A 55922-nucleotide genomic window follows, 5' to 3' on the forward strand; every position below is an offset into this window, starting at 1 on the left:
CAAGCAGGACATTGCCGACGCCACCGCGTCGGCAATCTTGCGGCGTGTTTCCGGCTTTTTCATCGTCAGCGCTTCGTCGCGGTTGATGATGACGCCGGCTTCGAGCAGCAGCGCCGGAATGGTCGCGTACTTCACCACCACGAAGGACGATTGATACACGCCGCGCCCGCTATCGAGCACGGTATAGCCCTCCCCCGACGCATCGCGCACGTGATGCAGGTTCGGGCTGAAGCCGGCATGCTTCATCGCCCCGCCGACCGCTTCGGCGCAGGCGAGGCTGGCGGCGTACTCCGGGTTGTCCGGCGACACGAACACCGAGTAACCGCGCGAAATATCGCTGTAGCGCCAGGTTTTACCGTTGACGGCCCAGTTCGACAGATAGCGCTCGTTCACCGAATCGTGATGAATCGAAATGAACAGCTCGGCACCGGCAGCCAGCGCGGGGCGGCTCCACAGATTGTCCATATCGCCGCCGGCGCCGATCAGCAGCACCACATGGCCGTCGGCGCGCAGCCGTTTGGCCACGGCCTGCGCCAGCGCGAGGTTGTAGCCGAACTCGCTCTCGCCGTAGGCGCTGGTCGCCCCCGGCGCGGCCAGATAATGGCCGACATCGACGGCGATCGTCGCCGCCTGGGCGACGCCCGCACACGCGGCGAGCAGCGCCCAGACGACCAGCGACTTACTCGGCCGCATCGCCTTCGTTCGCGGCCTTCACCGCAGCCAGCTCGGCCGCCTGTTGCTCGACGCGCTTGGCGGCGATCTTCGGACGCAGGATATTCATCATCACGATGTCGCGTGCGCTCATCAGCGCCAGCAGCCAGACGATCAGCACCCCGGCGTAGGCCAGCGTGTTGTGCTGGAAACCCGGCGAAAACGATTCGAGCATGGGATTGATCACGAACTGGATCGAGCCGATCACCAGCACCAGCAGCAGCAAGGTCGAAATCGCCCGCTCCTTCAAAAACGTACCGCGCAACAGCACGCGTTGATCCCACTTCGACAAGCCACGCAGTTCGGGCACATCGTCGGCCCGGAAATAAAACGCCATGATTCCTCCTCAAAGATAGCCAGACCGCCCGTCGGGGCGGTTCGTTCCCGGCGCAGTGTTGCTGCAAGCGCCCGCCTTGGCAAGTGTGCGACACCAGACACGCCGGTCGGCGGCAGCCGGGCTGCGCGTCCGACGCGCTTGTGGTAAGAAAGGCGCGGGAGACAACAACAAAGGATGGAGAGAATGAAACTGCCGATCTGCGCCCTGCTCGCGGCGCTATCCACAGCGGCCTTTGCCGGTACCACGCCCTTGCAACAGCCCGAGCTGGTCAAATCGCTGGCCGATCAGGTTTATCTGCCGGCGCTGCAAACGCTGCAAGCCGATACCGAACGCTTGAGCGGCAAGATCGGCGCCTTGTGTGCCGCCCCCGGCGAGCAAACGCTGGCCGAGGCGCAAGCCGCCTGGCGTAACAGCGCCGATGCGTGGCGCCGGGTCGAAGCCAACCGCGTTGGCCCCTTGCGCCTGGACGAAATCATCAACCGCATCGATCCGTGGCCGCTTGATACCGCCGCGCTCGCCCGCGGCATCGCCATCACACCGGTCAAACCCGCAGAACCACAGGCTTTCGATCTCTGGAGCCGCCAGCCCAAGGGTGCCAGCGGCCTGCCGGCGATCGAAGCTCAACTCTTTGGCGCAGCGCCGGCCAAACAACTGGCACAACTGAAATCCGGCCAGCATTGCGGCTTTGCACAATGGCAGGCGACCGCACTCGCCCGGCAATCGCAAATCCTGATCATGGAATGGCAGGGTCTGCGCCGCGGCCTCAATTACGACCCGACCTACCCACGGCCGCTGATGACCGAAATGCTCGCCCGCAGCGTCGCCGGCCTGCGTGAGCTAGCGGGCTGGAAACTCGCCAAGGGCGACATCGCGCCACCGGCCTCGCAATTCCCGGATGCGCGCAGCGGCAATACCCGCGCCAGCCTGCTGGCGAGTTTCGACGGCATCAGCGCGGTGCTGCTTGGCGCACCGAATGGCGTCGGCTTTGACGATTACCTGCAAAGCCGCGAGCGTGACGAGGCCGTCACCGAACTGAAAAGCCGCCTCGACGACACCCGCCGTGCACTGGCGGCGCTGCCGGCCAACTTCACGGCTCACGCCGCCGAAACCCGTGGCGAGCGCATGCTCGCGCAGCGGCGGCTGAACGCACTCGCCGATTATGTCGACGGGCCGATGCGTGAAGCACTGGGGATGATGATTCCGGGCTGAGCGGCACGTATAAAAAAAGCAGAGCGGCAAAGGGGGGTAGTCCGTGCCGCCCTGCCTTGAAACCTATCAATCCGCGCCGAATACCGCACGCCCCTGCACCCAGGTCGCGACAACGTCGCACTGCGGCGTGATCGCCGTCAGGCTCGCGGTCTGCCCCGGGGCGATGCTGCCCAGATCTGGCCTGCGCAAGGCGCGCGCCGGATTGCGGCTAGCCAGCGCCCACGCACGCTCCAGCGGCAGGCCGAACCAGTCCTGCGCGTGTTTGACCGCGGCGATCAGATGCAGGGTGCTGCCGGCGAGGCCACCGACATCGGTCCGCACCACGCCCGCGTGCATGTGCACGGTGAATTCGCCGAGCGCGTAATCGCCGTCGGGCATGCCGGTGGCGCGCATCGCATCGGTGATCAGGATCAGCCTTTCCTCGCCGACGCTATTGAGCGCGATCTGCGCCGCCGCCGGGTGGACATGATGGCCGTCGACGATCAGTTCGACATCGGCCTCGGGCCGGGTCAGCCCGGCACCGACGACGCCCGGATCACGGTGGTGCAGGCCGCGCATGCCGTTGTAGCAATGCACCACGCCGCGTGCGCCGGCGAGCATCGCATCGACGGTTTCGTCGTAGCTGGCGTCCGAATGGCCGATCAGCGTGCGCACGCCACGCGCGCGCAACCAGGCAATCGCCTCGTCGGCGCCGGGCAGTTCGGCGGCCAGCGCGACGGTGTTGAGCGTACCGTCGGCCAGCGCATGCCAGCGCGCCAGCTCGGACACGCTGATCGGCCGCATCAACGGCACCGGATGCGCGCCGCAGCACTTCGCGGTGAAGTACGGCCCTTCCAGATAGGTGCCGACGATTTCGGCACCGGAAACGCCCAGCTTGCGGCTCTCGCGCACCTGCACGATCGCCGCTTCGATTTTCTCGACCTGCGCGGTGACGGTGGTCGCGGCAAACGCACCGACGCCGTGGCGGGCGAAGTAGGCCGACATCGTGTCGAGCGCGTCGTGGCTGGCGTCCATCACGTCGCAACCGACCGCGCCGTGCACATGGCTGTCGACCAGCGCCGGCATCAGCCAAGCATCGCCCAGATCGCGGTCGAAACCGCCGCCGGCTTTCACCGCGTGGATGCGGCCATCGCCGCCGATGTGGACGACGCCGTCGGCTAGCCAGCCCTGCGACGTCAGTACTCGTGCAGCCCGGAGGCGCAGGGGTTCACAGGCCATCGACGGCCTCCGCACGCTGCCGCTTGCTCGCCAGCCGGTCGGCCAGACTGGTAATGCCACCCTGCCCCGCCTCGATTGCCCGCTGGCGGAATTCTGCGGCGCTCGCGATATCGTCGCGCTCGAACAGCATCTCGGCGAACATCGCCAGATTCATCCCGGCAATCACCTCGGTGCCCGGGCGGGCCTGCGCCAGCGTCGACGCAATCCGGAATGGCGAACCGCCCAAGAGGTCGGTAAAGAACACCACGTCGCCCGCACAGCCGGCGAGCACCTCGGCCAGTTTCACTTCGAGATCGCCGGTGCCCATGCCATCGGGAAAATCGACGACATGCAGATCGGCTTGTGCGCCGAACACCTGGGTGATTGCTTCGTTGATGCCACTGGCAATGCGGCCGTGGCCGGTCAGGATCAGGGAAATCATCGTCTTGCTCCATGCGGCCGTGGCCGCGATGTCCGTTCAATTCAGGGCTAACTCAGCGCAGCCCAATCACCAGCACCGTTTCGATCGGCGAGCGAGCCAAGGCAGGTCGTAGCCGCCCGAAGCGCAGGAACCGGAATGGACACGAGGTCCATGAGGATTCCGAGCATCGGACGGCTGCGAGATGCGAAGGCGCAGCCGCCGAGCGGAATGGTGCTACAGGAAGCCCGCGAACTTGCCGACCAATCCCAAGACCACCGTCAAGCCGATCAGTTTCACCGGCGAATAGCCCTTCTTCATCAGCCAGTACACCACAAGGGTGAAGCCGAGCGGCAAGAGGTTGGGCATCAGCTTGTCGAGCACGCCGGTCTGCAAGACGATATCGGCCTTGCCGGCGTGGATCTCCAGCGGCGTACTCAGTCGCACATAAGACGCCACCAGCGCACCGATCACCGTCATCCCGACGATAGACGCCGCGTGCGAGATCTTCTTGGTGCTGTTTTTCAGCACGCCGATCGCCCCCAAACCGGCCCGATAACCGTAATGCGCCAGACCGAAGCGCAGGCCGAAGTGCAGTGCGTTGAACAGCAAGAGGAAGACGATAGGCCCGAATATCGAACCTTCGAGCGCCAGCGCCGCGCCGATGCCGGCGCAGATCGGCAACCAGGTCAGCCAGAACATCGCGTCGCCGATCCCGCCCAGCGGCCCCATCAGCGCGACCTTGACCGCACGGATGGTCGAGATCTTCTCCTTGCTCTGCTCCATCGCCAGCACGAGGCCGGACAAAAAGGTCACGTCGAACGGGTGGACGTTGATGAATTCGAGATGCATCTTCATCGAATTCGACAGGTCTTCCTCGTTCTTGTGGATCTTGCGCAGCGCCGGAATCAGCGTGTACAGCCAGCCGCCGGCCTGCATCCGTTCGTAGTTGAACGATGCCTGCAGCGCGAGCGAGCGCCACGCCATGCGGTTGATGTCCTTCTTGGTCAGCGCTTCGCCGGGAGTGGTGTCGACGTAATCGTCACGCTCGACCGAACTCGTGGCCAGCGCCTGTTCCATCCGCTTCTCGGCCTTGGCGGCCAATGCGGCTTCGCTATCGTTAAATGCCATCTTCCACCTCCACATTCTGGGCAGCAGCCTGCGGCTGGGCGCGGTTGCTGTTGAAGAAGTCGATCATTGCGATCGCCAGTGCGCCGAGTGCAATCGCCAGGATCGGCAGCTTCAGATAGGTCACGCCGACGAAGCCGAGGATGAAGTAGGCGACGTAGTTCTTGTTGAGCATGATCTTCATCAAGAGCGCGAAACCGATCGCAGGCATCATGCCGCCCGCCACCGACAGCCCGTCGAGCACCCACTGCGGTGCGGCCTTGACCACCGCACCGGCGGCATCGGCGCCGAAGTAGATCGGCAGGAAGGCAACGATGAAGTAGAAGCAGAACAGGATGGCCATGCCGAGGTAATTAACGAGTTCGATCCCGCGCCAGTTGCCCTTTTTCGCCATCGCGTCGCACTTGTGCATCATCGGCGAGAACGCGGTGAACAGGACGGTGATACACCCCTGCACCGCGATCGAGAACGGCACCGCCACCCCGATCGCCACCGTGGGCTCCGCCTTGGTCAGAATCGCAAAGGCGGTGCCGATGATCCCCCCTATCACCACGTTCGGCGGTTGGGCGCCGGCCAGCGGCACCATGCCCATCCAGACGAGTTCGAGCGTCCCGCCGACCAGAAGGCCGGTATGAACGTCACCCAGAATCAGCCCGACCAGCGGGCCGAGCACCACCGGACGGTGGAAGTGGGTCAACCCGTCAAACAGGTCCACCCCCGCCAAACCGGCCAGCAGCGCAATCAGCAATGCATCGATCAACATGTCTTACCCCTCCCAGAGTCAGAGCAGCTTGGAAACGAGTTCGCCGGCCTCGTCGGGAACGCGGCGAATCTCGCAGGTGACGCCCAGCGAGGCCAGCTCGCGGAACGTCGCCACATCGGCATCGTCAACCGACACCGTCTTGTGGATCTGGCGCTTGCCCTCGGCGAAGTGCATGTTGCCGACGTTGACAAACGTGATCGGTACGCCGCCCTTCACCAGCGCCAGCACGTCCTGCGGTGTCTTGCAGACGATGAGGATCTTCTGGCGGTCGGCGGCCTTGTGAATGACTTCGGCGGTCTTGGCGAGCGTGAAGTAGCGCGTCTGCACGCCCTCGGCGACGACCATGTCCATCAGGTTCTGCTGCACCGGATCGGCTGCGGCGGTGTCATTGGCGACGAGGACCAGATTGGCGCCGAGGCTGCCGGTCCAGGTCACGCCGACCTGGCCGTGCACGAGGCGGTTGTCGATGCGGGTCAAGAGAATGTTCGGCATGGTGTTTTTCTCGCTTGTCTTGGATCAGTTCGGATACGGGTAGATCGTCACGCCCTGCACCACCCGGTTCACTTCACCGGTCGGGCACGGGTTGTCCGGGGTCAGGCCGGCGGCGAGCGAGGCTTCAAACGCGAACAGTTGCGCGAACAGCAGGTAAGGCAGCGCCAGCCACAGGTCGTCGGCGTCGGGCAGTTCGACCTGCAATGTGTCGCCGTCCTTGGTCCCGAGCGCGATCACCTGCGGTGCGATGCCGTTGCCGACCAGCTCGGCGTACAGGTCGTCGTCGTAGCGGCGCGTGTACGGCGTGGCCGACATGAACACCAGCACGCAGGTGCGGGCGTCGATCATGAATTTCGGGCCGTGGCGAACGCCGAGCGTCGAATCGAAACGCGTGGCGATCTTGCCGGCGGTCAGTTCCAGCAGTTTCAGCGACGCCTCTTCGGCCAGCCCGGCGAGGCCGTTGCTGCCGAGGTAAACGACGCGCTCGAAACGCCCGGCGGCGAGTTCACGCGCCTGCTTCGGCCAGACGGCCAGTTTGGCCTCGCACAGCGCGGCGACCGATTCGATCCGTGCCGCGGCCTCCGTCAGCGGCACCGCGCCGAGCATCACCGCCGCGGCGACGAACATCGACGTGAAGCTCGACGTCATCGCGAAGCTCTGGTCGTTGGCGCCGTCGGGCATCAGCACGCAGCGCACTCGCGGGTTGCCGGCGGCATAGCGCGCCAGCGCACCGTCCGGGTTGCAGGTCAGGATCAGGTGGCGGCAGTCCGGCAGCAGCTGGTCGGCCAGTTCGACCGCGGCGACGCTTTCCGGGCTGTTGCCCGAACGGGCGAACGACACCAGCAGCGTCGGCAGGCGTGGATCGAGCCAGGCTTGCGGATCACCGACGATGTCGGTGGTCGCGACCGGGTCGATGCGCAGGCCGGTGCGTTCGCGCAGCACCGGTGCCAAGGTCTTGCCGGCAAAGGCCGAGGTGCCGGCGCCGGTCATCACCACGCGCAGGTTAGGGGTGGCGAGCAGGTCGCTCAGCCACGGCTGCCAGTCGGCGGCGGATTTCACCAGCGTCGTGGTGATTTCGCGCCACAGCCGCGGTTGCTGGCTGATTTCGCGGGCGGTGTGGCTCGCGCCGTGGGCAACGAGATCGTCCTGATCATGGTCGAGGTAGGTCATCATGCAGCCCTCCGCGCATCGGCAGCCCGGGCCATGCCGCAGGCACGGGCATAGCTGCGGGTCACTTCCATCACCTTGTCGATCACCAGCGCCTCGGCGGTCGGGGCGATCCGGCCTTCGGCGACGCGCTTGGCCTGCTCGGGCAGGTACTGGCTCACCAGCGTCATCAACAGCGGCTGCTTGCCGAGGTTGGCGAACAGCGTCTCTTGCGCGGCGACGACCTTCGGGTGCGGCCAGTAATAGCGGATGCGGTCGGACAGGCTGTAGTTGCGGTCGAGGTATTGCTGGTGGCCCGGCTGCGCGTAGTACGGCAGCCAGTAGTCGGGCTCTTCCTGCATCACCTGCGCGATCACCGATTTCAGGTGCGAAGCGCCGAGTTCACCTATGGTTTCGCGCTCGATCACGTCGAGCGCATACAGCGCCTCGCGCAGCGCGAACGTCAGCCCCGGGCCGACCTTGAGGATGGCGAAATGGTCACGCACCAGCTCGGCCAGCGCGGTGTCGCTCTGGTAATCGGTCGAATGCGCCTCGAACACCAGCGGCTCGGACTCGATGAAGGCACTCAGTGCCTTTGCCTTGTCGGCAGCGTAGCGGACGACCTTGTGGTGGTCGAACTCGACGCCGGGCTGGACAACCATCGCGATCACGCGCTCGAACGTTTCGGCCAGGCCGGCGGCGGCGAACACTTCGCGGTGGATCTTCAGCGTGGTGCCGGCGGCTTGCGGCGAGGTGACTTCGAGCTCGCCGAGTTCTTCGTTGGCGCCACCGGGCACCGGCACTTCGGTGCCGATCACGTAGACCGGCGCTTCACCGCCGGCTTCGCGCCATGCGGCCTCCGAAATCACGCACAGCTGCGCGGCGCGCTCGGCAACGACCGCATCGGACAGCGGCACCGGATCGCCGGCGCACGACATCGAGCAATCGAGGTGGATCTTGCGGAAACCGGCCTTCACGTAGTCGCGAACCATATCGCCGGCCATCGCCATCGCCTCGGCAGCCGGTGCCTTTTTCCACGCATTCGGGCCGAGGTGATCGCCGCCGAGAATCAGTCTGGCCGGATCGAAACCGACCTTCTTCGCCAGGCCGAGCACGAAATCGCGGAAGTCGGCCGGCTTCATGCCGGTGTAGCCGCCGAACTGGTTCACCTGGTTCGACGTCGCCTCGATCAGTACGGCGCTGTCGTCTTCCAGCCCCTGGCGCAGCGCGGCTTCGAGCACCAGCGGGTGCGCCGAGCACACCGAGTAGATCCCGGTCGGCTGGCCGGCCTTGTGTTGGCGGATGGTCTCAAGCAGTAAACTCATGACGGGTGACTCCTTATTCGTCAGCGACGATCACGTTGACGCCGGAAAGCGTCAGCGCACGTCGGTATTCGTCGGAAATGCCGCTGTCGGTAATCAGCGTGTGCACCTGCGGCAGCGGGCAGATCACGCAGAAACCGCGGCGGCCGAACTTGCTCGAATCGGCCAGCAGCACGACCTTGTCGGCCGCCTTGATCATGGCGCGGTTGAGCTGGGCGTCCTGTTCGTTGGTGGTGGTGACGCCGGCCTTGAGATCGATGCCGTCGGCACCGATGAACAGCGTGTCGAAGTGGTGCAAGCGCACCGCCTGCTCGGCGATCGGGCCAAACAGCGAATACGAATCGGCGCGCAAGGTGCCGCCGGTCATCATCAGCTCGAAGCGCACGTCGCCAACCAGTTCGTTGGCGAGGTTCAGCGCATTGGTCATCAGCGTGCAGCGCTTGTGCGGTTCGATGTAGCGCGGCACGAAGCCGACGGTGGAACCCGAGTCGATGATCAGCGCATCGCCGTCGTTGACCAGCTGCGCTGCGGCGCGGCCGATCAGCTGCTTGGCCTCGCTGCGGATTTTTTCCTTCTCGCGGAATTCGAGCTCGAAGGCGAATTGCGGATTGAGCACGGCCTTGCCGTACGAGCGGCTGATGCAGCCGCTCTGCTCGAGGAAATCGAGGTCGCCGCGTATCGTCACCGTCGAAACGCCCAGCACCTCCGACAAATCGCCGACGTGGCAGCTTTCCTGTTCGCGCAGCCATTGGACGATGCGGTTGCGGCGTTGTTGAACGCGATCCATATCCGATACCCGATTGATTGAATTCACTTGGCAAAAAGCCGGTTCTGGCGGCTTGGCAGCCTGAAGCGATGGCCAACTGTAGGCCTTCAATCAAAAGCAGGTCAACGATGACACTTTCGACTTTCCAATGGCATGACTTGCGACTTTCCGGCCAGGCGACAAGAAAAAATCACGAGAAAATCTTGTAAAACTACTGAAACAAGAAGCAACACACATCAAGCTCAATCGATTGTTATAAAAGGAATATTCATAATCAATGCCCTTTAGGTAAGGCAAAACCCACATAAGAAATGCCGATAAATGAAATAAAACTACGCAAGACGCGCCTGCAGCTGATCGAATCGATGGAAAGTAAAAAGAAAACAAATGCAAAGATCGTAAATTGATTTACTTTCGATCTTTACCGACGAACGGGAATATTTACCGCGCCCGCTCCCCGCGCAGGTGAACAATCCAGACACACCGAAACCCGATACTTCGGCGCGGCACCGGTCAAACCAGCAGGCGCAACCGGAATCCGGCCAATGCTGGGCGCGCGATATCGACGGGCCCAAGCGGCCCCTGGGATGGTGCTCCGGGCCAGACCAAAAAAAGGGACGCCAAACAGGCGTCCCTTTTTTTAACTACCGCGACCGGGCCTAGACACGATGCACGGTGATGAACTTGGCCAGGCCACCACACGATGTTTCGCGGTACTTCGGATCCATGTCCTTGCCGGTGGCGTACATCGTTGCGATCACCTTATCCAGCGACACGCGCGGTTCGCTGATCCGGCACAGCGCCATGCGCGTGGCGTTGACCGCCTTGACCGCGGCGATGGCATTGCGCTCGATGCACGGCACCTGTACCTGACCGCCGACCGGGTCGCACGTCAGCCCCAGATTGTGCTCCATGCCGATTTCCGCCGCGATGCACACCTGCGCCGGGCTGGCGCCAAGCAGCTCGGCCAGACCGGCGGCGGCCATCGAACACGCCACGCCGACTTCGCCCTGACAGCCCACTTCGGCACCGGAGATCGACGCGTTCATTTTGTAAAGCGAACCAATCGCGGCCGAAGCAAGGAAAAAGCGGCTGCACGCTTCATCGTCCAGCGGGCTGATAAAACGGTCGTAATACGCCAGTACCGCCGGAACGATGCCGCAAGCCCCATTGGTCGGCGCCGTGACGACACGGCCGCCGGCGGCGTTTTCTTCGGACACCGCCATCGCGAACAGGTTGATCCAGTCCATTTCGGCCATCATCGAGGTGCCGCCTGACGTATTGCGGGCCAAGCGGTAACGCATCGCCGCAGCGCGACGCGGCACCTTGAGCGGGCCGGGCAGATAACCCTCCTGCTCCATGCCGCGCGCCATGCTCGCCTGCATGGTCTGCCACACCCGCTTGAAGTAATCGCTGATCTCGGCATCGGTATGCAGCACGCGTTCGTTCTCGCGAATCACGCTGGAGAACGACATGCCGGTTTCCTCGCAATGACGCAGCAGATCCTCCGCACTCTGATAGGGATAAGGCACAGCGACCTTGCCCAGTTTCTGCTTGCCGAAGCCCTCTTCATCGACGATGAAACCGCCACCAATCGAGTAGTAAATCTTGCTCATCACCGGTGTGTCGCTACTGAAGGCCAGAATCTGCATGCCGTTTTCGTGCAAAGGCAGATTGCTGCTGTCGAACACCTCCTCATACTTGACGTTGCCGCCACCGGCCAGCGGCAGCATGCCGGTGGCCGTGACGCTGGCGAAAAGCCTGGGCAACAACTCGATATCGACCGTGTTCGGCAGATTGCCGGCCAGGCCGCCGACAATGGCCTGATCGGTCTGGTGGCCCTTGCCGGTCAGCGCCAGCGAGCCGTGCACTTTGGCGACGATGCGGTCGACCGATGCGCTCAAGCCCTTGCCGGCGAGTTCATCGGCAAATTGCTTGCCCGCCGTCATCGGGCCGACGGTATGCGAGCTCGATGGGCCAATACCGATTTTGTACAAGTCGAACATGCTGAACATGGCGTGCTTCCTATCCGGGACGGCCAGCGGCGTTGCCGTCCATCCGTGATCGTTGAGGGCTTAGAGCAGTGAATAAAGAGCGGCGGAGATCGTAATCACACCGATCGTCACCACGAAGATGTTGCTGACAGCGCCCGAATACTTGCGCATCGCCGGCACCTTGTGAATTGCGTACATCGGCATCAGGAACAGCAGGATCGCAATCACCGGGCCGCCCATCGACTCAATCATCGTCAGGATGGACGGATTGAGCGTTGCCACCAGCCAGGCCACCAGCACCATGAAAATCGCGGTGTAACGGTTGAGCTTTTTGTCTTCGATCTGCTTGCCGCGGCTGCGCAGTTCCTTGACCACAATGCCCTTCAAGCCTTCGCTGGCGCCAATGTAATGACCGAGGAAAGACTTGGTGATTGCCACGAAGGCAATCAGCGGCGCCGCGTACTGAATGATCGGCTGATTAAACTGGTTGGCCAGATAAGACAGGATGGAAATGTTCTGCGCCTTGGCAGCAGCCAGATCGGCCGACGACAGCGCGAACACGCAGCTGAACACAAAGAACATCACGGTGACGACCATCAGCGTATGGGCCAGCACCAAGATTCGACCGCTCTTCTTGTCGGCATCCTTGCCGTATTCACGCTTCTGATCCACCGCAAAGGTCGAAATGATCGGCGAGTGATTGAACGAGAACACCATGACCGGGATCGCCAGCCAGAGCGTCTTGAGGAAATCAACCGGCGTAGCCGAAGCGCTGTGATGGATGAATTCACCGACCTGCCAGTGCGGAATCATGTACAGCGACATCATCAGCAACACGGCCACGAACGGGAACACCAGCACGCTCATGGTTTTGACGATCACACGTTCGCCGCAGCGCACGATCAGCATCAGTCCCAGAATCAGCGCCAGCGACAATACGGCGCGCGGCGGCGCCTGCCAGCCAAGCTGGTTGACGATGAAGCTGCTGACGGTATTGGTGACCGCAACGCTGTAAACCAGCAGGATCGGGAAGATCGCGAAGAAATACAGCAGTGTGATCAGCTTGCCGGCGCCGGTGCCGAAGTGTTCTTCGACCACCTCGGTGATGTCCTCGCCCTTTCTGGACGAGCCCGACAGCACGAAACGGGTCAGTGCGCGGTGCGAAAAATACGTCATGGGCAAAGCCAGCAGCGCCATAAGCACCAGCGGCCAGAAACCGCCCAGGCCAGCGTCGATCGGCAGGAATAACGTCCCGGCGCCAACGGCGGTGCCGTACAGGCCCAACATCCAGACCGTATCCTGCTTGCGCCACGTCGATGCATTGGCTACCGGCGCAGTACCGGGGGATGCGATGGCGTCTTGATCGATGCTCACATCGATGGTGGTGGCTGCTCGCATAAATGGATCTCCATTCCGGGTCGGGCGCCTTGTGGGCGCGGCTGCGGCACCTGGGTCGGTGCCTGTTGACTGGGTGATACGGATCGCCACACCAATCATGTAGGCATCTTATCGGGTGCTACATGACAGTTCGCGGCAAAAAGAACACCATTCCATTTGCATTTTTACCCAAAGCAAGCGGTGATTTAGTCGACTACGGCAACCATTGAAAACGGTTGTTTTTTGCATTTATTCATCGACATAGCATCGCAACTTCAGCAGAAGGCCGTACACAAAGGGCGGCACAGGAAATGCCGGGAGCAGAGCATCGGGCACAATCAAAGCAGCCATATTGAGCTCACGCAAAAAACCCGACCGGATGTACGCAGAGCGGCAGATAGATACTCGAACAACAGCGAAAAAAGCAGAGCGGGCATTAAAAAACGCATTATTTTCAGTGCAATGCCAAATGGCAATACATTGCAACCGCAATACGTAACTGCAGCGATTACCGATCAAACATTCATACTCGACTGATTCCGGCGCAATCGCAGCAAATCGCAAAGTCAAATCCAGTAAAAATGCAATGTTAATCCTGCGCATATCGCCAGGAACAATTCACACCGGAAGCCAAACCACGGCCGATATCGAAAGGCGGCGAATGGCCGGAAATCAGGCTCATCAATCCGGCATTGATGAAGTATCAGCGCAGGCCGGAAAACGGGAATATTTACCGCATTGCAGCCCGAGTAAGCGGAAAATCCTTACACTATGCAGATGCTTTGGCCCACGCCGGCATCAGCCGATTCACCCGATGAATACCGCTGACGCCATGTCGCCGTCCCCCGCCGCAAGGAGCCGTGTAGTGAAGAACTTCAGTTTCCACAACCCCAACCGCATCCACTTCGGCCAGGGACAGATCGCCCAGATCGGCACCGAGATCGCCGCCGGCTCGCGCGTGCTGCTGGTCTATGGCGGCGGCAGCATCAAGCGCAACGGGGTTTACGATCAGGTGATCGCCGCACTGGCCGGGCGCACCGTGGTCGAATTTGCCGGCGTTGGCGCCAATCCGGAGTTCGACACGCTGATGCGCGCGGTCGCGCTGGGTAAAGAAAAGCAAGTCGACTGGGTGCTGGGCGTCGGCGGCGGCTCGGTGCTCGACGGCAGCAAGTTCATCGCCGCCGCACTCGCGCTCGACCCGGCAATCGACCCTTGGCTGATCGTCGGTAACAAGACGCCGCTGCACTCGGCCTTGCCGATCGGCTGTGTGCTGACCTTGCCGGCGACCGGCTCGGAGAGCAACTTCACCGGCGTGATCACCCGCCGCGAAACGCAGGACAAACTCTCGTTCAAGAATCCGGCCGTGTTCCCGCGCTTTTGCGTGATGGACCCGACCGTGATCAGCTCGCTGCCGCCGCGCCAGCTCGGCAACGGTCTGGTCGATGCCTTTGTGCACACCACCGAGCAATACCTGACCTTTCCGCAGGAAGCACGCGTGCAGGACAGGCTGGCCGAGGGCATTCTCTCGACCCTGACCGAGGTCGCGCCGGTGCTGCTCAAGGATCAGGCCGATTACGATGCGCAGGCCAATTTCATGTGGTCGGCCAATCAGGCGATGTTCGGTCTGGTGCCGCTGGGCCAGACGCTAGACTGGGCCACGCACGCGATCGGCCACGAGCTGACCGTGCTGTACGGGCTCGACCATGCGCAAACGCTGGCGGTAACGCTACCCAGCCTGTGGCGCTACACCTTCGACGCCAAGCGCGCCAAGCTGGCGCAGTACGGCCGGCGTGTCTGGAATCTGAACGGCGACGACGAGGCGGTCGCGCACGCGGCGATTGACGCGACCCGCGCTTATTTCGAATCGGTCGGCGTCAAGACCCGGCTCACCGACTACGGCATCGACGCCGAAGCCGCCGCGGCCGGCGTCGAAGCGCAACTGATCCGCCACAAGCGGATCGCACTTGGCGAGCACGCCGACCTGACCCCGGCCGATTGCCGCGCCATCGTTCTTGGCGCGGCCTGAGCCCGGCAACGCCCGCAAGCGGATATTGGAAAGCCATGTACCGTCGGGCTGCGCCCGGCGGACATCCGGCAACTTGTCATCTCGTCGTCATAAACAAAGCTTACAGTCGCGCCCCTAATAGATAGCGGGGGACGGTAATGCGGCGATGGCGGCTTTGGATCACGGCAGCTTTGCTGCTCGCAGGCACGGCGCATGCCGATCTCACGCTTGGCCTGCTGGCCGGCAAGGGAGAAGGCGATGTGGCCGCCGATTGGCAGCCCGTCGCCAGCGACCTCTCCCGCGCGCTTGGCCAGCCGGTGAAGATCATTGCGGTCAAGGACGATGCCGAGCTGCTGCGCCGCTTTGCCAACAAGGAAATCCAGATCGCTCGTGCCAACACCGGCGCGGCGCTCTCGCTGATCGAACAAGGCAATGGTGAAATCTTTGCCCGGCTCGCGCTGACCGGCGGCGTGGCCGAGTATCGCTCCTTGCTGCTGGTTCGCAACGACGGCCCCGCCGATCTGGATGCGCTGCTGCGCGACAAGCAGCGCTGGCGCATCGGTTGCGGCAACGTGACCTCGACCGCCGGCTACGTGATCCCCGCCTATCACGCCTTCGCCAAGCGCAATGTGCTGCTCGAACCGTTTTTCCGTGAAGTGAAAACCGGCAACGCCGAAGACAATTTCCGCGCACTGGCCGAGAAGCGCGTCGACGTGGCGGTGAGCAATAGCGACGATCTGGACAAGCTGCGCGAAACCTATCCGCGCGATTTCAAGACCATGCGCGTGCTGTGGCAATCGCCGTCGTTCTCGTACGACCCGCTGGTGTACCGCAAGGATCTACCGGCGGCGACCCGCGCGACCATCGCCCGGTTCTTCCTCGATTACGGTCGCAAGGGCGCGAACACCGCGCAGGAAAAAACCAAACTTTATTACGCCGACCAGCTCTCGGGTTTCCTGCCGTCGGGCAATCGCCAGCTGCGCGAAGTCACCGACCTGCAGCTTTACTTCGAGCTGTTCAAGCTCACGCTGGCGAAATCGACCGGCGCCGAGCGCGAGGCGCGCGAGAAGCAGCTCTATCGCCGCTATAACCAGCTGGTCGCCGTGCTGGGTGGCCCCAAGTAGCCGGAAGCAAAGGGATTGAGCAGAGAGCACTCGACTTTGACACGGGCCGCAAGGCCCGTTTTTTTGTCGGTAACGTGCATCAATTTGTCCTGAATCACAATCGGTGATTTTTGCACTTGAAATGATGACGGCACTGCCCGCAAGCTAGTCGGTTGATTTAGTGGAGAATTTGATGTCTGACACCGCCAACCGGGCGAACTGGGGTTCCAAAGTGGGCTTCATCCTCGCCGCCTCGGGCTCTGCCGTCGGCCTCGGCGCCATCTGGAAGTTTCCCTATGTCGCCGGCAAGAACGGCGGCGGCGCCTTCCTGATTGCCTACCTTGTCTGCGTGTTCACGATCGGCATCGCCCTGCTGCTGGCCGAAATGGTCATCGGCCGTACCGCGAAGAAATCGGCCACCACCGCCTTCCGTGACCTCAAGGGCGGGCTGTGGCCGTGGGCCGGCCGTCTGTCGGTGCTGTGCATCTTCATCATCCTCTCCTACTACTGCGTCGTCGGCGGCTGGACGATCGCCTACATCTTCCGCTCGATCACCGGCGAAGCGCTGACCAGCGACACCAAGGCGTTGTCCGCCGCCTTCGGCAGCTTCATCGCCAATCCGGGCCAGGCGCTCGGCTATACGGCAGCCTTCCTCGGCATCACCGTCGCCGTGGTCATGGGCGGGGTCGAAAAAGGTATCGAACGGATGAGCAAGGTGCTGATGCCGGCGCTGTTCATCCTGATGCTGGTGCTGATCGCGCGTTCGCTGACGCTGCCGGGTGCATGGGACGGCGTGAAGTACTTCATCACCCCGGACTTCTCCAAGCTGACCGCCAGCATGATCGTCGATGCACTGGGACTGGCGTTCTTCTCGCTCTCGCTTGGCGGCGGCATGATCATCGCCTACGGCTCCTACCTGCCGCAGGACACCAAGCTCGTCGGCGCTACGCTGTGGGTCAGCTCGCTGGCGACGCTCGCCTGCGTGCTCGCCGGGCTGATGGTGCTGCCGGCGGTGTTCGCCTTCCACGTCGATCCGGCCGCAGGCCCGGGGCTGACCTTCATCACCATGCCGGCGATTTTCGCGCAGATGCCGTTCGGCCAGTTCTTCGCGATTGCGTTCTTCTTGCTGCTGCTGTTCGCCGCGCTGACGTCGTCGGTGTCCATCCTCGAGCCCATCGTCTCCTTCCTGATCGACGAGTTCGGCTGGGCCCGCAAGACCTCGACCTTCGCGGTGGCGATTGCCTCGTTCGTGATCGGCATTCCGGCGGCGCTGTCGTTCGGGCCGATGGCCGACGTACAGCTGTTCGGCAAGTCGCCGTTCGACCTGATGGACTACGTTGCCTCGAACATGATGATGCCGGCCGGCGGCCTCTTCGTCGCGCTGTTCGTCGGCTGGGCGATCTGGCCGAAAATCCGCCACGAGCTGACCGCCCAGGGCTCGACCGCGGTGCTGCCGGCATTCCGGCTGATTTGCGCGGTTATCGCGCCTATCGTGATTGGCGTGATCTGGTATCACAACCTCTGATCCCGATCTCCGTCATGCAAAAAGGCCGGCATTGCCGGCCTTTTTGCGTTGATACGCGCTGCAGAAACATCAACCACCGCGAACCCGCCCCAGTCGGCGCGCCAGACGCGCAGCCGCCAAATGGAGCAGCTCAAGCCACGGCGACCCGGTCCCGGCCCTGATCCTTGGCGCGGTACACCAGCTTGTCCACGCGCTGGAGCGCCTCGTCGATCCGCTCGAACGGCTGATACTGGGTGACGCCTATGCTTGCGGTGACGCACCCGACCACTTCAAACGCTTCGTCGCGCAACGATTGCAGCAGCTGCGTTGCCAGTTGCTCGGCGGCGGCGAAATCCGTTTCCGGGCAGACGAGCAGGAACTCCTCGCCGCCCAGACGGCAGAAAATATCGGTCGCTCTGACACGCCGGCGAATCAGTTCGGCAAAGTGCTGCAGCACCTTGTCGCCGATGTCATGGCCGAAGCGGTCGTTGATGCGCTTGAAGTGGTCGAGATCAAGCATCAACAGCGACAAAGGCACGCCACTGCGGTTGACCCGGCCCACTTCGCGCTCGATCACCAGATTGAAATAACGGCGGTTGTAGAGCTGGGTGAGCGGATCGGTAATCGACATGTGCTCCAGCTCGCGCTGCAAGCGCTTCTGCTCGGAAATATCCTCGGCAATACACCACGCCAGCCCCTGCCCGCCCTCCTTGCCCGGCATCAGGAAGCCGTTGATCAGCACCGGCACGCGGCGGCCGTCGCGATGCAGGTACTCCTTCTCGTACGGGCCGTAGCGCTGCTGGCGGTACAGCTCGTTGATCAGCTCGCTATCCTGCGCGGCATATTCGGGTGGTGTGATCATTGCCAGCGTCGTCGCCCGCAGCTCGCCAACGCCGTAACCGAGCAGCTGGCAGAACGCCGTGTTTGCATCGACGAAATGACCGTCACTATGGCGGATCAGCGCCATGCCGACCGGCGACGACTCGAAGAAGGTGCGGAATTTCTCCTCGCTAACCGCCAGCGCATGATGCGCCTCGACCCGATCGCTGATGTCCTCGCTGACACCGATGTAGTGAGTCAGCCGGCCCTGACTGTCGGTGAGCGGCGTCAGCGACAGCGAATTCCAGAACGGCGTACCGTCCTGGCGATAATTGCGCAAACGCACCCGGCCGGTGCGGCGCTCGGCAATCATGTGCCGCAGCGTTTCGATTTCCGGCTGCAGATGATCACCACCCTGCAGAAAGCGGCAATTCTTCCCCAGCACCTGATGACGCGCGTAGCCGGTCATATGCTCAAATGCCGAATTGACGAAGATCAGCGGCATATCCGCTGCACAGGCATCGACGATCAGCACGCCAAGCGAATTGGCCTCGATCACGCTGGCCAGCAGCGCAATCTGGTCGCTGGCTTTTTTCTGCTCGGTAATATCGGAAATAAAGCCGTACCAGATCGTGCTGCCATCGTCCTGACGCTCCGGCGATGATTCGCCGCGCAACCAGCGCACGCCACGCTGCGGCAGATCAACGCGATAGTCACAGCGCCACAGGCTCAGATTCCGTGACGATTCTTCGACCGATTCGATCAGCGCCGGCATGTCCTCCGCAACGATGCGCTCGAGCACGACCTTCGCATCGGCGGCAGCGGCTTCGGGGCTGATGCCGTAAATCGCCTTGATACCGTCACTGGCATACGGAAACACCGCCCGGCCATCGGGGAAGCGCTGAAACTGGTAAATCAGCCCCGGCACCCGCTCGGACAATTTGGACAAAAGCTGATCGCGGCGAATCAGCGCGGCCTCGGCGGCGCGGCGCTCGGTGGTATCGACGCCGATACACAGATAACCGACATGCGCCCCTTGCGCGTCGAGGATACGCGTGACCGTCAACTCGACCTGCCGCAGGATGCCGTCTCGGGTCAGATGAGTCCACATCCGCGCATCCATGCCATTGCGCTCGGCAACCAGCGTCAGCGCTTCAAACCGGCCAACGGCGTGGCCCAGCTCATCGCTCAGCTCGGCGGTTCGCGCGTCGACCTCGTCGTCGACCAGGAAGTGCAGTATCGATGCACTGCCGATGACCTCGTCGGCACGGTAGCCCAGCAGATGCTCGGCGCCGCGATTGAACAGCTCGACCGTGCCCTTCGCATCGGTGGCGATGATCGAGACCCGTGACGCCGCATCCAGCACGTTGCCCAGATAGGCGCGGGTATCCTGCAATTCAAGCAGGGTTCGGCGCTGTTCGGATTGGTCCGAAATCCGGATCAGTACGTCGTCGAACTCGGCGCTGTCACGGGCGACGGGTACGCCGGAGACGGCATAGCTGCGGCCATCGATCACGCGGTCGAGATGGAAGGGTTCGCCACCGGCCAGCAGCGCCGTGATGGCCTCGTCCAGCCCGGCTTGCGCGGCCACCCCGGCAAAAGCGCCCACAGCTTCGCCCTGTTCGACCCGCCAGTCGGCCAGCAAGGCTTCGCCGGCCTGATTGGCCTTGCGCACCGACCAGCGTGCATCGACCAGGAAGAGCGCATCGTCGATCGCGTGGAAGATGCGCCGCAGCCGCTGCTCGCTCTGTGTCAGCGCACGGGCGCGCGACGCCGCCAGCGCTTCGGCATAGCGCTGGCGATTGGCCAGCACGTAAACCAGCAGCGCCAGCAGCGCCGGGATCAGGATGCCCGGCCCCCAGAGGCTGGCGGCATCGATCCAGTCGCCCTTTTTGACAAAGCCGTTCGCGGCATTCACCCGCAGCGTCAGCGCCCGATCGCCGATCAGCACGGGCTGAAAATAGGTGGACAGACCGGTCTGATCGACCTTGCCACTGGCGATGATGGTCTTCCCGCCCTCATCCTCCAGCGCCAATACAAAACCGTGCTCCTCGCCCAAACGGGTGAGCAACTCCTGCACCAGCTTGAGCCGGTAAGTACCCCAGACAAAACCCAGCGCTTGATCGTTGCCGGGACGAAAGACCGGAATTGCCATCGCAAAGCCCTGCTCGCCGATGTAATCACCGCGCAACGGCATCGTTGCCGACGTTGCCGGGCCGCGCCGCTGCAGTGCCCGCCGCAACACCGGGCCGCGCGTGGGATCGGCGGTCAGATCGGTGCCGACAAAACCGCCCCGCGATCCGCCCGGCTCGGCATAGCGAACCCGCATCCGTGATTCGCCCAGCGCCGGTTCAAGCCGAACCCACGCCATGCCGCCGAAGGTGCCAAGATAGGGTTCGACGAAAAGGCCGAATTCGCTCGCCGACACCGACGTTGACAAGGCCATGAATCGGGATACGGCGCGCAGCGCGCCCAGATCCTGAGCCACGCTGCGTGCCAGCTGCCCGGTCACGCTTTGCGCCTCGGCCCGGAAGCGTACTTCCAGCGCACGCTGCTCGGTTCGCACCAATAGCTGCGACACCAGCCAGGACAGCGCCAAGCCCATCATCAGTACGATCAGTGCCAGTGCAAGCGGCCGCGAAACATGGCGCTGGGCGGCGGACAATCGACTCACTTCGTCGCTCCGGGAATATTACGTTTAATAAATATACCACCGTCCAAGGCGCTTGCTGCCTGCTCCCGCCCCGCCTGAGGCAAGCGCGAGTAGGCCGCATCACTTGGAAATCGGCCACGAGGCAGGGCACAATCCTTCCGGTGAACACTGAAACTTTTTCAATCTCGCCGCTGGGCTATCTGGCAACACCCTTTGCCGACAAATTCGGCATCCCGCGTCAGCCGCGCCTCGCGCCGCACGCAATCGGCACGCTGCGTTTATTGCCGCCTTATGATCGTAGCGAAGCCGTACGCGAGCTGGGTTCTTTTTCTCACGCCTGGCTGACATTCATCTTTCACCAAACCAAAGGGAAATGGCAACCCACCGTGCGGCCGCCTCGTCTGGGCGGCAACACGCGTGTCGGTGTCTTCGCCAGCCGCAGCCCGTTCCGCCCCAATGCGCTCGGCCTTTCGCTGGTCGAGCTTGCCGGTATCGATACCCACGATGGTGTAACACTGCGTTTTCGCGGTGTTGACCTTGTCGACGGCACGCCCATCGTCGACATCAAGCCCTACCTGCCCTATGCCGAAAGTGTGCCCGATGCGGCCGGCGGCTTTGCCGACGCCTCGCCGCCATCGCTGGCCGTGCGCTACGAAGAACGCGCGATCGCCCAACTGTCCGTCGCCCTGCGGCAGCACCCGCAACTGGCCAGGCTGATCGACGAAGTGCTGGCCCAAGACCCGCGCCCAGCCTACGCCGATGATCCCGCCCGCAGTTACGGCGTGCGGCTTTATTGTTATGACGTGAAATTTCGCGTCGCCGAGGGCTTTGCCCACGTCGACGCCATCGACCTTGTTGGATAAACCATGATGCGATTTCCCCGTTCCCTCGCCGCAGTCTTGCTGCCGCTGACCTTGCTCGCGGCCTGCACCACCACTCCGCCAGCGCCCCCTGCCGCACCGGCTCCGAAAGTACGCGTCGGTCTGGCGCTCGGCGGCGGCGCCGCCAAGGGCTTTGCGCATATCGGCGTGATCAAGATGCTCGAAGCCAACGGCATCCATGTCGATACCGTCGCCGGCACCAGCGCCGGCAGCGTCGTCGGCGGACTGTACGCCAGCGGCATGGACGCGTTCGCGCTGCAGGAGAAATCCTTCGGTCTGGACGAAGCACAAATCCGTGATGTCAGCCTGCTGCGGGGCGGCATCATCAAGGGCCAGAAGCTGCAGGACTTCGTCAATCAGCTGGTCGGCAACCGGCCTATCGACAAATTCACCAAACCGTTCGGCGCCGTGGCGACCGAGCTCGATACCGGCAAGCGCACCGTCTTCGTGCGCGGCAACGCCGGCCAGGCGATCCGCGCATCGAGCAGCATTCCCGGCGTGTTCGAGCCGGCGCTGATATCCGGCAAGCGTTATGTCGACGGCGGCATCGTCAGTCCGGTGCCGGTCGACGCGGCGCGCGAGCTCGGCGCCGACCTGGTGATCGCGGTCGATATCTCGGCCAAGGCCGGTGGCAAGGCGCCGAGCGGACTGATCGGCACCGTCAATCAGGCGGTGGTGATCATGGGCCAGAAGCTCGGCGAACAGGAGCTGGCGCGCGCCGAAATCGTGATCCGCCCCAAGGTCGGCAAGATCGGTCCGACCGATTTCGACCAGAAGAACCAGGCGATTCTGGAAGGCGAAAAGGCCGCACTGGCGGCGATTCCGCACATCAAGCAGAAGATCGCCGAGAAGCAGCAGGCGATGATCGCCGCACGGGCGGCCGCCAAATGAGTGAAGCTCTGATCCGCCTCGACGCCACCGAGCGCGCCGAACTGGCCATCAAGCTGCGCGACTACTGCGACCGGGAGATCGGCGTTGAGATCGGCAATTTCGACGCCGAATTCATGCTTGATTTCATGATTAGCCGGCTGGGCGTGCTTTGCTACAACCAGGGCTTGCTGGATGCGCAGGCAGCGATCGCCAAGCGTGTCGATACGCTGACCGAGGCCATCGGCGAGCTGGAAAAAAGCCCGCCACGGCGCTGAGCCGCCCCGCCGGCATTGTTCCACCTATGGAACAGTCAATCGCCTTCGTGGTGGATTATCTTTCATTGTCGCCTGGTTCATCATGAGTCCATCGCAATCGACCGGAGCATCCGCCATGAGCAGTACTTCCTCCCGCCGTATCGGCCGCATCGTTCGCGGCATGGCCACCTCCGACGGCGGTGGCGTCAAGCTCAACCGCGTGATCGGCGGCCACGATCTGCCGATGCTCGATCCCTTCCTGCTGCTCGACGAATTCCGCTCCGACATTCCCGGCGATTACCTCGCCGGCTTTCCGGAACATCCGCACCGCGGCTTCGAGACGGTGACCTATATGCTCGCCGGCCATATGCAGCACGGCGACAACAAGGGCAACACCGGCGATCTCGGCCCCGGCAGCGTGCAATGGATGACCGCCGGCCGCGGCATCGTCCACTCGGAAATGCCGCAACAGGAAGACGGCCTGATGTGGGGCTTCCAGTTGTGGGTGAACCTGCCGGCCAAGGACAAAATGACCGCGCCGCGCTACCAGGAATTCGCCGCCAGCGAGATCCCGCAGGTCGCGCTGGCGGGCGGCGGCTCGGTCAAGGTGATTGCCGGAACGTTCGACGGCGTGAGCGGCCCGGTCAGCGGCGTCGCAACGCAGCCGAGCTATTACGACGTGCTGCTGCCAGCGGGTGCGACGCTGAGCCTGAACCTGCCGGCGGAACATCACGCCTTCATCTACGTCTACCAGAATGTGCTGAGCGTCGTCGACGGCCCGCAGGAGCGGCCAGTGCAGCGTGGCGAACTGGCGGCGCTGACGCAGGGTGAGGCCATCGCCGTCGGCGCACGGGGCGAAGAAGTCCGCTTCATCGTCGTTGCCGGCCAACCGCTGAACGAACCGGTCGCCCGCTATGGCCCCTTCGTGATGAATACCGCCGAAGAAGTACAGCAGGCATTTGTCGATTACCAGCAAGGCCTATTCTAAAACGCCAACCTCATTCGGCGGCTGCGCCTTTGCGGCTTGTGGTCGGGCGGTGCTCGGAATCCTCATGGACCTCATGTCCATTGCGGTTCCTGTGCTCCGTCCTTCCGCACTCCGCTGCGGCTCGCTCGCCGACTGAGGCTGGCGATCGATGTGATACCCCAACGCCAAGGAGCCAGTGATGAGCAGCACCGAACACGAAGTTTCGATCTCGACCGACTGCCCGCCACCGCCTTTCGTGCAGCGTTTCGCCGCGCATCTGGCCACGCTGGGCGAAAACATGCAGATTCGCCGCGCGCTGCCGAACCGCGAGCGCCGCATGGTCGGTGCGTGGTGCTTTCTGGATCATTTCGGCCCGGTCGATATCCGCGCTGGCCGCGGCATGCGCGTTGGCCCGCATCCGCATATCGGCCTGCAAACGTTCTCGTGGCTGCTTGAAGGCGAGGTTTATCACCGCGACAGCCTCGGTTTCGAGCAGTTGATCCGCTCCGGCGCCGTCAACCTGATGACCGCCGGCCACGGCATCGCCCACTCGGAAGAATCGCCGCCGAACCACAGCGCCATCATGCACGGCGCGCAGCTGTGGATCGCGCTGCCCGACGACGAGTTCGAGCGTCCTCCGTGGTTTGAGCACTACGCCGAGCTGCCGGTATTCAACGAGGACGGCATCACCGTTACCGTACTGGCCGGCGATTTCATGGGCCGCATTTCGCCGGCCAAGGTATACACGCCGCTGCTGGGGCTAGACCTCAACGCCGGTAGCGCGGCATCGAGCACGCTGCCGCTGCGGCGCGATTTCGAACACGCGGTGATCGTGCTCGACGGCGAAGCCCGCCTGAACGGCGAAACGCTGGTGCCGGGCGAGTGCCTGTACTTCGGCTGTGGCCACGATGCGCTGGCAGTCGAAACCGACGCCGCCGCGCGCATCCTCTTGATCGGCGGCGAGCCGTTCAAGTCCGAGCGCATCCTGTACTGGAACTTCGTCGGCCGCAACGGCGCCGACATCCGCGAAGCCACGAGCGAATGGAACGCCGGCGATGCGCGTTTCGGCGAAGTCCACGGTTACGATGGCGATCGCCTTCCCGCACCGGACGTGCCGAAACTGAGGGGTGAATGATGGCTTACGACACGGTGAGCGCAAGGCTTTCGGGCGAGGCCTACCGCGTTGCCCTCAGCGATGGCCGCCATGACTGGGCCGGCGACGTGGGCCGCGAATCCGGCGGCGCGGATGCCGGCCCCGATCCGCATGCGCAATTGCTGGCGGCGCTGGGTAGCTGCACCGCGATCACGGTGAAAATGTACGCGGCGCGCAAGGGCTGGCCACTCGACGACGTGCGCGTGGCGCTCGCCTACGCCGCCGATCATCGCGATGGCGACAGCAAGATCAGCCGGCAGGTCGAACTCGTCGGCGCGCTCGACGCAGCGCAACGCGCGCGTCTGCTCGACGTCGCCAACGCCTGCCCGCTTCACAAGCTGCTGACCGGTTCGATCGCCGTCGCCACCACCCTCACGGAGAACACATGACCGTCCGACTGCTCGCCTTTTCCGCCAGCACCCGCATCGCCTCGTTCAACCGCAAGCTGATCGCCATCGGCGCGCAGGCCGCGCGTGACGCCGGCGCCGAGGTCACGCTGATCGATCTGCTCGACTACGATTTGCCGCTGTATAACGGCGATCTGGAAGCCCGCGACGGCCTTCCCGACGCCGCCGCGCGGCTGCAGCAGCAATTCGCCGCGCATCACGGCCTGCTGCTATCTACCCCTGAATACAACGGCATGTTTCCGCCGCTATTGAAGAACACGCTCGACTGGGTCAGCCGCGCCGACGCCAGCGGCCAATCGGGGCTGCGCTTTCTCGAAGGCAAGGTCGCCGGGCTGCTGTCGGCTTCGCCGGGCGGGCTTGGTGGGTTGCGCTCGCTGATCGTCAGCCGCCAGTACCTGAGCAACCTGGGTTTTCTGGTGATTCCGCAGCAGCAGGCGATCAGTGCGGCGCATCAGGCCTTTGACGAAGGCGGTGCGCTGCACGAGCTGCGTTCACAGGCCGGCGTCGAGAAAGTGGCGCACGCGCTGGTCAAGTTGGCGCAACAGACGCAGGATTAAAGCCCCCACCTCCGCCGGGATCAGGCTTTCACCTGTATCGTCGCCCCCGGGCCGGAGCTGACCACGGGGTTGAGCGCGCCGACGGCCTTCGTCACCGGATTCGACGCCGGATCGGCGGAAGCTTGCGCCGGCGCATGCTTGTCGCTGCGCTTGAGGCGCGCTTCCAGCAATTGCTGCAACTGCTGATGAAGCATTTCCAGCTGCGCCTGCAGCAGCGCCTGCACCTGCTCTTTTTCCTTCGGCCCCAGACTGTCGTCGTGGACCAGATTGCGGATCTGCTCCAGCGTGTCCTTGATCCGCTCCTGAACCCGTTCGATCTGCTGATTGATATTGCCGCCGCCGGCCGAAGTTGCCGTGCTTGCGGGCAGGCTGGTGCTGATGGTGCTGCTCATGGTCATCCCCTAGTCATCGCATCTAGATCGGCAAAGCGGCGTAAATCTTGAATTCGCCCCCGCTCCCGGCTCGCCAAAACAGGGCAAATCCGCTACAGTCCAAAGACACAGAACAATCGTTCTAGCTACCAATGGATCTCTCCCAGCTTCCGCCCGCCCTGCGCACCCGGCTGCTCAAACTCGGCATTTCGCGCCCTTTCGATCTGGTTCTGCATCTGCCGATGCGGTACGAGGACGAAACCCAGCTCTATCCGATTGCCGAAGCGCCGATCGGCAGCCCCGCCCTGGTCGAGGGTGAAGTCACCGGCTGCGAAACCACGTTTCGCCCCAATAAGCAGCTCGTCGCCCGCGTGCGCGACGGCAGCGGCACGCTGGTGGTGCGGCTGATCCACTTCTATCCGAACCAGGCCCAGCAACTCGCCGTCGGCAAGCGGGTGCGGCTGTACGGTGAAATCCGCCACGGCTTCTGGGGCGACGAAATGGTTCACCCCAAGGTCAAGAACGTCGGTGGCGATACCGGACTGAACGATGCGCTGACGCCGATCTACCCGACCACGGCGAGCCTGTCGCAAGCGCAACTGGCCAAGCTGATCGCCAAGGCGATGAAGGATGAAGCACTCACCGACACGCTGCCGGCTGCCCTGCGCCACGACTTTGCCTTTCCCGATTTCGCCGACAGCGTGCGTTTTCTGCACAACCCGCCGCCCGACGTCGCCCGCATCCAGCTGACCGAACGCATCCACCCGACATGGCGGCGGATCAAGTTCGACGAATTGCTGGCGCAGCAACTGTCGCTGCGCATGGCGCGCGCGGTGCGGCGCGAACGCACCGCGCCGGTGATCGCCCCGCCGGGCCGGCTCGCCGCGCAACTCGTCGCCAGCCTGCCGTTCGGGCTGACCCGCGCGCAAAACCGCGTGCTGCTCGATATTTCAAAAGACCTTGGCCAGCGCCACCCGATGCAGCGGCTGCTGCAGGGCGACGTCGGCGCCGGCAAGACCATCGTCGCCGCGATCGCCGCCTGCCACGCGATCGAAGCGGGTTATCAGGTGGCAATGCTGGCGCCGACCGAAATCCTCGCCGAGCAGCATTTCCGCAAGTTCGTGCAATGGCTGGAACCGCTCGGCGTCAAGGTTGCGTGGCTCACCGGCAGCCTCAAGGCCAAGGCCAAACGCGATGCACTGGAAGACGCGGCGCTCGGCACCGCGTCTCTGGTCGTCGGCACCCATGCGATTTTTCAGGCCAGCGTCGAATTCAAGAACCTCGGCCTGGCCATCGTCGACGAGCAGCACCGCTTCGGCGTCGCCCAGCGGCTGGCCTTGCGCGAAAAAGGCGGCAGCCCGCACCAGTTGATGATGTCGGCGACGCCGATTCCGCGCACGCTGGCGATGAGTTTTTACGCCGACCTCGACGTCAGCGTGATCGATGAGCTGCCGCCGGGGCGTACGCCCATCGTCACCAAGCTGGTGTCCGATGCGCGCCGCGATGAAATCATCGAGCGTATCGCCAGCAAGGTCGTCGAGGGCCGGCAGGTGTACTGGGTCTGCCCGCTGATCGAGGAATCCGATGCGCTGCAATTGCAAACGGCCGTCGATACCCACGCGCAACTGACTGAAGAGCTGGAAGGCATCAAGGTCGGGCTTGTGCACGGCAAGATGAAACCTGCCGAAAAAGCGGCGGTGATGGATGCGTTCAAGAACAACGAGATTCAGGTGCTGGTCGCGACCACGGTGATCGAGGTCGGCGTCGACGTGCCGAATGCCAGCCTGATGGTGATCGAACACGCCGAACGGATGGGCCTGGCGCAGCTGCACCAGCTGCGCGGCCGCGTCGGCCGGGGCGCGCACGCCAGCCTGTGCATCCTGCTCTACACCGGCCCGCTCGGCGACACCGCCAAGGCGCGGCTCAAGGTGATCTTTGAATCCACCGACGGCTTCGAAATCGCGAGGCAGGACATGCAGATCCGTGGCCCCGGCGAGCTGGCCGGCGTGCGCCAGTCCGGCGTGCCGATGCTTCGCTTTGCCGATCTGGAAAAGGACGCCGACCTGCTCGACGCGGCGCGCGAAGCCGCCGAGAACATCCTCGCCACCGAGCCGCAGATCGCGATCACCCACCTCGACCGCTGGCTGCCGGGGCGCGAAGCGCTGCTCCGCGTCTGATGGACTAGCACGATGGGGCTGCTCGATTGATCAGGCGCAATCTCTGGCGCATCGCCGGCCTCATCGCCCTGCTGCTCGGCGTGATCGGCGCAGTGCTGCCGCTGTTGCCGACGACGCCGTTTGTATTGCTCGCCGCCTTCTGCTTCGCCCGTGGCGAACCGGTCTGGCACGCCTGGCTGCTGCGGCACAAGGTTTTCGGGCCGCTGATTCTGGAGTGGGAGGCACGCGGCGCGGTGCCGCGCCGGGCCAAGTGGATCGCAACGATCATGATGGCGGCAAGTCTGGCGATCAGCGCGCTGCTGATCCGCAGCTACGTGGTCTGGTTTGCCGGAATCTCGATGGCGCTGGTGCTGGTCTGGCTGTGGCGACGGCCAGAATAGGCCGCACCAACGGTTCAAGCTAGTGCTATGGCCTGCCTAATGCGCCCCCGCTCAGTAGCGCCAAGCAATGACTTGGTCATTCTCGAAGTCAACCAGCAGCTTGCGGCTCTTCACCATCCAGTAACGGGTCAGTCGTTTTTTACCGAAGTAATCAAGCGGGTCGACTTGGTAGCCTTGGGCATCGCCACCGAGCAACACCTCCACCTCGGCCACGCTCATGCCGACGGCCAGCTTGCCGTTGTTCGGCACATACGCAGGCTGCGCTGCCGTGGCCGAGTGGCACGGCAATCGATCCGGCTGCCATTGGCCATTGATCCTCACCAGCATGGTCTGATCGATGGGGCGATCATCGCCGCATGACCAAGTAATCCGGGCGCGCTCGGCGTCCAGCCAATCGACCCGCTGCGGTACCGACGTCGTACCTTCACGGCAAACGCCAACCCGTTCGCTCAGCTCCACCCGCTCGGGCGTCTTCCCCTTCTGCCCTCGAGGCAGCAGTGCATCGACATAAAGCTCTTTGCCGCAGCCCTGTTCGCTCAGTCCACTGAACACAAAACGGCGATCCGGCGAGACGCTCCCCGGCAGCGCGCCTTGCGCCGAATAGGTCTGACCACCGTTGTGATCGATCAGTATCGTCCACGTCCACTCGTAGCCAGTGCCCTGAACCACATGAAAACCGGAGCGTGCATCGTAGCCGGCGTAACGAAAGGCTTCATAACCTTCGCCATCGACCGGCTTGTCCTTGTAGGTCTGCACGCCGCCCCCCCAATGTATCGTCAGCGTTTTTCCCTTGCGGCTGAAGTTGCGATTGCCGACTTTTTTCAGGCAGGCTTCGATATCATCGGTCGCCGGAGCGGCCAGCGCCTCGATCGCCAGCGGCACCGGGCAATGCGCTGGATTCGGCTGGGGCACCGCCGCGCACGCCAGCATCGGCGCCAGAAAAATCGGCCCCACCCACACGCAATGACTCATTGAACTTGGCCCAGCAAGGCCGGCTGGCCGAACTCGACCAGCTTGGCATTCGATCGCTGAAAATAGCTCGTCCAGAACTGCCGTAGCGCCGCCATAGTTTTCGGATCACGGTAGACGCCGCGCGACTGCCCCGCCTCCGACACTAGGCCAGCCCCCTGCACGTAGACACGTGCGCCACCAAAGTCGGCGATCAGGTCATTCTTTACCGCGTTGTCCAGCTCTTGCACCGGATCGATCTTGCGCACCGCCTGCTTGCTGTAAAAGCTGCTGACGGTTGAGTTTTCCAGCATGTCCGAACTGATCAGCACCACCTTCTCGCTGGCGGCCGTCTGTTTGACCTGGCGTGAGATGTTTTTCAGGCTGGCCAGCACATCCGACTTGGCCAGATTGCTGCTCGTGCCGTCGAGCGACTGCTTAAGCGCACCGCCAACCAGCTTGAACGCCAATTGCTGTTGCTGCTTGAGGCAAGCGTCAAACTGCTGCAGCACCGGTTTGCCGATGTCATTGCGCGCCGCCGATGGCAACGGCGCTTCCAGCCGCCCCGTGGTCAGCACATCCAGGTACTGGCCTTGCGAAAATGCCGAGAATCGCACCACGGTAAAGGCATTGCCGGCATGTATGAAAGGCTTGGCCTGATCGGCCAACGATTGTTTCAGCGCGCCGTCGAGCGGCGTGGTCTGGTCAACCAGCACGAAAAGCGCGGTCTGCGTCTTGGGTGGCGCCGCGTCGAGCTTGGCGCGCGCGTAGCAGCTGGGAATCGCATCAAGCTGGCCGGCGTGAGCCGCACCGGTCAGCAGGGCAAGGCAAATCGACAACGCTTTCATTATCACTCCTGCAAAGCCTTGAATTTCGCCAGGCGATCGGCTTTCTTGCGCTCAGCTTCATCGCCCTTGCGCGCCAGTTCGCTCTGCAGCAGGGCATCGGCGACGTCATCCGGCAAGGTCGCGACAAAGGCTAGCCTCGTCTCATCGCGGTCCAGCGCGCGGTAGTGCGCGCTAGCCGCATCCAGGTCATTCAATGAGGGAGCAGAATTCACTGCCGCCTTGGCTGCCATCGGCGCCGAAGGTGCTGCCGCCGGCGTAATTGCCTGCCGTTCGATTCCTGCATGCACTTGGGTCATGTTGCGGTCGTGCTGCCTGTCACCGACACGCTCTTCGCGCTTGTAGGCGAGATACTGACGGAATGTACCTTTGGTTTTGCTTTGCGCGGTTGTGCCCTGCGTCACGCCATTGCGCTGGCGACGCTGTTGCAAGGTATCGAGCACAGCCTGGGCGATGTCGGCGATCTCATCGTAGAACGCGCGCGCCTCGCTGTAGCGCTCGAAGCGCCGGGTCGAGCGCCAAGCCTCGCGGCTTTTCTCGGCGGCAAAGCCGTATTTGAAGCCGAGCAGGACGCCGAAAATCTGCAGGAACACGAAAATAAACGCCAGCACGATAAACGTGCCCCAGCCGCCGCGGCGATCAGCTGACACCGCCTGATCACGGCCGAGCTTTTCCGCGTCGGCGTTCGATTTGGCATCGGCGTCCGGAACGACCAAGTCCTTGTTCATATCGAAGGTATCGCCAGACGCCATCGGCGTGGCGCTCGTCTGCATGGTGTTTTGCAGAGTCGTTTTTTCCAGCACCTGGCCGCGCACATACGTAGCACCGACCGCGATCAGCACGACCAACACCGCCGTCACTGCCGTCACGACATAGGTCGCACGCCGCGATGCAAAGCGGTTCATCTGCTGCACGTAGGCCGGCAAACCATCGTCACGCGACTGATTCTGATCGAGGGTGATTTTCTCGCTCACCAGATTGGGCTTGGGATCGCGCGCATCCTCATCCCAGTCGCGGCGCGCGCTGTTGATCTTGCCCGACACGTAGAGCTCGTGCCCGGCCCAGTGCGTAAACGCCACCAGCAGTACCGAGATCAGAAAGGCGATACCGTAAGCGCCGTATTGCTGGACGTTTTCGCTGGCGCCCGGAATCGTGAAACCGGCAAGCACATAGCTGAAACCCATGGCTTCGATAAAAACCATTACCGATACCAGCAACCACATCCAGCCCGGCATGTCCTTGCGTGACGACTCACCGGCCTTGCGCAGATAGGTTTTACGCTCGTTGAAGTCGTGTTCGTCTTGAACCTGCATAAAGCGAAGGTAATCCTCGCACAGCACACGCTCAGGCTTGGCAAAGCCGGTCACCTCATCGATCCGGCTGGTGTCGCGCGACAAGCCGGCGAGCTTGCCGATTAGCGGAAAGCGGTACCAGGTGTTATGCGCCCACCACTTGACCTTGTTCCACAGCGCCACCACGATCACCAGCGCCAGCATCACCGATACTAGGCTCCACGCCGCGATCGGATACATTGCAAACAACTCTTTCATGCCTGCTTCCTTATTAATTCAGGATTTTCGGTTGAATACTGGCCACATAGGGCCGGCCTTGATTGGCGTACGCCAGCAAGCCGCTTTTGGCCACCTTGCCGCCGGTGCCGGGGAACAGCAGATCGACACAGGTAATGCCTCCCTTGCCCTGGGTAAACACGCGGTAAAGCACACCGTTTTTACCCTTGTAGGTGTTCACCTGCGGGCGCAAATCGACGCTGGGTTTGGGGTTTCGGTTTTTGCCCGGGTCGTAGTCGGCGTACACCTTGAACTCCGGTTGGCTATCTACGCGCGCATCAGCGCGCAACACGCTGACCTTGTTCAGTACGATGGTATGGCCATTGACTTTGTCGACCCAAGTCGTGTTGTACAGCCCAGGCATATGATCAGAAACTTGGTAAGCCTTGCCGTCGGAGAGTGAGCGGACCGAGCCAGCCTGACGGGGGCGGTCCTGACTACAGCTACCAACCAACGGGCTGTCGGCCGCATAGGCTTTACCGATCAGGCTAAAGCCGGGGTCATCCTGAGCCACCGGGCCCAAGGCCAGCGCTTGGTTCGCCCGTGTCATCGGCTGACCGCCGAAATCAATGCTCGCCGTAGTCGTGGATTTGGGCTGCACATCGGGTTTCACGACCGACGCAGCATGGATGGCCGGATCGCTTTGCTTCACGCCGCTCACGGGCTTGCCGGAACGTCCGGAGGGTGTGTTGACTTTGGCCGTTTGGGGGGCCGCGGCACCCTTGCCTATCTCCCGCGATCCGCCGGCGGCATCGTCGCTGGTCTGTGCAGTCCGGTAGTACTGGTACTTGGGTTGTCGCGCTTCGAGGTAGCGCTTGAAACCGTCCTCACCGCCGAGCATATCGACAATTTCGACGCGCCGATTGTGCGCTCTCCCCGCCGCATCGCCATTGCCCGCGATCGGCAGCGTTTCACCCGCGCCCTGGTAATAGAGATGATCCGTCGGCACTCCGTTGTCCCGGAGCACCCGGGCAACTGCGCGGGCACGGCGTTCCGATAGGTCAGCGTTGAGACTGCTAGCCCCCGTATCGTCGGTGTGGCCGATCAGCAGAATTTTGCGAGCCTGCATCGACGCCAGATAGTCCTTGCGCTTCACCTCTGGTAGCGCCCGCGCTTCCAGCTGTGGGTTGTACTGCTTGGCAATCTGCGCGAAGTACGACTTCGCCCGTGGCGTCAGTTGGTCCGAACCGCTGATGAACTGTTCGTTGTCGCCCAAGGCATCGCGCACATTGACCGACATGCCGACAATGGCGCGCTCATCCGCCGGCGCTTGGCCCTGATCCAGCGTCTCGCCGCTGGCGTCAATCGGCGCGTATTGGAGATCAAGCTGGTTGGCCTTGGCAATCTTTGCCAGTTCGCAGCGCCGGTTATCCATCGAATGGCCGATCACGCCACCGATCAGCAGCCCGATCGCCGCACCTCCGAACATGGCGCCGGTCTTGCCATCGCCGATGGCCTTGCCCAGTAGAGCGCCACCAACCACCCCGAGGGCCATCCCGATATTGCGGGCATTGTTCGAACAAGGATCATCCGACCAGAACGCTTCTTTCAAGGCACTACCCGGCCCGGGCGAACCATCGGGCATGGTCGTACACCCGGTCAGTGCTACACACAACGCAGCAGCAATTACTTTTTTAGCCATCCAGCGCGAACCATCCTTTCAAAAGAAAGAATAATTTACACGGCAACAAATAAATCCTCAAAAACACTTACTTAAATCAAATGAAAAACAACAACATTAATAACTGCAATCCAATTAAAAGCTTACTTTAAATGACATTAAAGCATAACAACCAAGTCATTGCCTCGGCGAGACCCTCAATGCGGCCAGAACGCGAGAATGATCGGTAACACAATCGACGTCAGCACACCGTTCAACCCCATCGCCAGCCCCGAGAACGCGCCGGTGGTGGTCGAGAGCTGAAAGCCGCGCGCGGTGCCGACGCCGTGAGCGGCGACGCCGAGCGCCAGGCCCTGCTCGATTTCGCCGGTGACCTTGAGCCAGCGCATCAGCGGTACGACGATGATGGCGCCGAGGATGCCGGTGATGATGACGAGGTTGGCCGTCAGCGGCGCGAGGCCACCGAGCTTGTCAGCCAGCGCCATCGCGATCGGCGTGGTCACCGACTTGGGCGCAAACGACACCTGCACCGGCCACGACAGGCCGAATAGCCGCCCCAGCAGCAGCGCCGACACGATGCCGGTCACGCCACCGACCAGCAGCGATACCGCCAGCGGCACCAGCAAGGAGCGCACGCGTTGCAGGTTGTCGTACAGCGGCACCGCCAGCGCCACCGTGGCCGGGCCGAGCAGCAGGTGGAAGAAGCGTGCGCCGCTGAAGTAATCCGGGTATGGAATGCGGGCGGCGAGCAGCACAACGATGATCAGCGCAATCGCCACCAGCACCGGGTGCAAAAGCGGTTGGTGGCCGCTGCGGCGATACAGCTTTTCGGCCAGCAGATACGCCAGACCGGTGACCAGCAGCCACAACAGCGGCGCGGTCTTGAGCGAGGCAAAGGCGGCATCAAACTGCATCGGATTTCCCTTCCCGGCGCGACATCACCTTGGCGCGCAGCTTGCGGCGGCGGCGATTGAGCATCGCCCGCATCGTCAGCGCCGTAGCCGCCATGGTGATCACCAGCGAGAGCACCAGCACCGGCAGCATTGCCAGCCCCTGATCGCGCAGCACCGGCCCCAAGGTCATCAGGCCGACGCCGGCCGGCACGAACAGCAGACCCAGATAGCCGAGCATGCCCTGCGCCACCTGCGCCAGACGTGGATCGACACCACGATGCCAGACACTCCATACCGCCAGCAGCAACATGCCGAGCACCGGGCCCGGCAACGGCAGATGCAGCAAGGTCGACGCGGCCTCGCCGATCAGCTGGAACAGCACCAGCACGCAGAATCCGTACAGCATCATTGCCACTCCATTCATTCCAGCAACCGATCGTAGCAGGCGAGCGAGCCAAAGCAGGTCGCGTTCGACCGAAGCGTAGACACCGGAGTGGCCGTGTGGGCCATGAGGACGACCCTTAGGTAGCCCCCTTGCGGGGTGTCGGAGCATCGTACGGACGCGAGATGCGCAGGCGCAGCCGCCTGATGCGGTTGGTTACAAGCTGACCAGTTGCACCTGACCAAGACTGCGGCCGAGGAACCGTTCGCCGATGGTCTGGAACTTCACCGGCACGTCGGTCACATAGTAACGATAGTCGGGTCGTTCGCGGTTCGGGTTGGCCAGCCCCTGCTCGGCCAGCAAGGTCGCGGCCTGCTCGGCGATCGATAGCGCCGAATCAACCAGCTGCATCCGGCTGCCGGTGACGTCGAGCAGCATCGGCTTGAGCAGCGGGTAATGGGTACAGCCGAGCACCAGGGTGTCGATGCTTTCGACGAACACCGGCCGCAGGTATTCCTGCGCCACGAGCCGCGTCACCGGATGATCGATCCAGCCCTCTTCGACCAGCGGCACGAACAGCGGACACGCCTGCGAATAGACGCGGTAGCCGGGCTCCAGCGTGTGGATGGCGCGAGCATAGGCATTGGAGTTGATCGTCGTCGGCGTACCGATGACGCCGATGCCGCCCGATTTGGTCCGCAGCGCAGCTTCACGCGCGCCGGCTTCGATGACGTCGAGCACCGGCACCGGCGACGCCTCGCGCACCTTGTCGGCGGCGACGGCGGCCATGGTATTGCAGGCGATGATCAGCATCTTGACGTTCTGCTCGCGCAGGAAGTCGGCGATCTGCTGGGTGAAGTGCTCGATGGTGGCGACCGACTTCACGCCATAAGGCACGCGGGCGGTATCACCGAAATAGATGATGTTCTCGAAAGGCAGCCGGTCCATCAGCGCGCGGACCACGGTCAGCCCGCCGACCCCGGAATCGAACACGCCGATGGCGTGCGATGGAAGCGCGTTCTGCATATTTGTTCCCCGAAAGCGGGCATTCTACGCCGGCGGGAAGCGGCTCGACAGCGGAACAAGAACCAAAACCGGCAGGCCTTGGCGCAGGGGATACACCGATCACGCCGTTGGCGATCACATAGCCAGCCAAGGCCAAGGAAGGATGTGTTGCCATACCGGCGCGCCTTTCCGGCAACGGCGAGCTTCATTGTTCGCACAGCGGCCCGGCCCGCCATGTGCACCGATCAGCGTCAGAGCACCCGGCGCGGGAAACGCTTGCGTACCGTCTGCGCAAACTTGAGCGCATGGGCGTTGTCACCGTGGATGCACACCGAATCTGCGGCCAGCGGCAACCAGCCACCACCCTGCGCATACACGCCGCCATTGCGCCACAGGCTTTCGACCTGGGCGATGGCCGCGATATCGTCGAGTACCGCGCCCGCCTCGGTACGCGGCAGCAGGCTGCCGTCTTCAAGATAGGCGCGATCGGCGAAGGCCTCGCGGATCACCGTCAATCCCACCGCCTCGCCCGCCTTGACCAGCTCGCTGCCGGCCAGGCCCATCAGCGCCAGCGACGGGTCGATTTCGTAAATGGATTGCGCCAGCAGCGCCGCAAGCGCGGGGTTGTGCGCGACATCGTGATACAGCGCCCCGTGCGGCTTCACGTAACTGACCGACACGCCGGCCTCGATGCACACGGCCTTCAGCGCCCACAGCTGCGCGGTCAGGCTGGCGACGAGTTTGGGTTCGGGCATAGGCAGCGAAATCCGTCCGAAATGTTCACGATCCGGATAGCTCGGGTGCGCGCCGATACGCACGCCGTGCGCACGCGCCAGCACCACCGTGGCACGCATCGAATCGACGTCGCCGGCATGGCCACCGCAGGCGATATTGGCTTCGTCGATCAGCGGCATCAGCGCCGCATCGAATTCGAAGCCTTCGCCCAGATCGGCATTGAGTTCGAGGTATTTCATGTTGTCCCCCACCAGCTCAGCGCACGGCGTATCCGCACCAGCCAGTGTTGTTGAGCATCCAGCGCGGCCAGTGCCGCGGCGGTATCGACTTCGGCAAAACGCAGCGTGTCGCCGGGCTTGAATTGCCCGGCCCGCCACAGATCGGCCCGAATCACCACCAGCGCCCGCAAATAACCACCGGTCGTTTGTGCGTCGGCGAGCAGCACGATCGGTTGGCCCGACTCGGGCAGTTGCACGCAGCCGGGCATCACGGCGTGCGAATCGAGCGACGGCGCAGCACCGATCTCCACCACGCTGCCGGCCAGCCGCATTCCCATCCGATTGCTCGCCGGGCTGACTTGCCACGGCGTCGCCAGCAACTGGCGCTGCGCCGCGTGGTCGAGCAACGGCCAGTCCGGCCCCGGCAGTACGCGCAAATGCTCGCCACGCTCGAGCTGCGCCACCGCGACCCCCGGTGCACGCGGTTCGGCAGGCAGGCAGTCGAGCGTATCGCCACTGCGCAGCGCCCGCCCAAAAAAACCGCCCATGCCGGCCAGCAGACCGGTCGAACGACTGCCCAGAACCGGCGCCACCGCAATACCGCCGGCCAGCGCCAGATAGGCGCGTGCACCGCGTTCGGCGTAGGCAAAACGCAGTACCGCACCCGCGCCCGCCGCATAGCGATGCGCCGGGCTCAGCAGCACGCCGTCGAGCGTCACGTTCATGGCGGCGCCGGTGTAGACGAAGGTCGTGGCGTCGTCGAAACGCAACTTCAGACCACCGAGCGTCACCTCCAGCGCCGCGGCCCCCTCGTCGTTGCCGGCGACGAGATTGGCCAAGCGCAGCGACAGCGCATCGCAGCCACCGCCGCGCGGCACGCCGAACGCGGCGTAACCGTCGCGCCCCAGATCCTGCACCGTCGTCAACGGCCCGGGCTTGAGGATGGTCAGCGTCATCGACGGCCCCGCGGTACAAACACAACACTATCGCCGGGGGCGAGCAAGCCTGGCGTTTCGCGGTAGGGATCGAACAGCAGCGCGTCGGTCTGGCCGATCAGCTGCCAGCCCCCCGGCGACGCCAACGGGTACACCGCCGTTTGCGCCCCGCCAATCGCCACCGCGCCAGCAGGCACCGACAAGCGCGGCGTTGCACGACGCGGGCAGGCCAGCGCCGGATCGAGCCCGCCCAAATAGGCAAAACCGGGCAGAAAACCGAGGCAGTAAACCACGTAGTCGCCGCCAGCATGCCGGTCAATCACCTCATCGCAGCTCAAACCGGCCTGCTCGGCCACGTGAGCCAGATCGGGCCCGTCCTCGCCGCCATAGACGACCGGGATCTCGACCCGCTTGCCGGGCTCGCTCTCGACGCCGTCACTGGCCAGCCACGCGGCCTCGAGCGCGGATTCAATCCGCGCCGCACTCACCACCAGCGGGTCGAAAAAACCGCTGAGATTCCCCATACCGAGCACCCATTCAACCGACGGTTCGCGCGCATGCAGGATATGCCACGCTGCCCAGAGACGCCGCTGCATCGCCAGGCTCGTGCCGACGCTGAGCACCAGCGCGGCTTCGCCGAAGGACTGGATCATGACGGAAGAATTCGGGGGATGCATGGGCGAGGACAGCGGCGAATCGGGCATGGCGGGCACAGGCGGGAGGATAGCTACATCATGGCGTATTTTGCGTTGCCGCGTGGCGCGCCAGCGCCCATTCAACGTGCTCGCGCACCACCGCATCGTCATCATGGGCACGCGCCGCCAGCGCGGCGAGCACCGCCGGGGTCGATGGCGCATTGCCCAGACCGATCGCCAGATTGCGCAACCAGCGCGCGTAACCGATACGGTAAATCGGGCTGCCGGCGAGCTTTTCCTTGAAGTCGTCCTCGGACCACGCAAACAGTGTCACCAGCTCGACGTTATCCAGACCATGGCGAACGTGGAAGTCCGTCTCCTTGGTGTCGACGGCAAAACGGTTCCACGGACAGCACAACTGGCAATCATCGCAACCGTAAACGCGGTTGCCGATCATGGGGCGGAACTCCTCCGGAATCGCGCCATGCAGCTCGATGGTCAGGTAGGAGATGCACCGGCGCGCATCGACCTTGTACGGCGCGACGATCGCCTGGGTCGGACAGGCCACCAGGCACTTGGTGCAGCGGCCGCAATGCTCGTTCTCCTCGGGCGGATCAAGCGGCAGTTCGAGGTCGGTGAACAGCTCGCCCAGGAAGAAGTACGAACCGTAATCGCGGTTGATCAGCAGCGTATGCTTGCCGCGCCAGCCGAGCCCCGCCTGCGTCGCCAGCTCGACTTCGAGCACCGGCGCCGAATCGACGAATACCCGGTGGCCGAACGGGCCGATCGCCTCGCCGATCCGGTCGGCGAGCTTCTGCAACCGATTGCGCAGCACCTTGTGATAATCGCGGCCCAAGGCGTAGCGCGAGATGTGCGCCTTTTCACCGTCGGCCAAAACCGCCTCGCTGCTCGATACGCCGGGCGGCCGGTAAGGCAGGAACACGCTGACAATGGTTTTAGTGCCGGGCACGAGTTCGGCAGGCCGGGCGCGCTTCAGGCCGTGGCGTGCCATATAATCCATCTCGCCGTGAAAACCGGCGTCCAGCCACGCTTGCAGGCCCGCTTCAGCGTGCGAGAGATCGGTGCCGGTGATGGCAACCTTGGCAAAGCCGAGCGCCTGCCCCCACTCCTTGATCGAAGTGGCTAATTCCTGAACGTCGAGACCCGTATGCATAACGCCAATGATACCGCCATCACGCGCTTCCTCGCCGACGAGGCCGATACGCTTGCGACCGGCGGATTGCTCGCCGCCGCGCTGGCGCCGGGGATGGTGGTGTTTCTCGAAGGCGACCTTGGCGCCGGCAAAACCACGCTGACGCGCGGCATACTGCGCGGCCTCGGTTTTGCTGGCCGGGTGAAAAGTCCGACCTATACGCTAGTTGAACCTTATACGCTTTCAAACTTATACTTGTATCACTTTGATTTATATCGATTTAGCGACCCTTCCGAATGGGAAGACGCCGGCTTTCGCGATTACTTCAACCGCGAAAGCGTCTGCCTGATCGAATGGGCCGACAAGGCCGAAAGCCTGCTGCCGGCGCCGGACTGGTTGATCCAGCTCGCTCCGGAGGCCGAAGGTCGTCGCCTGACCCTGACCGCACTGACCCAAACCGGAACGCAATGCCTGGCCCGACTCGCCCTCTGAACCTCGACCCGAACCGCCGCACCCTCCTGCGCGCGGCGGTCACGACCCTATTGCTGTCGGTGATCCCCAAGGGCTTTGCCGCCACCGACGCACGCGTGGTCGCCGTGCGCGTGTGGCCGGCGCAAGCGTATACGCGGATCACCATCGAATCGACCACCCCGCTGACCTTCCATCAGTTTTCGCTGAAGAACCCCGAGCGCCTGGTCGTCGACCTCGATGGCATCGACCTGAACGGCGAATTGCAAACGCTGGCCGGCAAGGTCAACGCCGACGATCCGTATATCCAGCAGCTGCGCGCCGCGCGTAACAAACCCGGCACGGTGCGGCTGGTGCTCGACCTCAAGACTGACGTCAAACCGCAGGTGTTCACGCTGGCGCCGGTCGGCGAATACCAGCACCGGCTGGTGATCGATCTGTATCCGTCGGTGCAGAACGACCCGCTGCTGGCCTTCCTCGACGATCAGACCTCGCCACCGACGCCCGCCGCCAAACAGCCCGAAGCACCCAAAACGGTCGAGCAGCCGTCCAAGACCGTCGACCGCAAGGATCTGAAAATCGACCGGCTGGTCACCGTGGTGCTCGACCCGGGCCACGGCGGCGAAGATCCGGGCGCAATCGGCCCGCAAGGCAATCACGAAAAAACCGTGGTGCTGGCCATCGCTAAAAAGGTCAAGGCATTGCTCGAAGCCGAGCCGAACATGCGCGTGGTACTGACCCGCGACGGCGACTTCTTCGTGCCGCTCGGCGTGCGGGTGAAAAAAGCCCGTGCGGTGCAGGCCGACCTGTTCATGTCGATCCACGCCGACGCCTTTATCAAGCCCGATGCCAACGGCTCGTCGGTGTTCGTGCTGTCCGACCGCGGCGCGACCAGCACCGCGGCCAAGTGGCTGGCACAAACGCAGAACGACGCCGACCTGATCGGCGGGGTCAAGATCGCCAACGTCAAGGACGTGCATCTGGCCAAGACGCTGATGGACCTGACCCAGACCGCCACGCTGAACGACAGCATGAAATTCGGCAACGCCATGCTGGGCCAGCTCAAACAGATCAACCGCCTGCACAAGGGCAGCGTCGAGCAGGCCGGTTTTGCCGTGCTGAAGGCACCGGATATTCCGTCCATCCTGATCGAAACCGCGTTCATCTCGAACCCGGCCGAAGAGCAGAAACTGATCGACGAGGGCTACCAGCAGAAAATGGCCCAGAGCATCGTCAACGGCATCAAGACCTACTTCGCCAAGAACCCGCCGCTGTCGCGAACCAAACTCGCACAGGGGTAAAGCACCATACCGGGCCGAAAGCCCGGTTTTTCATCGTAGAATCACCGACCACCGCCCTATCAGGAACCCCAGCATGCCCGCCCTACCCGCCAAACTGTTCGACGAGATCGAAGCCCTGGCCAACGCCGGCGACACGCTGTACGAGGCCGGTGACTACAAGGCCGCGATCGCCAAGTACAAGGCGGGCTACGCACTGGTGCCGGCACCGAAAGAAGAATGGGAAATCGGCACCAGCCTGCTGATCGCGATCGGCGACACCCAGTTCGCCGCCGGCGAATTCGCGAAAGCGGTCGAAACCCTGACCGCGGCATCGTTCACCCCGTCCGGCATGGGCAACCCCTTCGTGCATCTGCGCCTGGGGCAGTCGCTGTTCGAGACCGGCGAACTGGATCTGGCGGCCGAATCGCTGCAGCGCATCCGTGGCCACGGTGACGACAGCATTTTCGAAGACGAAGACCCCAAGTACCTCGCCTTCCTGCAATCCCGCGTCCCGAACCACAACTGATCACGGCCTTGCCGGAGCCTGCATGCCTTTTTCCAAACTGACCGCGCCGCTGGCCGGCCTGACCCTGCTGCTTGCCGCTGGCAGCGCACACGCCATCGATCTGCCGTCGATGCAGATGCCCAACCTTGCCGGGCTGGCGGTGGGCGTGACAACCGAGTGCTCCGGCTGCAAGGACACGATGGTCGGGCTGGTGCCGGGCGTGCGTTACGTCACCGAATCGGGTCGGCTGTTCGAATGGTATGGCCCATACGCCCAGTACAACTTCAGCGGACTGACCGGCTTCCAGTGGGGGCCGGCGATCAACCTGAAAATGGGCCGCAGCGACGTCAACGACGACGTGATCAACAAGCTGCACGATATCGACACCACGGTCGAATTCGGCGGCTTCGTCGGTTACGAGTACGACAATCTGCACGGCATTCCGTACCGCTTCCGCGTCAACGCCAATGTGATGACCAATGCCGGCCAAGTCTACGATGGCGCCCGGCTCAATGTCGGCGCAACGCTGTGGGTACCGCTGTCGCAGCGCTTCTTCATCGGCAGCGGCGTCGGCGCAACCTGGGCCAGCCAGAGCTATGTGAACACCTATTACGGGGTCACCGACGCCGACGCTGCGGCATCGGGGCTGACGCCGTTCCACGCCGACGGCGGCAACCAGCAGGTGATCGGCTGGCTGGGTGCGATCGGGCAGATCTCGGGGCACTGGTGGGGTGGCGCCGGCGTCTTCATGCAGCGACTGATGGGCGACGCGGCCGACAGCTCCTTCGTCCGGGAGCGCGGCGATCGCAACCAGCTGACCTATGGCGCCGGCATCGGCTACATCTGGTAACGCCTACCCCATTAGGCGACCGTGCCTTCGCATTTTGCCCTCGTCCGGTGCTCGGAATCCTCATGGACTTTATGTCCATTCCGGTTCCTCCGCTTCGGGCGAGAACAAACTGCATTGGCTCGATCACCGACTGGGATAGGCGCTCTCCAGCAATCAACGCAAAAAACCCCGGCCATCGCTGACCGGGGTTTTTTGTATTTGGCTCCCCGACCTGGGCTCGAACCAGGGACACACGGATTAACAGTCCGTTGCTCTACCGACTGAGCTATCAGGGAAAAGAAAATCCCAGCCTGTGACTGGGACTTCGGTATTCGGTTGGCTCCCCGACCTGGGCTCGAACCAGGGACACACGGATTAACAGTCCGTTGCTCTACCGACTGAGCTATCAGGGAACAGAAGAGATGCGTATAATAGGAAACGACCCGCAATTTGTCAACACATTCCCACAATAAAACCTGACGAGATCATGCAAAATTCGCGGAAGCTCCTGATTTTAATTGCTTTAATTTTGCTCCTGATCGGCGTACTTCCGCTCGTCATTCCCGACTCGCTTTACCGCGACCGCCTGGTCTCCCGACTGGAAAAGCGCCTGCACGACCCAGTGCAAATCGGCAGTAGTGGTATCGAATACGCACCCCGCCCCGCGCTGGTGATGCGTGACGTTGTCATCCGCGACCCGGCCACGGTCAAAATCGACAAAATCAGCGTCCCCATCTCCTTTCACAACCTGCTGCACTGGGGGCGTGAAATTCGTGGCGTGGTGATCGAAAACGGCCAGTTCAGCCCGCGTTTTGCAATGCAGCTACCAGAAAAATTGCGGCCGGAAGCCGATCAACCGCGGCTGACGCAGATCGAGCTAAAGCAATCGAGCATGCCGCTTGGCAATGGCAGCCTCGGACCGATCGACGCCACGCTACGTTTTGGCAGCGACGGTCAGCTGGCTGAATTACAGGCCGGCGACGAAAGCGGGCGTCTCGATTTCCACGTTCAGCCCAAGGGCGAGCAGTTTGCCGTCACCCTGACCGCCAGCGGCTACACGCTGCCCTTTGGTCATCCGGTCCGCTTTGATCGCCTGCTGCTCAAAGGTCTTGCCGGGCCGGATGGTGTCGATATCGAAGACATTCGCGGCGATCTTTATGGCGGCATCGTCACCGGCCGGGCAAAGCTTGGCTGGCAGAGCGACAGCTGGACCCTGGCTGGCACCTTGCGCACCAACGGCATTCAGGCCGAGCCTTTCAGCCAGGTCTTCAGCGAAGTGACTCATGTGTCCGGACGGCTCTCGGGCGAATCCAATTTCGCGTACAAGGCCAGCAACTATCGCCAATTGTTCGAGCAACCGGGTATCGATGCGCAACTGCGCGTGACCGACGGCATGCTGCACAACTTCGACCTGATTACGCCGCTCAAATCCGTGCAGCCGACCACGTACGCACGTGGCGGCCAGACCCGCTTTGATACCCTGGCCGCGCATCTGGTCGTACGTGGCCGCCAAGTGCAGATCAATGACGCCAATCTGGCCAGCGGCAAATTCAACGCACATGGCCAGATGACGATCCAGCCAGACCAGCGCCTCCACGGCGTGATTGCCGCCCGCCTGTCTGGATCGGCGATCAACGTTGCCAACCGGATTACCGCCGGTGGCGTACTGAAGTCGCCGGCGCTATCCACCACCAGCGCCAACCGCCCGCAACCACAGGCCGTCAACCTCACCGCCGAGGACATCCCGGCCGAGGCCGCTGCGCAGTAATTATTTCCGGGGAGTGGTGCTCCGGCAGAAACCATTTGCGTGGCTGAACGTCCCACGCAAATGGTTCAGCGCCATTGCCGCCAGAACCTGCGGCAAAGCGGCATACCGCGACGACGACACTGGATATTCCGGCCCTCACCCCCATTTGACACAGACATTTTCAATATCCCGGCCCGATGGAGTTCCCCCATGTCCTGGAACGATACGCTCGAATCCCTGGGCGCCCGGCGCAATGACGCCGGCCTTGTTACCGATTTCGGCCACGCAGCCGACGAGCTTGCAGCGTTGCAGACCCAAACGGTGGTCTCGCCACTGACGCAGTACGGGCTGATCCGGTTCAGCGGCGAAGAGACCGCGGCCTTTCTCAACGGTCAGCTGTCGAGCGATGTGCGCGCGCTGCCATTGGATGCTGCCCAATACTCGAGCTACTCGACCCCCAAAGGCCGAATGCTCGCCAGTTTTCTCGTCTTTCGCGCTGGCGACGATTACTACCTGCAGATCGCCGCCGAACTGCAGGCCGCGATCCAGAAGCGGTTATCGATGTTCGTCATGCGCAGCAAAACCAAGGCCAGTGACGCAAGCATTGATCGCGTCGTACTCGGCGTTGCCGGCCCCGACGCGGCCGCCAAGGTCGCGGCGGTCACAGGCACTGCGCCAGCGGCGCTCTCAGTTGCGCATACCGAACGCGCCACGGTGATCGGCTTGACGAACGAGCGATTCGAACTTGTCGTCGCCAGCGATGCTGCCGCCGCGCTGTGGCAGGATCTGCTCGCCGCGGGCGCCCGCCCGGTTGGTGAGCCGGTGTGGCGCTTGAGCGAAATCCGCGCCGGCGCACCGTGGATTACCGCGGCAACGCAGGAGGCCTTCGTGGCGCAAATGGCCAATATGGAGCTGATCGGCGCGGTGAGTTTCACCAAGGGCTGCTATCCGGGCCAGGAAATCGTCGCCCGCACCCAGTATCTGGGCAAGCTGAAACGACGGATGTTCCGCATGCACGTCGACGCTCCGGCGCACGCCGGCGACGAGGTCTTCAGTGCCGAAATGAACGGCCAGGCTTCGGGCAAGATCGTGCTTGCCGCGCCGGCACCACAAGGCGGTTGCGAACTACTGGTCGTTGCGCAAATCGCCTCGCTCGAATCCGGTCTGCATCTGGGCAACGCCGATGGCCCGGCGCTGAACCGGCTTGAATTGCCGTACGCGCTCGACTAAAACTGCACCTATCCAATACCGCCTGCGGCGCCAGCCGCGGGCGGTTTCGTTTATAATCGCGCGAATCATTAGAAAAGATATCGTAGGGGATCACACGCATGGGCTTTCTCGCCGGCAAAAAAATTCTGATTACCGGGCTGCTGTCCGACCGTTCTATTGCCTATGGCATCGCCCAGGCATGCAAGCGCGAAGGCGCCGAGCTGGCTTTTACCTATGTGTCCGAGGATCTGAAGCAACGCGTCGTCGATCTCGCCAAGCGTTTCGACTCCGATCTGGTGCTGGCCTGTGACGTTGGCAGCGATGAGCAGATCACCACCTTGTTTGCCGATCTTGGCAAGCACTGGGATAGCCTTGATGGCCTGGTGCACTCGATCGGCTTTGCGCCGCGCGACGCACTCAAGGGCGATTACCTGGATGCGGTCACCCGCGAAAACTTCCACATCGCCCACGACATCAGCTCGTACAGCTTCGCCGCACTGGCCAAGGCGGCTCGGCCGATGCTGAACCAGAACGCCAGCCTGATCACGCTCTCCTACCTGGGTGCCGAGCGCGCGATCCCGAATTACAACGTCATGGGTCTGGCCAAGGCCTCGCTCGAAGCCAACGTGCGCTACATTGCCGCGGCCGTCGGCCCGGAAAAGGGCATCCGCTGCAACGGCATCTCCGCCGGCCCGATCAAGACGCTCGCCGCATCGGGCATCGCCAATTTCGGCAAGCTCTTGAAAGCCGCCGCCGAAGCCACCCCGCTCAAGCGCAACATCACCCAGGAAGAAGTCGGCAATGTCGCGGCCTTCCTGCTGTCGCCGCTGGCATCGGGCATGACCGGTGAAATCCTCCACGTCGACGCCGGCTTCAGCATCGGCGCTGGCGCACTGGGCGATAAAGGCGAATAAGCCTCGGTCCCGCCAATCAGAATGCCCGGCCCGTGCCGGGCATTTTTGCTTTTGAGCCCGCGCTCGCAGCAGTGCACAATGAACCATCCATCTTTACGGAGCACGCCAATGTGCCAATTGCTGGGCATGAATTGCAACGTGCCGACCGATATCGTGTTTTCGTTTGAAGGTTTTCATCGTCGTGGCGGGCTGACCGACCATCATGCTGACGGCTGGGGCATCGCGTTCTTTGAAGATCGCGGCTGCCGGCTGTTTCTGGATTATCTGCCGTCGATCACCTCGCCGATCGCCGAGCTGGTTCGCGCCTACCCGATCAAGAGCCGCAATGTCATCGCACACATTCGCAAGGCGACGCAGGGCACGGTCAATCTCGCCAACACTCATCCGTTCCGGCGCGAGCTGTGGGGGCAGTACTGGATATTTGCCCACAACGGCAATCTGGACGGCCTGCCTTCGCTGGCGGGCAGCCGCTTTCAGCCGGTCGGCGACACCGATAGCGAACAGGCCTTCTGCTGGCTGCTCGATGCCTTGGCCCGGCGCTTTCCCTCCGCGCCAGCGCGCGATGAACTGTATGCGGCACTGAAACCGCTGGCGGACGAGCTTGCCAGTCGCGGCAGCTTCAACTTCCTGCTCTCCAACGGCGAGCTACTGTTCGCGCGCTGCGCGACCGATTTGCATTACATCATCCGCCGCGCGCCATTCTCGACCGCGCACCTTTCGGATGCCGATGTCAGCATCGACTTCTCGTCGGTCACGACGCCGGACGACAGGGTCGCGGTGATCGCGACGCAACCGCTGACCGACAACGAAACATGGATCAAGATGAAAAGCGGCCAACTGTTGATGTTCGTCGACGGCGAACCGGTCGCCTGAGCCAGCGGCAGCTGGCGCTAGTGCGATTGCAGGCGCAGCAAGGCGTAAAACGATGCGTCGAAGCCCTCATCACCCGGATCGAGCTGGCGTAACTGCTGCGCCAGCTTGTCGGGTGACGACATCCCTGCGGCAAAACGGTCGCGAACCTTTTTCAGCGTCTGCGCCCGCGCGACCAGCTCGTCGCGCCGCCTTTCAACCCGGCGCCGCTGGCGCCGGTGTGCGCCCACCGAGAGGTTGAGCCACAGGATCAGCGGCAACGCCAGCAGCCAGCGCTCGCCAAACAGGGCGACGACGGCAACAAGGATCAACAGCAGATACCAAAGCTGATCGGCCATCTCCAGCTGCGGCAACCACACCGACAGACTCGGCCAGCGCGCCTTGAAAGTCGATGCGATCCAGGCATCGTCACCGGCCTCGCGCTTTTTGCGCACCAGCATCGCATCCAGTGCCAGCGTCGCATACCACTGGCTCACCACCTTGCAATGCAGCCACGGCGTCGCCAGGTAGAGATCAAGCTGCTGCTGGTAAAGCCGATGAAACGCATCGCTCGCCAACGGCGGCACATCTTCGCTGAAGGGCTGCGCTGCGGCACGCTGCACCAGCAGCGGCCAGCCGGCGATCTCAGCCAGCAGCCGTCGGCGCTCGGCCAGCAGCTCGGGGGCAATTGTCAGTTGCGGATGATCGAGCCTCAGGTAGTGCCCGAGCAGGGCTTCGAGATCGGCAAAATCGGGCGCCTTTCCAGGTGCGGCAACCAGGGCGGCGCGCAGCCGCGCGACCTCGGCGCTCACCGCCGCGCCGATCGGCGCAGCCTCGGGCACCCAAGGCATGCGCACCAGCGCATCGGCCTTGAACAGGCTTTCGTCGTAATAACGGACAAAGGCGGCGTTGTAGCGCATCCGCTCTTCTTCGTCGCGCTGCTTGTCGCCGGAGACGAGCGGCGGCGTGGGCGGCTGGCGTTTCAGATCAACCAGAATGCGGTTGGCGTACGTTTCCAGCTCCGGCGCGATCCCGGCATGGGCGAATACCGGCTCCAACTCACGCCGGCGCGAGCGCCATTCCTCAAGCGCTTGCCAAATCGTCCAGTCGGTCATTGCGCGAACCGTGAGGTCAAACGATGCGGCATGCCGTCTCGAATGGCAGACGCGGATTGCGCGGGTGCAGTTTCTCGCGCACGCCATAACCCAGATTGATCAGGAAGTTCGAGCGCCAGTTTGTGCCCTCGAAGAACGCGGCATCGACCACCGCGTTATCGAAACCGGACATCGGCCCGCAATCGAGCCCGAAGGCACGCGCCGCCAGCATCAGATACGCCCCCTGCAGGCTGCCGTTGCGCAGGCACGTCGCCTGAATCACCGCATCGTTGCCGGCAAACCAGCTCCTGGCATCGGCCTGCGGAAACAGCGCCGGCAGCTCGTCGTAAAAAGCCAGATCGTAGGCGACGATCACCGTCACCGGTGCGGCCATGGTCTTGTCGCGATTGCCCTCGGATAGCGCGGGCTTGAGCTTCTCCTTGGACTCGGGCGAGCGAACGAATACAAAGCGCGCCGGCGAACTGTTGGCCGAGGTCGGACCAAACTTGAGCACGTCGTACAACGATTTCAGCGTTTCGTCGTCGATCTGGCGGTCGTCGAAGTAGCTGAACGTACGCGCCTCGCGGAAAAGCTGGTCCAGCACTGCGGCGTCGAGAACCTGGGACATGGTCATTCCTTGCGTTTCAGGCGCGCTTCAATCGCGTCGCACAGGGTTTCAAGAATGGTAACGCGGGCATGGTATTTGTTGTTGGCGCCGATCAAGTGCCACGGCGCGATCGCCGAACTGGTGCGATCGATCATGTCGCTGGCGGCGACGATGTAATCGTCCCAGCGATCGCGATTGCGCCAATCTTCATCGGTAATTTTGAAGTGTTTCCACTCGATCGATTCGCGCTCCTTGAAGCGGCGCAACTGCTCGTCGGAATCGATCGCCAGCCAGAATTTGACCACGATGATATTGGCCGCGTCGAGCTGAGCTTCGAAGTCATTGATCTCGTTGTAGCCGCGCATCCAGTCGAACTGGCTGGCGAAGCCCTCGACCCGTTCGACCAGTACCCGGCCGTACCAGGAGCGGTCGAAGATCCGCACCTGACCATGCGGCGGCACATGGCGCCAGAAGCGCCACAGATACGGTTGGGCGCGCTCTTCGTCGGTTGGCGCGGCGATAGGCACAATGCCGTACTGGCGCACGTCAAGCGCAGCGGTGATGCGGCGGATGCTGCCACCCTTGCCGGCGGCATCCATGCCCTCGAACACGGTGATGACGCCCATTTTCTTGAAGCCGCGCTTGCGCGTCAGCTGGTTGAGCCGCCCCTGCGCCTCGGCCAGACGCCGCTCGTAGTCTTGCTTGCCGAGTTTATGATTGAGCTCAAGCTTGTCGAGCAAACGCACCCCATCGACCGATGGCAGCAGCGGCGCAGCATCGCCATAAGGCTGGAACTGTTTGTCGAAGCGCGCATTCAGCGCGTCGAGCAGTTGCTGGCCGACCGAAATCGCGCGGTAATTGGCATCATTGCCCTCGACCACCCGCCACGGCGCAAACGCAAGGTTCGTTCCCTGCAGCATCTGCTGGCACGCATCGAGGATCTGATCGTAGTTTTTCAGGAACCAGCGATCCTCATCGCAGACGCGCCAAGCGGTCAGCGGATCGGATTCGAGCTGCTTAAGGCGTTTTTTCAAATCAGCCTTGGGCAGGTGCAGCCAGAACTTCATCAGCAACACCCCCTCGGACGCGAGCATGCGCTCGAAGCGGGTGAGCTGTTCGATTTCGTGCTCGAAATCGGCCTGACACTCACCACGCAAAGCATCCCACACCGGGCCGTGATACCAGCCACCAAAGAAGATCGCGGAGCTGCCCTTGGGCGGTAGCGCACGCCAATAGCGCCACAGTGGTGGACGATCGGCCTCTTCATCGGTCGGCTCGCCAAAGGCGTGGCTGGCGATATGCCGCGGATCCATCCATTCGTTCAGGAGGCTGGCGATTTCGCCACGTCCACCGGTCGGCACCCCCGCCAGCAGGATCACCACAGGGAAATCGCCCAGTTGCTTGAGCTTGAACTGCGCCGCCAGCAGCGCCTGGCGCAACACCCCTTCACGCTGGCGGTAATCCTCCTTGCCGATCTTGTGTCCCAGCGTTGCCGAATCGAACATACCGTGCTCCTTGTTGATCTTGTGCGCCATTATCAGGTCGAATCGCGCCAGCAGGACAAGCAGCGCATGCTGCCGGCAAAGAAAAAGGGAAGCGCATGCGCTCCCCTTTAGCTGTTGGGCCGAACCGGATCAGACCGAGAACGACGAACCGCAACCGCAAGTCGATTGTGCATTCGGGTTCTTGATCGTGAACTGCGAACCCTCGAGGCTGTCGACATAGTCGATTTCAGCGCCGACGAGGTACTGGTAGCTCATCGGATCGACCAGCAGCGTGACGCCGGCTTTGTTGACTTCGGTGTCGTCGTCATTGACGATTTCGTCGAAGGTGAAGCCGTACTGGAAGCCCGAACAGCCGCCGCCGGTCACGAAAACGCGCAGCTTGAGGTCGGGATTGCCTTCCTCGGCGATCAGCTCGGCCACCTTGCCTGCAGCTGCATCGGTAAACAGGAACGGGCTGGGCATCTCGGTAGTTGCGGTGGTCATCGCATACTCCACAATTAATAGTTGACTAAACAAGTAGGATTATCGCGCCGACCCCGGCATCGGGTCAATCGGTGCTCGCTGGCACTTCTTCCGGTGTGATCATCCGCGCGCCTTCCAGCGGAATCAGCCGGCCTTCGATCACCGCGCCCGGGTGCATTTCCAGCGTTTTATAAGTGAGATCGCCGCGCACGCGCGCCTTGGGCTGCAGCTCAACATAGTGGCTCACCTCGATCGGCCCGGCAATTTCACCATTGAGGATCAAATGGGTTGCGCGCACGCCGCCCTCGATTCGGGCTTTTTCGGAAACCACCAGCGTACCGTGCTGCGCATCGAGCGCGATCACATTGCCGGCAATCGTACCGTCAACGCGCAAACCACCGGCAAAACGCAGTTCGCCGTCGAATTGCGTGCCATGGCCGATCAGGCTGTCGATCCGCTGACTGCCTTTCTTTTTCTTGAACATCACAACTCCCCTTGCTGATTATTGCAGCTCGCGAGCGGCTGCTTGTCTTTTTCGCTAACGAGTTTCAGCTCGATACGCTCTACCTTGGCCGCAACCGGCAAGGTCAACTCGCCTTCGGTGCTACCGTAATGGCGAAACGCCAGCGGCGTCGCAGCCAGATCAAGCCGGCGTCGCGTACTGCCTTCCCGTAGCGTGGCGCTTGGCAGCAGCTGACCGGCAAATGCGGCATCGCGCCCAGCCCCCTGCGTCGCCAACACCCGCCAGCGCCAGCGGCCCTCGCCAACCGGCTCGAAGTCACAGCGCACCAGCTCGACCGGCCGGTTACGCTCATTGCGCGTCAACAAGGTCTCGAAAAATGCCAGCCGTTGTTGCTGCCCGGCCAGTTGCTGCTGCGCGTCGGCCAACTGGGCGGCCAAGGCCTTGCGTGCCGCCTCGCTGACTTCAAAGCGCTGCTGCGCCGCCACTGACTGTGCCGCCAGCGAATCGCGCTGCGACTGCCCCGCCGCATTCGCGACGATCTTGTCCTGCCATTGCTGCCTTGCCAGCTCTCGCGCCTGGCGGCCGCCAAACCAGTCGCCAGCCACGAAAGCCAGCGCGAGCGCACTCAAGCACACCAGCACGCGCCACGCCCGGCCACGCCAACCGAGCGCCGGCCGTAGGGTGAGCGGCGTCGCCGTCAGCCGGGCCCGCTGCAAACGGTACAGACGCCTGAGCGGCATCGGCGCTTAAGGCAGCAAAGGAACGACGTCCAGGCCCTGCGTTTCCGGCAGGCCGAACATCAGATTCATCACTTGTACCGCCTGCCCCGACGCACCCTTGACCAGATTGTCTTCAACGACAAGGATCACCAGCAGATCGCCATTACCCGGACGGTGCACGGCGATGCGGGCGATGTTTGAGCCGCGTACCGAGCGCGTTTCCGGGCAGCTGCCCGCCGGCATCACATCGACGAAAGGCTCGCCGGCGTAGCGGTCTTCAAACAGCTGCTGGAAATCGGTATCGCGCCCTTCGGGCTTGATGCGCGCGTAGATGGTTGAATGGATGCCGCGAATCATCGGCGTCAGATGCGGCACGAAGGTCAGTGATACCGGCGCACCGTGAATCGCACTCAGGCCTTGATTGATTTCCGGCGAGTGACGATGCCCCTTGACGGCGTAGGCCTTGAAGTTGTCGCTGGACTCGGCAAACAAGGTACCGACCTCGGCCTTGCGACCGGCGCCGGACACGCCGGATTTGCAGTCGGCGATCAGCGTATCGGCCTCGATCAGCTGCTGGCCACCTTCGAGCAGCGGCAACAGCCCGAGCTGCACCGACGTCGGGTAACAGCCGGCCATGCCGATCAGCCTTGCAGCCTTGATCGCATCGCGATTGACCTCGGCCAGACCGTAGACCGCCTCGTCGAGCAGATCGGTGCAGCTGTGTTCCATCGCGTACCACTTGGCAAACTCGGCCGGATCCTTGAGGCGGAAATCGGCGGCGAGGTCAATCACCTTGACGCCGGCATCAAGCAGCTCGCGCGCCTGCGCCATTGCCACGCCATGCGGCGTGGCGAAGAACACCACATCGCAGCCCTTGAGATTAGCCTCTTCCGGGGTCGAGAACGCCACGTCGACACGGCCGCGCAGGCTCGGGAACATTTCGGCAACCTGCATGCCGGCTTCCTTGCGCGATGTCACCGCTTCGATACGCGCGCCGGCATGCCCTGCCAGCAAGCGCAACAACTCGACTCCGGTGTAGCCCGTACCGCCGACAATCCCGACCTTGACCATCTCGCACTCCTTGTAAGCAATGCTCGCGATCATAAAACAAAAGCCGCCCTGATGGGCGGCTCTCGTCTGGCCTCAGACGCCAGAAACGACAAAGCCGCCCAAAGGCGGCCTTGCTGGTGCAGACAAGCTCGAAATTAACGCTTCGAGAATTGCTTGCGACGGCGGGCTTTGTGGAAGCCAACCTTCTTACGTTCGACTTCACGTGCATCGCGGGTAACGAGACCTGCAGCCTTCAATGCCGGCTTCAGTTCTGCGTTGTAATCGATCAGAGCGCGAGTCACGCCGTGACGAACCGCACCGGCCTGACCGGTTTCACCGCCACCGTTGACGTTGACAAGAATGTCGAACGCTTCGAGGTTTTCGGTGAGGGTCAAAGGCTGACGAACGATCATGCGGCTGGTTTCGCGGCTGAAATACTGATCAACCGGCTTGCCATTGACGACGATGTTGCCCGAGCCCTTGGCCAGGAACACGCGGGCAACGGCGCTCTTGCGGCGACCGGTACCGTAGTTGTACTTACCTACCATTTTGCTATTCCTTGTTCAGGGCTCAGACTTCAAGCGCTTTAGGCTGCTGCGCGGTATGAGGATGCTCATTACCGGCATACACCTTCATCTTCTTGAGCATTGCGTAGCCCAGAGGGCCCTTCGGCAACATGCCCTTGACGGCTTTTTCCAGCACACGGCCTGGGAATTTATCTTGCATTTCGGCGAAGGTGCGCTGATAGATACCGCCCGGATGACCGGTGTGACGGTAATAAATCTTCGATTGTGCTTTGTCGCCGGTCACTCGCAGCTTATCTGCGTTCACCACAACGATGTAGTCGCCGCAATCGACGTGCGGGGTGTATTCGGCTTTGTGTTTGCCGCGCAAACGCTTGGCAATTTCAGCCGCAAGGCGACCCAGCACTTTGTCAGTGGCATCAACAACGAGCCACTCGCGCTTCACCTCGTGCGGCTTGGCAGAGAAGGTTTTCATGACTGCTTAGTCCACGTTACGAATTCGAGAAAGTCGCAGATTTTATCCCCCTAAGAAAGAACATGTCAAATCTAGCGAGAGGAACCCACCAAAAAAAACGCAACCCGTGAGGATTGCGCATGAATTCCACCAAAAAATGGAGGATGGAGGAGACAACGCCGGGCAAGCCCGACGCCGAAACCCATTTTTGCATGCTGGCTTCATGCAAACAAGGCACAAGAGCGTCAAAAATGCCATTCGACTGATCAGGTAAAACCCCTAAAAGCTGCGTCAGATCAAGCTTCTCTCTACAATTGCCGCCTTGATTCGATAACAAGCGGCTCGCGTGAAAAGGAAGTCATGAAAGTACGTCTGAAGTGGGTGGAAGCGGTCAGTTTTCTGGCGCAGTCGGAGTCCGGGCACGCGGTCTTGATGGATGGTCCACCCGAAGGCGGTGGTCGCAATCTTGGGCCACGGCCGATGGAAATGCTCCTGATGGGCATGACCGGCTGCTCGACCTACGATGTGATTCATATTCTCAAGAAGGGCCGTGCCGATGTGCGCGACTGCGTGGTCGAGGTCGATGCCGACCGCGCCGAGGTCGACCCCAAGGTGTTCACCAAGATCCACCTGTACTTTATCGTCACCGGCCGCTCGCTCAAGCCCGAGCAGGTCGAGCGGGCGATCAAGCTCTCGGCCGAGAAATACTGCTCGGCATCGATCATGCTCGGCCAGATGGCCGAAATCACCCACGATTTTAAGATCATCGAAGCCGACTGATACGGCCATCATCGCCAATAAAAAGGCTATGTATCCGCTAACTGTTGTGGATCACTGCGCTACGCCTGCTAGCCCAAGCAACAAGCCGTATTCCAGCGTGCCGTTGGCGTCACTGGTATCGCAAGGGTTCACGCCACTTACGTGAGGTTGCAACAGTTAACGTCGACAGAGCCAATAAAAAAGCCGCCTCAGGGCGGCTTTTTGCATGCTGCATATCGAGTCACTTCATCGTATCGGGTACGCCGCACTGCTCCTTGTCCGCGTCAGTCACGCGTCGCTGGCGGCCAAAACGCGGTGCATTCTGTTCGCCGTAGATCAGCGTATACGGCAGGCCGATTACCAGCGCGCCACCGACGATATTGCCCAAGGTTGCCGGAATCAGGTTGGAGACGATGAAGTGCCCCCAGCTCACATCCAGCCCCCCCAGCATCGCCGCCGGAATGATGAACATATTGGCGATGCTGTGCTCCATGCCGAGGGTGACGAAGGCCATCACCGGGAACCAGATGCCCAACACTCGCCCGAAGGTGTCCTTGGCCGAGTAGCCCTGCATGGTGGCGACGC

57 protein-coding genes and 2 tRNA genes (2 of these 59 running past the window's edge) are annotated in these 55922 nt (G+C 62.7%); 22 read left to right on the plus strand and 37 right to left on the minus strand.

Going from position 1 to position 55922, the window contains the following annotated elements; genetic code table 11:
* Both JLC71_RS09450 and JLC71_RS09455 read right to left on the minus strand, forming a co-directional pair.
* Positions 1 to 693, minus strand: partial view of an N-acetylmuramoyl-L-alanine amidase family protein gene (locus tag JLC71_RS09450; protein WP_200915185.1) — the 5' portion only. It extends 12 nt beyond the left edge of the window; the window shows 693 of its 705 coding nt (coding positions 1-693); its start codon is at positions 691 to 693; its stop codon lies beyond the left edge, outside the window.
* Complete coding sequence (locus tag JLC71_RS09455) at positions 680 to 1048, minus strand: hypothetical protein (protein WP_200915186.1); 369 nt, start codon at positions 1046 to 1048, stop codon at positions 680 to 682. Before JLC71_RS09455 ends, JLC71_RS09450 begins: the two co-directional genes overlap by 14 nt.
* Positions 1049 to 1231: 183 nt before the next feature.
* Here JLC71_RS09455 and JLC71_RS09460 point away from each other — a divergent pair, with 183 nt between their 5' ends.
* Positions 1232 to 2257, plus strand: coding sequence for an imelysin family protein (locus JLC71_RS09460; protein ID WP_200915187.1), 1026 nt, complete (start codon positions 1232 to 1234; stop codon positions 2255 to 2257).
* Positions 2258 to 2323: 66 nt separating this feature from the next.
* Here JLC71_RS09460 and nagA read toward each other — a convergent pair whose 3' ends face one another.
* From nagA to JLC71_RS09510, 10 genes are all read right to left on the minus strand, one after another.
* Complete coding sequence (nagA, locus tag JLC71_RS09465; protein ID WP_200915188.1) at positions 2324 to 3475, minus strand: N-acetylglucosamine-6-phosphate deacetylase; 1152 nt, start codon at positions 3473 to 3475, stop codon at positions 2324 to 2326.
* Positions 3465 to 3896, minus strand: coding sequence for a PTS galactosamine/N-acetylgalactosamine transporter subunit IIA (gene agaF / locus JLC71_RS09470; RefSeq protein ID WP_200915189.1), 432 nt, complete (start codon positions 3894 to 3896; stop codon positions 3465 to 3467). Before agaF ends, nagA begins: the two co-directional genes overlap by 11 nt.
* Positions 3897 to 4109: 213 nt before the next feature.
* Positions 4110 to 5003 (minus strand): PTS system mannose/fructose/sorbose family transporter subunit IID, encoded by an 894-nt coding sequence (locus JLC71_RS09475; protein ID WP_200915190.1) that lies wholly within the window; start codon positions 5001 to 5003, stop codon positions 4110 to 4112.
* Complete coding sequence (gene agaW, locus JLC71_RS09480; protein WP_236250851.1) at positions 4993 to 5763, minus strand: PTS N-acetylgalactosamine transporter subunit IIC; 771 nt, start codon at positions 5761 to 5763, stop codon at positions 4993 to 4995. Before agaW ends, JLC71_RS09475 begins: the two co-directional genes overlap by 11 nt.
* A gap of 18 nt (positions 5764 to 5781) precedes the next feature.
* A complete protein-coding gene (agaV, locus tag JLC71_RS09485; protein WP_200915191.1) occupies positions 5782 to 6255 on the minus strand; it encodes a PTS N-acetylgalactosamine transporter subunit IIB in 474 nt (157 codons plus the stop codon).
* 24 nt (positions 6256 to 6279) lie between these two features.
* Entirely contained in the window at positions 6280 to 7428 is a 1149-nt protein-coding gene (locus tag JLC71_RS09490) for an SIS domain-containing protein (protein WP_236250852.1), read from the minus strand.
* On the minus strand, positions 7425 to 8726 hold the full coding sequence (locus JLC71_RS09495; RefSeq protein ID WP_200915192.1) for a D-tagatose-bisphosphate aldolase, class II, non-catalytic subunit: 1302 nt from the start codon (positions 8724 to 8726) through the stop codon (positions 7425 to 7427). Before JLC71_RS09495 ends, JLC71_RS09490 begins: the two co-directional genes overlap by 4 nt.
* A gap of 13 nt (positions 8727 to 8739) precedes the next feature.
* Entirely contained in the window at positions 8740 to 9510 is a 771-nt protein-coding gene (gene agaR / locus JLC71_RS09500; protein WP_200915193.1) for a transcriptional repressor AgaR, read from the minus strand.
* A 638-nt stretch (positions 9511 to 10148) separates the two neighbouring features.
* On the minus strand, positions 10149 to 11504 hold the full coding sequence (locus tag JLC71_RS09505; protein WP_200915194.1) for an L-serine ammonia-lyase: 1356 nt from the start codon (positions 11502 to 11504) through the stop codon (positions 10149 to 10151).
* Between the two features lie 60 nt (positions 11505 to 11564).
* Positions 11565 to 12881 carry a serine/threonine transporter gene (locus tag JLC71_RS09510; RefSeq protein WP_305066866.1) on the minus strand — a complete coding sequence of 439 codons (1317 nt, stop codon included), beginning with the start codon at positions 12879 to 12881 and terminating at the stop codon, positions 11565 to 11567.
* Between the two features lie 844 nt (positions 12882 to 13725).
* Between JLC71_RS09510 and JLC71_RS09515 the strand changes: the two genes are divergently transcribed.
* The 3 genes from JLC71_RS09515 to JLC71_RS09525 all read left to right on the plus strand — a co-directional run bounded on the left by JLC71_RS09515 (position 13726) and on the right by JLC71_RS09525 (position 17493).
* A complete protein-coding gene (locus tag JLC71_RS09515) occupies positions 13726 to 14886 on the plus strand; it encodes an iron-containing alcohol dehydrogenase (RefSeq protein WP_200915195.1) in 1161 nt (386 codons plus the stop codon).
* A gap of 170 nt (positions 14887 to 15056) precedes the next feature.
* Entirely contained in the window at positions 15057 to 15989 is a 933-nt protein-coding gene (phnD, locus tag JLC71_RS09520) for a phosphate/phosphite/phosphonate ABC transporter substrate-binding protein (protein WP_200915196.1), read from the plus strand.
* Positions 15990 to 16161: 172 nt separating this feature from the next.
* A complete protein-coding gene (locus JLC71_RS09525) occupies positions 16162 to 17493 on the plus strand; it encodes a sodium-dependent transporter (protein WP_200915197.1) in 1332 nt (443 codons plus the stop codon).
* A gap of 130 nt (positions 17494 to 17623) precedes the next feature.
* Here JLC71_RS09525 and JLC71_RS09530 read toward each other — a convergent pair whose 3' ends face one another.
* The gene (locus tag JLC71_RS09530) at positions 17624 to 20965 is read right to left on the minus strand and encodes a PAS domain S-box protein (protein ID WP_200915198.1); all 3342 of its coding nucleotides are present in this window, start codon (positions 20963 to 20965) and stop codon (positions 17624 to 17626) included.
* A 140-nt stretch (positions 20966 to 21105) separates the two neighbouring features.
* Here JLC71_RS09530 and tsaA point away from each other — a divergent pair, with 140 nt between their 5' ends.
* From tsaA to JLC71_RS09565, 7 genes are all read left to right on the plus strand, one after another.
* The gene (gene tsaA / locus JLC71_RS09535; RefSeq protein ID WP_200915199.1) at positions 21106 to 21807 is read left to right on the plus strand and encodes a tRNA (N6-threonylcarbamoyladenosine(37)-N6)-methyltransferase TrmO; all 702 of its coding nucleotides are present in this window, start codon (positions 21106 to 21108) and stop codon (positions 21805 to 21807) included.
* Positions 21808 to 21813: 6 nt separating this feature from the next.
* Positions 21814 to 22716, plus strand: coding sequence for a patatin-like phospholipase family protein (locus JLC71_RS09540; RefSeq protein ID WP_200918325.1), 903 nt, complete (start codon positions 21814 to 21816; stop codon positions 22714 to 22716).
* Complete coding sequence (locus JLC71_RS09545; RefSeq protein ID WP_200915200.1) at positions 22713 to 22970, plus strand: DUF2164 domain-containing protein; 258 nt, start codon at positions 22713 to 22715, stop codon at positions 22968 to 22970. The genes JLC71_RS09540 and JLC71_RS09545 overlap by 4 nt, the downstream gene beginning before the upstream one ends.
* Before the next feature lie 115 nt (positions 22971 to 23085).
* Positions 23086 to 23937, plus strand: coding sequence for a pirin family protein (locus tag JLC71_RS09550; protein ID WP_200915201.1), 852 nt, complete (start codon positions 23086 to 23088; stop codon positions 23935 to 23937).
* Positions 23938 to 24115: 178 nt separating this feature from the next.
* Entirely contained in the window at positions 24116 to 25051 is a 936-nt protein-coding gene (locus tag JLC71_RS09555) for a pirin family protein (protein WP_200915202.1), read from the plus strand.
* Complete coding sequence (locus tag JLC71_RS09560) at positions 25048 to 25458, plus strand: OsmC family protein (protein ID WP_200915203.1); 411 nt, start codon at positions 25048 to 25050, stop codon at positions 25456 to 25458. The genes JLC71_RS09555 and JLC71_RS09560 overlap by 4 nt, the downstream gene beginning before the upstream one ends.
* Positions 25455 to 26033, plus strand: coding sequence for an NADPH-dependent FMN reductase (locus JLC71_RS09565; RefSeq protein WP_200915204.1), 579 nt, complete (start codon positions 25455 to 25457; stop codon positions 26031 to 26033). The genes JLC71_RS09560 and JLC71_RS09565 overlap by 4 nt, the downstream gene beginning before the upstream one ends.
* Positions 26034 to 26053: 20 nt before the next feature.
* Here JLC71_RS09565 and JLC71_RS09570 read toward each other — a convergent pair whose 3' ends face one another.
* A complete protein-coding gene (locus JLC71_RS09570) occupies positions 26054 to 26425 on the minus strand; it encodes a FlxA-like family protein (protein ID WP_200915205.1) in 372 nt (123 codons plus the stop codon).
* 131 nt (positions 26426 to 26556) lie between these two features.
* Here JLC71_RS09570 and recG point away from each other — a divergent pair, with 131 nt between their 5' ends.
* Both recG and JLC71_RS09580 read left to right on the plus strand, forming a co-directional pair.
* Complete coding sequence (gene recG, locus JLC71_RS09575) at positions 26557 to 28581, plus strand: ATP-dependent DNA helicase RecG (RefSeq protein WP_200915206.1); 2025 nt, start codon at positions 26557 to 26559, stop codon at positions 28579 to 28581.
* 29 nt (positions 28582 to 28610) lie between these two features.
* Positions 28611 to 28961 carry a YbaN family protein gene (locus JLC71_RS09580; RefSeq protein ID WP_236251035.1) on the plus strand — a complete coding sequence of 117 codons (351 nt, stop codon included), beginning with the start codon at positions 28611 to 28613 and terminating at the stop codon, positions 28959 to 28961.
* 51 nt (positions 28962 to 29012) lie between these two features.
* On the opposite strand, the gene JLC71_RS09585 is transcribed toward JLC71_RS09580, so the two are convergent.
* The 11 genes from JLC71_RS09585 to queG form a co-directional block, all read right to left on the minus strand.
* A complete protein-coding gene (locus JLC71_RS09585) occupies positions 29013 to 29921 on the minus strand; it encodes a hypothetical protein (RefSeq protein ID WP_200915208.1) in 909 nt (302 codons plus the stop codon).
* Between the two features lie 8 nt (positions 29922 to 29929).
* Positions 29930 to 30757, minus strand: a complete 828-nt coding sequence (locus tag JLC71_RS09590) for a hypothetical protein (protein WP_200915209.1) — start codon at positions 30755 to 30757, stop codon at positions 29930 to 29932.
* A 2-nt stretch (positions 30758 to 30759) separates the two neighbouring features.
* Positions 30760 to 32304 carry a hypothetical protein gene (locus tag JLC71_RS09595; RefSeq protein WP_200915210.1) on the minus strand — a complete coding sequence of 515 codons (1545 nt, stop codon included), beginning with the start codon at positions 32302 to 32304 and terminating at the stop codon, positions 30760 to 30762.
* Positions 32305 to 32317: 13 nt separating this feature from the next.
* Positions 32318 to 33907, minus strand: coding sequence for an OmpA family protein (locus JLC71_RS09600; protein ID WP_200915211.1), 1590 nt, complete (start codon positions 33905 to 33907; stop codon positions 32318 to 32320).
* Positions 33908 to 34140: 233 nt separating this feature from the next.
* Positions 34141 to 34857 carry an LrgB family protein gene (locus JLC71_RS09605; protein WP_200915212.1) on the minus strand — a complete coding sequence of 239 codons (717 nt, stop codon included), beginning with the start codon at positions 34855 to 34857 and terminating at the stop codon, positions 34141 to 34143.
* Positions 34847 to 35245, minus strand: coding sequence for a CidA/LrgA family protein (locus JLC71_RS09610; RefSeq protein WP_200915213.1), 399 nt, complete (start codon positions 35243 to 35245; stop codon positions 34847 to 34849). The genes JLC71_RS09605 and JLC71_RS09610 overlap by 11 nt, the downstream gene beginning before the upstream one ends.
* 189 nt (positions 35246 to 35434) lie before the next feature.
* The gene (gene murI / locus JLC71_RS09615; RefSeq protein WP_200915214.1) at positions 35435 to 36244 is read right to left on the minus strand and encodes a glutamate racemase; all 810 of its coding nucleotides are present in this window, start codon (positions 36242 to 36244) and stop codon (positions 35435 to 35437) included.
* A gap of 230 nt (positions 36245 to 36474) precedes the next feature.
* The gene (locus tag JLC71_RS09620) at positions 36475 to 37197 is read right to left on the minus strand and encodes a 5-oxoprolinase subunit PxpA (RefSeq protein ID WP_200915215.1); all 723 of its coding nucleotides are present in this window, start codon (positions 37195 to 37197) and stop codon (positions 36475 to 36477) included.
* Positions 37194 to 38132 carry a 5-oxoprolinase subunit C family protein gene (locus tag JLC71_RS09625; RefSeq protein WP_200915216.1) on the minus strand — a complete coding sequence of 313 codons (939 nt, stop codon included), beginning with the start codon at positions 38130 to 38132 and terminating at the stop codon, positions 37194 to 37196. Before JLC71_RS09625 ends, JLC71_RS09620 begins: the two co-directional genes overlap by 4 nt.
* Entirely contained in the window at positions 38129 to 38764 is a 636-nt protein-coding gene (pxpB, locus tag JLC71_RS09630) for a 5-oxoprolinase subunit PxpB (protein WP_255517228.1), read from the minus strand. Before pxpB ends, JLC71_RS09625 begins: the two co-directional genes overlap by 4 nt.
* Before the next feature lie 79 nt (positions 38765 to 38843).
* Complete coding sequence (gene queG / locus JLC71_RS09635; RefSeq protein ID WP_200915218.1) at positions 38844 to 39920, minus strand: tRNA epoxyqueuosine(34) reductase QueG; 1077 nt, start codon at positions 39918 to 39920, stop codon at positions 38844 to 38846.
* Here queG and tsaE point away from each other — a divergent pair.
* The 4 genes from tsaE (at position 39915) to JLC71_RS09655 (ending at position 43002) form a co-directional block, all read left to right on the plus strand.
* Positions 39915 to 40391 (plus strand): tRNA (adenosine(37)-N6)-threonylcarbamoyltransferase complex ATPase subunit type 1 TsaE, encoded by a 477-nt coding sequence (gene tsaE / locus JLC71_RS09640; RefSeq protein ID WP_200915219.1) that lies wholly within the window; start codon positions 39915 to 39917, stop codon positions 40389 to 40391. The genes queG and tsaE overlap by 6 nt on opposite strands.
* Positions 40367 to 41668 carry an N-acetylmuramoyl-L-alanine amidase gene (locus JLC71_RS09645; RefSeq protein WP_200915220.1) on the plus strand — a complete coding sequence of 434 codons (1302 nt, stop codon included), beginning with the start codon at positions 40367 to 40369 and terminating at the stop codon, positions 41666 to 41668. The genes tsaE and JLC71_RS09645 overlap by 25 nt, the downstream gene beginning before the upstream one ends.
* 73 nt (positions 41669 to 41741) lie before the next feature.
* A complete protein-coding gene (locus JLC71_RS09650; RefSeq protein ID WP_200915221.1) occupies positions 41742 to 42173 on the plus strand; it encodes a tetratricopeptide repeat protein in 432 nt (143 codons plus the stop codon).
* A 22-nt stretch (positions 42174 to 42195) separates the two neighbouring features.
* A complete protein-coding gene (locus tag JLC71_RS09655) occupies positions 42196 to 43002 on the plus strand; it encodes a MipA/OmpV family protein (RefSeq protein ID WP_200915222.1) in 807 nt (268 codons plus the stop codon).
* 199 nt (positions 43003 to 43201) lie between these two features.
* On the opposite strand, the gene JLC71_RS09660 is transcribed toward JLC71_RS09655, so the two are convergent.
* Together JLC71_RS09660 and JLC71_RS09665 are read right to left on the minus strand one after the other, a co-directional pair.
* A tRNA-Asn gene (locus JLC71_RS09660) sits at positions 43202 to 43277 on the minus strand.
* Positions 43278 to 43318: 41 nt separating this feature from the next.
* Positions 43319 to 43394 (minus strand) — tRNA-Asn (locus JLC71_RS09665).
* Positions 43395 to 43510: 116 nt separating this feature from the next.
* On the opposite strand from JLC71_RS09665, the gene JLC71_RS09670 reads away from it, so the two are divergent.
* The 4 genes from JLC71_RS09670 (at position 43511) to JLC71_RS09685 (ending at position 47724) form a co-directional block, all read left to right on the plus strand.
* Positions 43511 to 44749, plus strand: a complete 1239-nt coding sequence (locus JLC71_RS09670) for an AsmA family protein (protein WP_200915223.1) — start codon at positions 43511 to 43513, stop codon at positions 44747 to 44749.
* A gap of 189 nt (positions 44750 to 44938) precedes the next feature.
* Positions 44939 to 45958: a CAF17-like 4Fe-4S cluster assembly/insertion protein YgfZ gene (gene ygfZ / locus JLC71_RS09675; RefSeq protein WP_200915224.1), complete on the plus strand. Its 1020-nt coding sequence runs from the start codon at positions 44939 to 44941 to the stop codon at positions 45956 to 45958.
* 98 nt (positions 45959 to 46056) lie between these two features.
* Positions 46057 to 46851: an enoyl-ACP reductase FabI gene (fabI, locus tag JLC71_RS09680; protein ID WP_200915225.1), complete on the plus strand. Its 795-nt coding sequence runs from the start codon at positions 46057 to 46059 to the stop codon at positions 46849 to 46851.
* Positions 46852 to 46959: 108 nt separating this feature from the next.
* The gene (locus JLC71_RS09685; RefSeq protein WP_200915226.1) at positions 46960 to 47724 is read left to right on the plus strand and encodes a class II glutamine amidotransferase; all 765 of its coding nucleotides are present in this window, start codon (positions 46960 to 46962) and stop codon (positions 47722 to 47724) included.
* Between the two features lie 17 nt (positions 47725 to 47741).
* Here the strand turns inward: JLC71_RS09685 and JLC71_RS09690 are convergent, their stop codons facing one another.
* The 9 genes from JLC71_RS09690 to rplM all read right to left on the minus strand — a co-directional run bounded on the left by JLC71_RS09690 (position 47742) and on the right by rplM (position 54599).
* Positions 47742 to 48815, minus strand: a complete 1074-nt coding sequence (locus JLC71_RS09690) for a hypothetical protein (protein ID WP_200915227.1) — start codon at positions 48813 to 48815, stop codon at positions 47742 to 47744.
* A gap of 16 nt (positions 48816 to 48831) precedes the next feature.
* Positions 48832 to 49422, minus strand: a complete 591-nt coding sequence (locus JLC71_RS09695) for a malonic semialdehyde reductase (protein WP_200915228.1) — start codon at positions 49420 to 49422, stop codon at positions 48832 to 48834.
* A 2-nt stretch (positions 49423 to 49424) separates the two neighbouring features.
* Complete coding sequence (pap, locus tag JLC71_RS09700; RefSeq protein ID WP_200915229.1) at positions 49425 to 50906, minus strand: polyphosphate:AMP phosphotransferase; 1482 nt, start codon at positions 50904 to 50906, stop codon at positions 49425 to 49427.
* A gap of 129 nt (positions 50907 to 51035) precedes the next feature.
* Entirely contained in the window at positions 51036 to 51368 is a 333-nt protein-coding gene (gene erpA / locus JLC71_RS09705) for an iron-sulfur cluster insertion protein ErpA (protein ID WP_236251037.1), read from the minus strand.
* An 85-nt stretch (positions 51369 to 51453) separates the two neighbouring features.
* Positions 51454 to 51852: a bactofilin family protein gene (locus JLC71_RS09710; RefSeq protein WP_200915231.1), complete on the minus strand. Its 399-nt coding sequence runs from the start codon at positions 51850 to 51852 to the stop codon at positions 51454 to 51456.
* Complete coding sequence (locus JLC71_RS09715; RefSeq protein ID WP_200915232.1) at positions 51852 to 52571, minus strand: DUF6776 family protein; 720 nt, start codon at positions 52569 to 52571, stop codon at positions 51852 to 51854. Before JLC71_RS09715 ends, JLC71_RS09710 begins: the two co-directional genes overlap by 1 nt.
* Positions 52572 to 52577: 6 nt before the next feature.
* Positions 52578 to 53621, minus strand: a complete 1044-nt coding sequence (gene argC / locus JLC71_RS09720; protein WP_200915233.1) for an N-acetyl-gamma-glutamyl-phosphate reductase — start codon at positions 53619 to 53621, stop codon at positions 52578 to 52580.
* Positions 53622 to 53755: 134 nt separating this feature from the next.
* The gene (gene rpsI / locus JLC71_RS09725) at positions 53756 to 54148 is read right to left on the minus strand and encodes a 30S ribosomal protein S9 (protein ID WP_200915234.1); all 393 of its coding nucleotides are present in this window, start codon (positions 54146 to 54148) and stop codon (positions 53756 to 53758) included.
* Positions 54149 to 54170: 22 nt separating this feature from the next.
* Positions 54171 to 54599, minus strand: a complete 429-nt coding sequence (gene rplM / locus JLC71_RS09730; protein ID WP_200915235.1) for a 50S ribosomal protein L13 — start codon at positions 54597 to 54599, stop codon at positions 54171 to 54173.
* A 339-nt stretch (positions 54600 to 54938) separates the two neighbouring features.
* On the opposite strand from rplM, the gene JLC71_RS09735 reads away from it, so the two are divergent.
* Entirely contained in the window at positions 54939 to 55358 is a 420-nt protein-coding gene (locus tag JLC71_RS09735) for an OsmC family protein (RefSeq protein ID WP_200915236.1), read from the plus strand.
* A gap of 220 nt (positions 55359 to 55578) precedes the next feature.
* Here JLC71_RS09735 and JLC71_RS09740 read toward each other — a convergent pair whose 3' ends face one another.
* A protein-coding gene (locus JLC71_RS09740; protein ID WP_200915237.1) for a formate/nitrite transporter family protein crosses the window boundary here: on the minus strand, positions 55579 to 55922 show its 3' portion. Its footprint extends 541 nt past the window's final position; 344 of the gene's 885 nt are visible here — the last part of the coding sequence; its start codon lies beyond the right edge, outside the window; it ends in the stop codon at positions 55579 to 55581.

This window comes from Jeongeupia sp. HS-3 (assembly GCF_015140455.1).
In the GTDB taxonomy this organism is placed as follows: Bacteria; Pseudomonadota; Gammaproteobacteria; order Burkholderiales; family Chitinibacteraceae; genus Jeongeupia.

Coding starts and splice junctions, on each gene's coding strand:
- JLC71_RS09455 (WP_200915186.1), bottom strand. CDS start 1,048: ATGGCGTTTTATTTCCGGGCCGACGATGTGCCCGAACTGCGTGGCTTG.
- JLC71_RS09460 (WP_200915187.1), top strand. CDS start 1,232: ATGAAACTGCCGATCTGCGCCCTGCTCGCGGCGCTATCCACAGCGGCC.
- nagA (WP_200915188.1), bottom strand. CDS start 3,475: ATGGCCTGTGAACCCCTGCGCCTCCGGGCTGCACGAGTACTGACGTCG.
- agaF (WP_200915189.1), bottom strand. CDS start 3,896: ATGATTTCCCTGATCCTGACCGGCCACGGCCGCATTGCCAGTGGCATC.
- JLC71_RS09475 (WP_200915190.1), bottom strand. CDS start 5,003: ATGGCATTTAACGATAGCGAAGCCGCATTGGCCGCCAAGGCCGAGAAG.
- agaW (WP_236250851.1), bottom strand. CDS start 5,763: ATGTTGATCGATGCATTGCTGATTGCGCTGCTGGCCGGTTTGGCGGGG.
- agaV (WP_200915191.1), bottom strand. CDS start 6,255: ATGCCGAACATTCTCTTGACCCGCATCGACAACCGCCTCGTGCACGGC.
- JLC71_RS09490 (WP_236250852.1), bottom strand. CDS start 7,428: ATGATGACCTACCTCGACCATGATCAGGACGATCTCGTTGCCCACGGC.
- JLC71_RS09495 (WP_200915192.1), bottom strand. CDS start 8,726: ATGAGTTTACTGCTTGAGACCATCCGCCAACACAAGGCCGGCCAGCCG.
- agaR (WP_200915193.1), bottom strand. CDS start 9,510: ATGGATCGCGTTCAACAACGCCGCAACCGCATCGTCCAATGGCTGCGC.
- JLC71_RS09505 (WP_200915194.1), bottom strand. CDS start 11,504: ATGTTCAGCATGTTCGACTTGTACAAAATCGGTATTGGCCCATCGAGC.
- JLC71_RS09510 (WP_305066866.1), bottom strand. CDS start 12,881: ATGCGAGCAGCCACCACCATCGATGTGAGCATCGATCAAGACGCCATC.
- JLC71_RS09525 (WP_200915197.1), top strand. CDS start 16,162: ATGTCTGACACCGCCAACCGGGCGAACTGGGGTTCCAAAGTGGGCTTC.
- JLC71_RS09540 (WP_200918325.1), top strand. CDS start 21,814: ATGCGATTTCCCCGTTCCCTCGCCGCAGTCTTGCTGCCGCTGACCTTG.
- JLC71_RS09545 (WP_200915200.1), top strand. CDS start 22,713: ATGAGTGAAGCTCTGATCCGCCTCGACGCCACCGAGCGCGCCGAACTG.
- JLC71_RS09550 (WP_200915201.1), top strand. CDS start 23,086: ATGAGCAGTACTTCCTCCCGCCGTATCGGCCGCATCGTTCGCGGCATG.
- JLC71_RS09555 (WP_200915202.1), top strand. CDS start 24,116: ATGAGCAGCACCGAACACGAAGTTTCGATCTCGACCGACTGCCCGCCA.
- JLC71_RS09560 (WP_200915203.1), top strand. CDS start 25,048: ATGATGGCTTACGACACGGTGAGCGCAAGGCTTTCGGGCGAGGCCTAC.
- JLC71_RS09565 (WP_200915204.1), top strand. CDS start 25,455: ATGACCGTCCGACTGCTCGCCTTTTCCGCCAGCACCCGCATCGCCTCG.
- JLC71_RS09570 (WP_200915205.1), bottom strand. CDS start 26,425: ATGAGCAGCACCATCAGCACCAGCCTGCCCGCAAGCACGGCAACTTCG.
- recG (WP_200915206.1), top strand. CDS start 26,557: ATGGATCTCTCCCAGCTTCCGCCCGCCCTGCGCACCCGGCTGCTCAAA.
- JLC71_RS09590 (WP_200915209.1), bottom strand. CDS start 30,757: ATGAAAGCGTTGTCGATTTGCCTTGCCCTGCTGACCGGTGCGGCTCAC.
- JLC71_RS09595 (WP_200915210.1), bottom strand. CDS start 32,304: ATGAAAGAGTTGTTTGCAATGTATCCGATCGCGGCGTGGAGCCTAGTA.
- JLC71_RS09600 (WP_200915211.1), bottom strand. CDS start 33,907: ATGCCCGATGGTTCGCCCGGGCCGGGTAGTGCCTTGAAAGAAGCGTTC.
- JLC71_RS09605 (WP_200915212.1), bottom strand. CDS start 34,857: ATGCAGTTTGATGCCGCCTTTGCCTCGCTCAAGACCGCGCCGCTGTTG.
- JLC71_RS09610 (WP_200915213.1), bottom strand. CDS start 35,245: ATGATGCTGTACGGATTCTGCGTGCTGGTGCTGTTCCAGCTGATCGGC.
- murI (WP_200915214.1), bottom strand. CDS start 36,244: ATGCAGAACGCGCTTCCATCGCACGCCATCGGCGTGTTCGATTCCGGG.
- JLC71_RS09620 (WP_200915215.1), bottom strand. CDS start 37,197: ATGAAATACCTCGAACTCAATGCCGATCTGGGCGAAGGCTTCGAATTC.
- JLC71_RS09625 (WP_200915216.1), bottom strand. CDS start 38,132: ATGACGCTGACCATCCTCAAGCCCGGGCCGTTGACGACGGTGCAGGAT.
- pxpB (WP_255517228.1), bottom strand. CDS start 38,764: ATGATCCAGTCCTTCGGCGAAGCCGCGCTGGTGCTCAGCGTCGGCACG.
- tsaE (WP_200915219.1), top strand. CDS start 39,915: ATGCATAACGCCAATGATACCGCCATCACGCGCTTCCTCGCCGACGAG.
- queG (WP_200915218.1), bottom strand. CDS start 39,920: ATGCATACGGGTCTCGACGTTCAGGAATTAGCCACTTCGATCAAGGAG.
- JLC71_RS09645 (WP_200915220.1), top strand. CDS start 40,367: ATGCCTGGCCCGACTCGCCCTCTGAACCTCGACCCGAACCGCCGCACC.
- JLC71_RS09650 (WP_200915221.1), top strand. CDS start 41,742: ATGCCCGCCCTACCCGCCAAACTGTTCGACGAGATCGAAGCCCTGGCC.
- JLC71_RS09655 (WP_200915222.1), top strand. CDS start 42,196: ATGCCTTTTTCCAAACTGACCGCGCCGCTGGCCGGCCTGACCCTGCTG.
- ygfZ (WP_200915224.1), top strand. CDS start 44,939: ATGTCCTGGAACGATACGCTCGAATCCCTGGGCGCCCGGCGCAATGAC.
- fabI (WP_200915225.1), top strand. CDS start 46,057: ATGGGCTTTCTCGCCGGCAAAAAAATTCTGATTACCGGGCTGCTGTCC.
- JLC71_RS09685 (WP_200915226.1), top strand. CDS start 46,960: ATGTGCCAATTGCTGGGCATGAATTGCAACGTGCCGACCGATATCGTG.
- JLC71_RS09690 (WP_200915227.1), bottom strand. CDS start 48,815: ATGACCGACTGGACGATTTGGCAAGCGCTTGAGGAATGGCGCTCGCGC.
- JLC71_RS09695 (WP_200915228.1), bottom strand. CDS start 49,422: ATGTCCCAGGTTCTCGACGCCGCAGTGCTGGACCAGCTTTTCCGCGAG.
- pap (WP_200915229.1), bottom strand. CDS start 50,906: ATGTTCGATTCGGCAACGCTGGGACACAAGATCGGCAAGGAGGATTAC.
- erpA (WP_236251037.1), bottom strand. CDS start 51,368: ATGCCCAGCCCGTTCCTGTTTACCGATGCAGCTGCAGGCAAGGTGGCC.
- JLC71_RS09710 (WP_200915231.1), bottom strand. CDS start 51,852: ATGTTCAAGAAAAAGAAAGGCAGTCAGCGGATCGACAGCCTGATCGGC.
- JLC71_RS09715 (WP_200915232.1), bottom strand. CDS start 52,571: ATGCCGCTCAGGCGTCTGTACCGTTTGCAGCGGGCCCGGCTGACGGCG.
- argC (WP_200915233.1), bottom strand. CDS start 53,621: ATGGTCAAGGTCGGGATTGTCGGCGGTACGGGCTACACCGGAGTCGAG.
- rpsI (WP_200915234.1), bottom strand. CDS start 54,148: ATGGTAGGTAAGTACAACTACGGTACCGGTCGCCGCAAGAGCGCCGTT.
- rplM (WP_200915235.1), bottom strand. CDS start 54,599: ATGAAAACCTTCTCTGCCAAGCCGCACGAGGTGAAGCGCGAGTGGCTC.
- JLC71_RS09735 (WP_200915236.1), top strand. CDS start 54,939: ATGAAAGTACGTCTGAAGTGGGTGGAAGCGGTCAGTTTTCTGGCGCAG.